Source organism: Pseudomonas sp. MAFF 730105, assembly GCF_055380705.1.
On record NZ_AP018438.1, the window covers coordinates 1,975,933 to 2,030,956 of the forward strand.

56 protein-coding genes and 2 pseudogenes (2 of these 58 running past the window's edge) are annotated in these 55,024 nt (G+C 58.4%); 34 read left to right on the top strand and 24 right to left on the bottom strand.

Features of this window, described 5'->3' with window-relative positions; genetic code table 11:
* The 6 genes from PCOSP_RS08820 to PCOSP_RS08845 form a co-directional block, all read left to right on the top strand.
* Nucleotides 1-1,016, top strand: partial view of a glycosyltransferase family 4 protein gene (locus PCOSP_RS08820; RefSeq protein ID WP_464710860.1) — the 3' portion only. The gene continues 205 nt to the left of window position 1, outside the view; 1,016 of the gene's 1,221 nt are visible here — the last part of the coding sequence; its start codon lies off the left edge, out of view; it ends in the stop codon at nt 1,014-1,016.
* A gap of 36 nt (nt 1,017-1,052) precedes the next feature.
* Nucleotides 1,053-1,649: a sugar transferase gene (locus PCOSP_RS08825; RefSeq protein WP_139647088.1), complete on the top strand. Its 597-nt coding sequence runs from the start codon at nt 1,053-1,055 to the stop codon at nt 1,647-1,649.
* Nucleotides 1,646-2,272 (top strand): acetyltransferase, encoded by a 627-nt coding sequence (locus tag PCOSP_RS08830; protein WP_464710862.1) that lies wholly within the window; start codon nt 1,646-1,648, stop codon nt 2,270-2,272. The genes PCOSP_RS08825 and PCOSP_RS08830 overlap by 4 nt, the downstream gene beginning before the upstream one ends.
* An 83-nt stretch (nt 2,273-2,355) precedes the next feature.
* Entirely contained in the window at nt 2,356-3,534 is a 1,179-nt protein-coding gene (locus tag PCOSP_RS08835; protein WP_464710863.1) for a DegT/DnrJ/EryC1/StrS family aminotransferase, read from the top strand.
* Nucleotides 3,535-3,813: 279 nt separating this feature from the next.
* Nucleotides 3,814-5,808, top strand: coding sequence for a polysaccharide biosynthesis protein (locus tag PCOSP_RS08840; protein WP_464710865.1), 1,995 nt, complete (start codon nt 3,814-3,816; stop codon nt 5,806-5,808).
* A 113-nt stretch (nt 5,809-5,921) separates the two neighbouring features.
* Nucleotides 5,922-6,254 (top strand): ComEA family DNA-binding protein, encoded by a 333-nt coding sequence (locus PCOSP_RS08845; protein ID WP_139647080.1) that lies wholly within the window; start codon nt 5,922-5,924, stop codon nt 6,252-6,254.
* Nucleotides 6,255-6,529: 275 nt separating this feature from the next.
* Here PCOSP_RS08845 and rffA read toward each other — a convergent pair whose 3' ends face one another.
* The 6 genes from rffA to PCOSP_RS08875 form a co-directional block, all read right to left on the bottom strand.
* Nucleotides 6,530-7,669, bottom strand: a complete 1,140-nt coding sequence (gene rffA, locus PCOSP_RS08850; RefSeq protein WP_464710866.1) for a dTDP-4-amino-4,6-dideoxygalactose transaminase — start codon at nt 7,667-7,669, stop codon at nt 6,530-6,532.
* A gap of 80 nt (nt 7,670-7,749) precedes the next feature.
* A complete protein-coding gene (locus PCOSP_RS08855; protein WP_464710867.1) occupies nt 7,750-8,712 on the bottom strand; it encodes a lysylphosphatidylglycerol synthase transmembrane domain-containing protein in 963 nt (320 codons plus the stop codon).
* A gap of 129 nt (nt 8,713-8,841) precedes the next feature.
* A complete protein-coding gene (locus tag PCOSP_RS08860) occupies nt 8,842-9,084 on the bottom strand; it encodes an acyl carrier protein (protein WP_464710868.1) in 243 nt (80 codons plus the stop codon).
* 264 nt (nt 9,085-9,348) lie between these two features.
* The gene (locus PCOSP_RS08865; protein WP_464710869.1) at nt 9,349-9,978 is read right to left on the bottom strand and encodes a hypothetical protein; all 630 of its coding nucleotides are present in this window, start codon (nt 9,976-9,978) and stop codon (nt 9,349-9,351) included.
* A complete protein-coding gene (locus tag PCOSP_RS08870) occupies nt 9,975-10,871 on the bottom strand; it encodes a DapH/DapD/GlmU-related protein (protein WP_464710870.1) in 897 nt (298 codons plus the stop codon). Before PCOSP_RS08870 ends, PCOSP_RS08865 begins: the two co-directional genes overlap by 4 nt.
* A 2-nt stretch (nt 10,872-10,873) precedes the next feature.
* Nucleotides 10,874-11,824: a glycosyltransferase family 2 protein gene (locus PCOSP_RS08875; RefSeq protein WP_464710872.1), complete on the bottom strand. Its 951-nt coding sequence runs from the start codon at nt 11,822-11,824 to the stop codon at nt 10,874-10,876.
* A gap of 442 nt (nt 11,825-12,266) precedes the next feature.
* Here PCOSP_RS08875 and PCOSP_RS08880 point away from each other — a divergent pair.
* The 3 genes and pseudogenes from PCOSP_RS08880 to PCOSP_RS08890 form a co-directional block, all read left to right on the top strand.
* Nucleotides 12,267-12,515, top strand: a pseudogene (locus tag PCOSP_RS08880) (transposase); the annotation flags it as partial.
* A gap of 138 nt (nt 12,516-12,653) precedes the next feature.
* Nucleotides 12,654-14,297 carry a hypothetical protein gene (locus PCOSP_RS08885; RefSeq protein ID WP_464710873.1) on the top strand — a complete coding sequence of 548 codons (1,644 nt, stop codon included), beginning with the start codon at nt 12,654-12,656 and terminating at the stop codon, nt 14,295-14,297.
* A 99-nt stretch (nt 14,298-14,396) separates the two neighbouring features.
* Complete coding sequence (locus tag PCOSP_RS08890; protein ID WP_175385963.1) at nt 14,397-15,248, top strand: urea carboxylase-associated family protein; 852 nt, start codon at nt 14,397-14,399, stop codon at nt 15,246-15,248.
* 79 nt (nt 15,249-15,327) lie between these two features.
* Here the strand turns inward: PCOSP_RS08890 and PCOSP_RS08895 are convergent, their stop codons facing one another.
* Nucleotides 15,328-15,495, bottom strand: coding sequence for a DUF2897 family protein (locus PCOSP_RS08895; protein ID WP_003183831.1), 168 nt, complete (start codon nt 15,493-15,495; stop codon nt 15,328-15,330).
* Between the two features lie 257 nt (nt 15,496-15,752).
* Here PCOSP_RS08895 and kdpF point away from each other — a divergent pair, with 257 nt between their 5' ends.
* The 6 genes from kdpF to PCOSP_RS08925 all read left to right on the top strand — a co-directional run bounded on the left by kdpF (nt 15,753) and on the right by PCOSP_RS08925 (nt 23,764).
* The gene (gene kdpF, locus PCOSP_RS08900; RefSeq protein ID WP_003218754.1) at nt 15,753-15,842 is read left to right on the top strand and encodes a K(+)-transporting ATPase subunit F; all 90 of its coding nucleotides are present in this window, start codon (nt 15,753-15,755) and stop codon (nt 15,840-15,842) included.
* 8 nt (nt 15,843-15,850) lie between these two features.
* The gene (gene kdpA, locus PCOSP_RS08905; RefSeq protein ID WP_464710874.1) at nt 15,851-17,545 is read left to right on the top strand and encodes a potassium-transporting ATPase subunit KdpA; all 1,695 of its coding nucleotides are present in this window, start codon (nt 15,851-15,853) and stop codon (nt 17,543-17,545) included.
* 10 nt (nt 17,546-17,555) lie between these two features.
* Nucleotides 17,556-19,607 carry a potassium-transporting ATPase subunit KdpB gene (kdpB, locus tag PCOSP_RS08910; RefSeq protein ID WP_464710875.1) on the top strand — a complete coding sequence of 684 codons (2,052 nt, stop codon included), beginning with the start codon at nt 17,556-17,558 and terminating at the stop codon, nt 19,605-19,607.
* Between the two features lie 54 nt (nt 19,608-19,661).
* Nucleotides 19,662-20,207, top strand: coding sequence for a potassium-transporting ATPase subunit KdpC (gene kdpC, locus PCOSP_RS08915; protein WP_139647058.1), 546 nt, complete (start codon nt 19,662-19,664; stop codon nt 20,205-20,207).
* A gap of 159 nt (nt 20,208-20,366) precedes the next feature.
* Nucleotides 20,367-23,018, top strand: a complete 2,652-nt coding sequence (locus PCOSP_RS08920) for a DUF4118 domain-containing protein (RefSeq protein WP_464710876.1) — start codon at nt 20,367-20,369, stop codon at nt 23,016-23,018.
* Between the two features lie 47 nt (nt 23,019-23,065).
* Entirely contained in the window at nt 23,066-23,764 is a 699-nt protein-coding gene (locus tag PCOSP_RS08925) for a response regulator (protein WP_175385968.1), read from the top strand.
* A gap of 174 nt (nt 23,765-23,938) precedes the next feature.
* Here PCOSP_RS08925 and PCOSP_RS08930 read toward each other — a convergent pair whose 3' ends face one another.
* Nucleotides 23,939-24,976, bottom strand: a complete 1,038-nt coding sequence (locus tag PCOSP_RS08930; protein ID WP_139647053.1) for a patatin-like phospholipase family protein — start codon at nt 24,974-24,976, stop codon at nt 23,939-23,941.
* Between the two features lie 207 nt (nt 24,977-25,183).
* On the opposite strand from PCOSP_RS08930, the gene PCOSP_RS08935 reads away from it, so the two are divergent.
* The 3 genes from PCOSP_RS08935 to PCOSP_RS08945 all read left to right on the top strand — a co-directional run bounded on the left by PCOSP_RS08935 (nt 25,184) and on the right by PCOSP_RS08945 (nt 27,376).
* A complete protein-coding gene (locus PCOSP_RS08935) occupies nt 25,184-25,474 on the top strand; it encodes a hypothetical protein (protein WP_024778753.1) in 291 nt (96 codons plus the stop codon).
* A gap of 106 nt (nt 25,475-25,580) precedes the next feature.
* Complete coding sequence (locus PCOSP_RS08940; RefSeq protein WP_464710878.1) at nt 25,581-26,342, top strand: CHAD domain-containing protein; 762 nt, start codon at nt 25,581-25,583, stop codon at nt 26,340-26,342.
* A 236-nt stretch (nt 26,343-26,578) separates the two neighbouring features.
* On the top strand, nt 26,579-27,376 hold the full coding sequence (locus PCOSP_RS08945) for an acyl-CoA thioesterase (protein WP_139647049.1): 798 nt from the start codon (nt 26,579-26,581) through the stop codon (nt 27,374-27,376).
* Between the two features lie 13 nt (nt 27,377-27,389).
* Here PCOSP_RS08945 and PCOSP_RS08950 read toward each other — a convergent pair whose 3' ends face one another.
* From PCOSP_RS08950 to PCOSP_RS08960, 3 genes and pseudogenes are all read right to left on the bottom strand, one after another.
* A complete protein-coding gene (locus tag PCOSP_RS08950) occupies nt 27,390-27,596 on the bottom strand; it encodes a hypothetical protein (protein ID WP_139647047.1) in 207 nt (68 codons plus the stop codon).
* Nucleotides 27,597-27,905: 309 nt separating this feature from the next.
* Nucleotides 27,906-29,387, bottom strand: a complete 1,482-nt coding sequence (locus tag PCOSP_RS08955; RefSeq protein WP_139647045.1) for a methyl-accepting chemotaxis protein — start codon at nt 29,385-29,387, stop codon at nt 27,906-27,908.
* A gap of 232 nt (nt 29,388-29,619) precedes the next feature.
* Nucleotides 29,620-30,425: pseudogene (locus PCOSP_RS08960) on the bottom strand (TatD family hydrolase).
* Nucleotides 30,426-30,661: 236 nt separating this feature from the next.
* On the opposite strand from PCOSP_RS08960, the gene PCOSP_RS08965 reads away from it, so the two are divergent.
* The 3 genes from PCOSP_RS08965 (at nt 30,662) to PCOSP_RS08975 (ending at nt 33,173) form a co-directional block, all read left to right on the top strand.
* Nucleotides 30,662-32,083 carry an MltF family protein gene (locus tag PCOSP_RS08965; RefSeq protein ID WP_139647042.1) on the top strand — a complete coding sequence of 474 codons (1,422 nt, stop codon included), beginning with the start codon at nt 30,662-30,664 and terminating at the stop codon, nt 32,081-32,083.
* 99 nt (nt 32,084-32,182) lie between these two features.
* On the top strand, nt 32,183-32,617 hold the full coding sequence (locus PCOSP_RS08970) for a DoxX family protein (protein WP_139647040.1): 435 nt from the start codon (nt 32,183-32,185) through the stop codon (nt 32,615-32,617).
* Nucleotides 32,618-32,867: 250 nt separating this feature from the next.
* Nucleotides 32,868-33,173, top strand: coding sequence for a class I SAM-dependent methyltransferase (locus PCOSP_RS08975; RefSeq protein WP_139647038.1), 306 nt, complete (start codon nt 32,868-32,870; stop codon nt 33,171-33,173).
* Here PCOSP_RS08975 and PCOSP_RS08980 read toward each other — a convergent pair.
* The 4 genes from PCOSP_RS08980 to PCOSP_RS08995 all read right to left on the bottom strand — a co-directional run bounded on the left by PCOSP_RS08980 (nt 33,160) and on the right by PCOSP_RS08995 (nt 37,902).
* Nucleotides 33,160-33,891, bottom strand: coding sequence for a PI-PLC domain-containing protein (locus PCOSP_RS08980; RefSeq protein ID WP_464710880.1), 732 nt, complete (start codon nt 33,889-33,891; stop codon nt 33,160-33,162). The two genes, PCOSP_RS08975 and PCOSP_RS08980, sit on opposite strands and share 14 nt — an antisense overlap.
* A 291-nt stretch (nt 33,892-34,182) precedes the next feature.
* Nucleotides 34,183-34,680 (bottom strand): transcription elongation factor GreB, encoded by a 498-nt coding sequence (greB, locus tag PCOSP_RS08985; RefSeq protein ID WP_024776673.1) that lies wholly within the window; start codon nt 34,678-34,680, stop codon nt 34,183-34,185.
* A 34-nt stretch (nt 34,681-34,714) separates the two neighbouring features.
* On the bottom strand, nt 34,715-37,219 hold the full coding sequence (locus PCOSP_RS08990; RefSeq protein ID WP_464710881.1) for an ABC transporter permease: 2,505 nt from the start codon (nt 37,217-37,219) through the stop codon (nt 34,715-34,717).
* On the bottom strand, nt 37,219-37,902 hold the full coding sequence (locus PCOSP_RS08995; protein ID WP_139647030.1) for an ABC transporter ATP-binding protein: 684 nt from the start codon (nt 37,900-37,902) through the stop codon (nt 37,219-37,221). The genes PCOSP_RS08990 and PCOSP_RS08995 overlap by 1 nt, the downstream gene beginning before the upstream one ends.
* Nucleotides 37,903-37,912: 10 nt before the next feature.
* Between PCOSP_RS08995 and PCOSP_RS09000 the strand changes: the two genes are divergently transcribed.
* The 3 genes from PCOSP_RS09000 to PCOSP_RS09010 all read left to right on the top strand — a co-directional run bounded on the left by PCOSP_RS09000 (nt 37,913) and on the right by PCOSP_RS09010 (nt 40,134).
* Nucleotides 37,913-38,518 (top strand): arylesterase, encoded by a 606-nt coding sequence (locus tag PCOSP_RS09000; RefSeq protein WP_139647028.1) that lies wholly within the window; start codon nt 37,913-37,915, stop codon nt 38,516-38,518.
* Between the two features lie 56 nt (nt 38,519-38,574).
* The gene (locus PCOSP_RS09005; protein WP_041020059.1) at nt 38,575-38,868 is read left to right on the top strand and encodes a hypothetical protein; all 294 of its coding nucleotides are present in this window, start codon (nt 38,575-38,577) and stop codon (nt 38,866-38,868) included.
* Nucleotides 38,869-39,162: 294 nt separating this feature from the next.
* Nucleotides 39,163-40,134: a L,D-transpeptidase family protein gene (locus PCOSP_RS09010; protein ID WP_041020060.1), complete on the top strand. Its 972-nt coding sequence runs from the start codon at nt 39,163-39,165 to the stop codon at nt 40,132-40,134.
* Nucleotides 40,135-40,259: 125 nt separating this feature from the next.
* On the opposite strand, the gene oprI is transcribed toward PCOSP_RS09010, so the two are convergent.
* On the bottom strand, nt 40,260-40,511 hold the full coding sequence (oprI, locus tag PCOSP_RS09015) for an outer membrane lipoprotei OprI (protein WP_025113130.1): 252 nt from the start codon (nt 40,509-40,511) through the stop codon (nt 40,260-40,262).
* Between the two features lie 603 nt (nt 40,512-41,114).
* Between oprI and PCOSP_RS09020 the strand changes: the two genes are divergently transcribed.
* Nucleotides 41,115-41,396: a GNAT family N-acetyltransferase gene (locus PCOSP_RS09020; RefSeq protein WP_024776680.1), complete on the top strand. Its 282-nt coding sequence runs from the start codon at nt 41,115-41,117 to the stop codon at nt 41,394-41,396.
* A 69-nt stretch (nt 41,397-41,465) separates the two neighbouring features.
* Here the strand turns inward: PCOSP_RS09020 and PCOSP_RS09025 are convergent, their stop codons facing one another.
* Entirely contained in the window at nt 41,466-42,542 is a 1,077-nt protein-coding gene (locus PCOSP_RS09025; RefSeq protein WP_003183777.1) for a 3-deoxy-7-phosphoheptulonate synthase, read from the bottom strand.
* 266 nt (nt 42,543-42,808) lie between these two features.
* On the opposite strand from PCOSP_RS09025, the gene PCOSP_RS09030 reads away from it, so the two are divergent.
* From PCOSP_RS09030 to cysB, 4 genes are all read left to right on the top strand, one after another.
* The gene (locus PCOSP_RS09030) at nt 42,809-43,762 is read left to right on the top strand and encodes a putative 2-dehydropantoate 2-reductase (RefSeq protein WP_464710882.1); all 954 of its coding nucleotides are present in this window, start codon (nt 42,809-42,811) and stop codon (nt 43,760-43,762) included.
* 19 nt (nt 43,763-43,781) lie between these two features.
* On the top strand, nt 43,782-44,687 hold the full coding sequence (locus PCOSP_RS09035; protein WP_139647024.1) for a 5'-nucleotidase: 906 nt from the start codon (nt 43,782-43,784) through the stop codon (nt 44,685-44,687).
* Nucleotides 44,688-44,774: 87 nt separating this feature from the next.
* Nucleotides 44,775-45,275, top strand: coding sequence for a universal stress protein (locus PCOSP_RS09040; RefSeq protein ID WP_024776684.1), 501 nt, complete (start codon nt 44,775-44,777; stop codon nt 45,273-45,275).
* A gap of 110 nt (nt 45,276-45,385) precedes the next feature.
* On the top strand, nt 45,386-46,360 hold the full coding sequence (gene cysB / locus PCOSP_RS09045) for an HTH-type transcriptional regulator CysB (RefSeq protein ID WP_041020064.1): 975 nt from the start codon (nt 45,386-45,388) through the stop codon (nt 46,358-46,360).
* 6 nt (nt 46,361-46,366) lie between these two features.
* Here the strand turns inward: cysB and PCOSP_RS09050 are convergent, their stop codons facing one another.
* Both PCOSP_RS09050 and PCOSP_RS09055 read right to left on the bottom strand, forming a co-directional pair.
* Entirely contained in the window at nt 46,367-46,849 is a 483-nt protein-coding gene (locus tag PCOSP_RS09050; protein WP_139647022.1) for a GreA/GreB family elongation factor, read from the bottom strand.
* A 2-nt stretch (nt 46,850-46,851) separates the two neighbouring features.
* Nucleotides 46,852-47,238 (bottom strand): cytochrome b/b6 domain-containing protein, encoded by a 387-nt coding sequence (locus PCOSP_RS09055; protein ID WP_139647021.1) that lies wholly within the window; start codon nt 47,236-47,238, stop codon nt 46,852-46,854.
* 121 nt (nt 47,239-47,359) lie between these two features.
* Here PCOSP_RS09055 and earP point away from each other — a divergent pair, with 121 nt between their 5' ends.
* Both earP and PCOSP_RS09065 read left to right on the top strand, forming a co-directional pair.
* Entirely contained in the window at nt 47,360-48,493 is a 1,134-nt protein-coding gene (gene earP, locus PCOSP_RS09060) for an elongation factor P maturation arginine rhamnosyltransferase EarP (protein WP_464710884.1), read from the top strand.
* A gap of 48 nt (nt 48,494-48,541) precedes the next feature.
* Nucleotides 48,542-49,111: an elongation factor P gene (locus tag PCOSP_RS09065; RefSeq protein ID WP_007955690.1), complete on the top strand. Its 570-nt coding sequence runs from the start codon at nt 48,542-48,544 to the stop codon at nt 49,109-49,111.
* 90 nt (nt 49,112-49,201) lie between these two features.
* Here the strand turns inward: PCOSP_RS09065 and PCOSP_RS09070 are convergent, their stop codons facing one another.
* The 3 genes from PCOSP_RS09070 to PCOSP_RS09080 all read right to left on the bottom strand — a co-directional run bounded on the left by PCOSP_RS09070 (nt 49,202) and on the right by PCOSP_RS09080 (nt 51,497).
* Nucleotides 49,202-50,215 carry an alpha/beta hydrolase gene (locus PCOSP_RS09070; protein WP_139647017.1) on the bottom strand — a complete coding sequence of 338 codons (1,014 nt, stop codon included), beginning with the start codon at nt 50,213-50,215 and terminating at the stop codon, nt 49,202-49,204.
* 35 nt (nt 50,216-50,250) lie between these two features.
* Complete coding sequence (locus PCOSP_RS09075) at nt 50,251-50,670, bottom strand: organic hydroperoxide resistance protein (RefSeq protein ID WP_139647015.1); 420 nt, start codon at nt 50,668-50,670, stop codon at nt 50,251-50,253.
* 365 nt (nt 50,671-51,035) lie between these two features.
* Nucleotides 51,036-51,497, bottom strand: coding sequence for a MarR family winged helix-turn-helix transcriptional regulator (locus PCOSP_RS09080; protein WP_139647014.1), 462 nt, complete (start codon nt 51,495-51,497; stop codon nt 51,036-51,038).
* Nucleotides 51,498-51,625: 128 nt separating this feature from the next.
* On the opposite strand from PCOSP_RS09080, the gene PCOSP_RS09085 reads away from it, so the two are divergent.
* Entirely contained in the window at nt 51,626-52,393 is a 768-nt protein-coding gene (locus tag PCOSP_RS09085) for a sulfite exporter TauE/SafE family protein (protein ID WP_217505605.1), read from the top strand.
* On the opposite strand, the gene PCOSP_RS09090 is transcribed toward PCOSP_RS09085, so the two are convergent.
* Nucleotides 52,383-53,237 (bottom strand): LysR substrate-binding domain-containing protein, encoded by an 855-nt coding sequence (locus tag PCOSP_RS09090; RefSeq protein WP_024776693.1) that lies wholly within the window; start codon nt 53,235-53,237, stop codon nt 52,383-52,385. The two genes, PCOSP_RS09085 and PCOSP_RS09090, sit on opposite strands and share 11 nt — an antisense overlap.
* Nucleotides 53,238-53,334: 97 nt before the next feature.
* Between PCOSP_RS09090 and PCOSP_RS09095 the strand changes: the two genes are divergently transcribed.
* Complete coding sequence (locus PCOSP_RS09095; protein ID WP_041020071.1) at nt 53,335-53,553, top strand: DUF1127 domain-containing protein; 219 nt, start codon at nt 53,335-53,337, stop codon at nt 53,551-53,553.
* Between the two features lie 64 nt (nt 53,554-53,617).
* Nucleotides 53,618-54,883, top strand: coding sequence for a winged helix-turn-helix domain-containing protein (locus PCOSP_RS09100; protein WP_464710886.1), 1,266 nt, complete (start codon nt 53,618-53,620; stop codon nt 54,881-54,883).
* A 73-nt stretch (nt 54,884-54,956) separates the two neighbouring features.
* Here PCOSP_RS09100 and PCOSP_RS09105 read toward each other — a convergent pair whose 3' ends face one another.
* Nucleotides 54,957-55,024, bottom strand: partial view of a class II 3-deoxy-7-phosphoheptulonate synthase gene (locus PCOSP_RS09105; protein ID WP_139647007.1) — the 3' portion only. Its footprint extends 1,279 nt past the window's final position; the window shows 68 of its 1,347 coding nt (coding positions 1,280-1,347); its start codon lies off the right edge, out of view — the gene reads right to left on this strand; the stop codon is at nt 54,957-54,959.

The window sequence follows — 55,024 nt, forward strand, 5'->3', positions numbered from 1 at the left end:
GTGTGCCGCTCTATCCTAGCCACGGGCAGAGCGGTATTGGGCGGGTGCTAAACTATGTTAGTTTTGCAGCCAGCGCCCTGTTATATGGTCTTCTTCGCGCAAAGAAGCCTGATGTCATTTACGCTTACCATCCTCCGCTGACGGTCGGAATTGCAGCGGCGTTCATTCGTTTTTTTCGGCGAGTACCGGTGGTTTACGACATTCAGGATATGTGGCCAGACACGCTCAAAGCTACGGGAATGTTTTCCAGCGAAAAGCTCTTGAAAGTTGTCTCAAGTGTGTGCAATTGGGTTTATCGACATGTGGATCAGATCGTGGTGTTGTCGCCAGGGTTCAAACGCTTGCTAATTGAGCGGGGGGTGCCTAAGCAAAAAATCGATGTGATATACAACTGGTGTGCAGAGGATTTGGTTAGTTCTAGTTCGGTAAGCCTTCCTGATCAATTTCCAGAGACCACTAAATTTCGAATATTATTTGCTGGAAATATGGGCAAGGCTCAGTCGCTGTATACAGTTATTGAGGCTGCTCAGTTACTACGGGAAAAAAACAAACAAGTGGCGTTTATTTTTCTTGGTGGCGGAGTAGAGGCCTCGAGGTTGGAGACACTTGTCGAAAGGGAAAAGCTACAGGATATTTTTTTTCTGCCAGCCGTTCCTATGTCTGAAGTGGGTGCTTATTTAGCCGGCGCTGATGCATTGCTTGTGCATTTGAAGAAAGATCCGTTGTTCAGGATCACCATTCCTTCCAAAACCCAGGCATATATGGCGGCTGGGAAGCCAATATTGATGGCTGTGGAAGGTGATGCGGCCGACCTCATACGCGATGCTGGTTGTGGTGTTGTCAGTGAGTCGGACAATCCCCGGGCGCTTGCTGAGGCTATCATTGCGTTGATGGAAGTTTCCGAGGAGGGGCGTGCTCTGATGGCTGAAAATGGACAGGCTTTTTATCGTAAGGAGCTGTCCTTGCAGGTAGGTGTTGAGCGTTTTGCGGCACACTTCAGGCGATTATCGAAATAGAATCTGAATAGTAAGCTGTTTTTCCGTGGAGCTCCGATGTTAAAACGTGTCTTCGATATTGTGGCCTCCCTGGCCGGATTGATTGTCTTGTCTCCCGTGATAGCGATCATCGCGTACTTGATTCACAAGCGATTAGGATCGCCGATTCTGTTTCGTCAAGTGAGGCCCGGTCTCGGAGGTATACCTTTTGAGATGGTGAAATTTCGTACTATGCGAGATGCCATGGATGCCAAAGGTCACCCGCTACCTGATTCTGAACGTATGACAGACTTTGGCAGATTTCTTCGGTCGAGTAGTCTGGATGAGTTGCCTGAGCTCTGGAACGTGATCAAGGGAGATATGAGCCTGGTTGGGCCACGTCCGCTGCTGATGGAATATCTGCCTCTGTACGATGAGATGCAAGTCCGTAGGCACGATGTACGTCCAGGCGTGACCGGTTGGGCTCAAATAAACGGTCGAAATGCGTTGTCTTGGGACGAAAAATTTCAGCTTGATGTTTGGTATGTAGAAAATCAGTCATTGTGGCTTGATCTTAAAATCATCTTCCTCACGGTAAAGAAGGTATTGATCCGCGACGGAATCAGTGCCGAGGGCGAAGTTACAATGCCTAGGTTCACGGGTTCGAAGAAATGAAGAGGTTGGCGATTCTTGGGGCGAGTGGCCATGGGAAGGTTGTCGCCGACACTGCAGAGTGCTGCGGATGGCAAGCTATCGAGTTCTTTGACGATGCGTGGCCAAGCGTCAGTTCCATCGGGGTATGGCCGGTAGTTGGTAACACCGAAGATCTAGTTGCTCGCGTGGAGGAGTTCGACGGTGTACTGGTGGCTATTGGCAACAACCGTATTCGGCGGAATAAAATTGACGAGCTAAAAGCTTCTGGTGCGAGACTGCCAGTACTGGTGCATCCTTCGTCCACTGTAAGTCGATACGCTAACATCGGTCCTGGAAGCGTCGTATTCGCATCTGCGGTAGTCAATGCCTACGCCTCTGTTGGTGAAGGAGCGATCCTGAACACCGGCTGTAGTGTCGATCACGACTGCGTTCTTGGCTTATGTGTGCATGTCAGTCCAGGCGCTCGACTGGCGGGGGCCGTAAGCGTCGGTGATGGAAGCTGGATTGGTATCGGAGCGAGTGTCAGGCAGGTGCTCAGCATCGGCGTTAACGTAACGGTGGGAGCAGGCTCCACGGTGGTGTGCGATATATCTGATAACATGACAGTGGTAGGGACACCCGCTCGTGAGATTGTCAGCCCCTGAGCTTTACCAATGAATCCGCAAGACGGACTGGCCGTTTGAGTTTTCGACGATTCTTTATTAATTCTGGATGACAGGTAAAAAACGTGTTGAATACTCCATTTTCTCCTTGGCCTTCGTTCACAGAGGAAGAGGCCAATGCCGTTCGTGACGTAGTTTTGTCCAATAAGGTCAACTACTGGACCGGACAAGAGTGTCGCGAGTTTGAGAAGGAGTTCGCCGCATGGACTGGCACAGCGCACGCTGTCGCCCTGACGAACGGCACCGTTGCGCTTGATCTCGCTTTGAAGGCTCTTGATATTGGCCCTGGAGACGAGGTCATCGTCACCCCTCGAACCTTTCTTGCTTCAGTTTCCAGCATCGTCAATGCCGGGGCTGTTCCCATTTTCGCCGAGGTGGATCGGGATACCCAGAACATAACGGCAGAGACTATCCAGTCGGTGTTGACGCCTCGGACCCGGGGAATAATCTGTGTTCATCTTGCTGGGTGGCCTTGTGATATGGATCCGATCATGGAGCTCGCCTCCCTTCATGGTCTCAAGGTAATCGAAGACTGCGCTCAAGCACACGGTGCTAGGTATAAGGGGCGGGCTGTTGGTTCCATTGGTCATATAGGAGCTTGGTCATTCTGCCAGGACAAGATCATGACCACCGGCGGTGAAGGTGGGATGGTCACGACGAATGATCGAGACCTTTGGTTGAAAATGTGGTCATACAAGGACCATGGCAAGAGTTGGAATGCGATCTACGAACGTGAGCATCAACCAGGATTCCGCTGGTTGCATGAAAGCTTTGGTACGAATTGGCGTATGCTGGAATTGCAGGCCGTCGTGGGGCGGATACAGCTTCGTCGCATGCAGGAATGGCACGACAACCGGATCCGTAATGCTGAGCGTATCTGGTCGCATGCCCGGGAGTTGAAAGGTTTACGGGTGCCCGCTGTTCCTGAGGATCATGTCCATGCTGCTTATAAATGCTATGTCTTTGTAGAGCCGCAGCAGTTGAAGTCCGATTGGAATCGTGACCGTATCATTGCCGAAATCAATGCTCTGGGCGTGCCATGCTTTTCAGGCTCTTGCTCTGAGGTCTATCTAGAGAAAGCTTTTGACGACACGGGGTGGCGGCCTGAGGTACGGCTGCCTGTGGCCAAGGAACTGGGCGAGACTAGCCTGATGTTCCTGGTGCATCCAACGCTTACTGATATGGAGATCCAAAAAACATGCGAAGTGATGCGGATAGTGCTGCAACAAGCTTGTAAGTGCTGAGGATCCAGCCGAAGCTTGATCTGAATCGCCGTATTTGCCTCGGAGGCCTACTGGTTCGAGATGCTGGCGATTTGCCGAGGTTGCTGAGATGGGATCTGTCCCATCGGATCATTCATTATCGATGGTGAGTAAATACATTGACTGGCGCAGAGTTTACGAAGCGTGTTGTATTTTCGTTTTACTGTGCTAATCAGGATTCATGGCGTGACGGGTACGCTAGGAAAAGTATGCTCGTGACAGATAATCAATAGGGGCGTTTTCGAGGTGTTCGACAGGTTTATGGATAAGTTACGCACATTTTTGCTGGGCCTGCCACGTCGTCATAAACGGCTTATTCAAGTGTCCACTGACGTCGTTCTGGTATGGGTCGCATTGTGGCTTTCCTTTTTGGTTCGCCTTGGCCTTGATGATATGGTCAATCCGCTTGTCGCTCATACTTGGTTGTTTCTGAGCGCTCCGGTAGTTGCCATCCCTCTGTTTATACGCTTTGGTATGTATCGTGCGGTAATGCGCTATTTTGGTAATGACGCGCTTGTCGCCATTATTAAAGCCGTAACCCTTTCATCATTGGTTCTGGGCTTGGTCCTATATTGGTATAGCAATCATCAGAATATCGTGCCGCGGTCCATAATTTTTAATTATTGGTGGCTGAGTTTAATAATGATTGGCGGATTGCGGCTGGCCATGCGTCAATATTTTCTGGGGGATTGGTTCGCCGCCGCGCAACATGTGCCGTTCGCTAACCGGGATGACGGACTGCCAAGAGTTGCAATCTTCGGTGCGGGAGCTGCAGGAAATCAGTTAGTTGCAGCATTACGAATGGGGCGTGTCATGCGTCCTGTCGCGTTCATTGATGATGACAGCAGTATTGCTGATCGAGTTATTTCTGGACTGCAAGTTTACAAGCCCAAACACATAGAACAGATGATTGAAGAGACAGGCGCGCAAGAAATATTGCTCGCGATACCCTCCGCCACACGGGGGCGTCGGCGGGAGATACTTGGTTTTTTGGAAGGGTTTCCCCTTCATGTCCGTAGTGTTCCTGGCTTCATGGACCTCGCCAGCGGTCGTGTTAAAGTTGATGATATTCAGGAAGTTGATATAGCAGACCTGCTGGGCCGAGATGCGGTGCCGGCGTTAAGGAGTTTATTGCAGCGCTGCATCACAGATCAGTCGGTATTAGTTACTGGTGCCGGTGGCTCAATCGGTTCCGAACTATGCCGGCAGATATTACTATTGAATCCGAAGACGCTTATTCTTTTTGAGCATAGCGAATTTAATCTTTACAGTATTCTTTCGGAGTTAGAGCAGCGTGTCGAACGTGAGTCGCTGAATGTTCGCCTATTTCCTATCCTCGGATCTGTGCGAAATCAGGAAAAACTGCTGGATGTGATGAAAACGTGGAAGGTGAATACGGTTTACCACGCAGCCGCCTATAAACACGTCCCTATGGTCGAGCATAATATCGCGGAAGGGGTGTTGAATAACGTAATTGGAACGTTATATACGGCTCAAGCCGCGTTGCAGGCAGGGGTCGAAAATTTTGTCCTGATATCCACTGATAAGGCTGTGCGCCCTACGAATGTAATGGGCAGTACCAAACGGCTGGCCGAGTTGACTCTACAAGCACTTAGTTGCGAAAAGGCGCCAGTGTTGTTTGGCGATAGAACTTGTGTCTCCAGAGTCAACAAAACCCGCTTCACTATGGTCAGGTTCGGCAACGTATTGGGGTCGTCCGGCTCGGTTATTCCTCTTTTCCATAAGCAGATCAAATCTGGCGGCCCATTGACGGTCACTCACCCAAAAATCACTCGCTATTTCATGACGATTCCTGAGGCTTCTCAGCTTGTCATCCAGGCCGGATCAATGGGGCAGGGAGGAGATGTTTTTGTTCTCGATATGGGCGAGCCGGTAAAAATAGTGGAACTGGCGGAAAAGATGATTCATCTGTCGGGGCTAAGTGTACGATCTGAAAAAAATCCTCATGGAGATATCGCTATCCAGTTCACAGGGCTTCGCCCAGGTGAGAAGCTATATGAGGAGTTGTTGATTGGGGATAACGTCGAGGCGACACAACACCCCATGATCATGAGGGCCACGGAAAACTACCTTTCATGGGATGTGCTCAAGGTAAAGCTGGAGGAATTGCTGACGGCTATCGATCAATACGATTACGCTAGAGTCCGTCAACTCTTGCGAGATACAGTCAGTGGCTATGCTCCTGAGGGTGAAATCGTGGACTGGATTTATCAACAACGCCGCGTCGAACCCTGATTGTTACACAGATTGTAACGTACGTATTTTTGACAGCGCCCCATTCTCGCCTAGGTTTAGGAAGCAGCTTCGGAGAGCTGCTACTTTCTTAACGATGTCATGGAGCTTCATTAATGCGTACAAGCTATTTCTCCTCCTTGGTTTTTGCCCTTCTGACCAGCGCTTCAATAGCTGTTATCGCCGCACCGGCCGCCAATCCGGAAGCTGTGTCGTCACCGCTAGTCACACAAGCGGCAGCGTCTGTTCCCGGGACAATCGATCTTAACAGTGCTGACGCCGCGACCCTGCAACGAGAGCTTGCGGGGGTTGGCAAGGCGAAGGCTGACGCGATTGTTGCTTATCGCGAAAGTAATGGACCGTTTTCATCGGTAGAAGAGTTGCTTGAGGTTAAAGGAATTGGCAAGGCCATTGTAGACAGGAATCGCGACAAGCTGGAGGTGAATTGAGATACAACTGCCCTAGCGAAAAAAGCCGGTCTTGACGACCGGCTTTTTTGCATGTCGGCCCAACGTAGGCGCGATCTTGGTAAGCGCTCCATGAACCCCACTTTCACAGCTACGCTGTGACCTCGACTGCTGTACTCCCCATTTCTTTTCCAGGGCCAGTCTGATGACTCGGCGTTCAACAGGATGAGGTCATTGCGTTTCTCCTGACCTCAATCTATCGATTCTGTCTTCGTACCTTTGCGATTGCAGAAAAGCCACACGGCGCGTGGCGCTCTTCAGGAAACCGCGTGTTCTAGTGAGTCGACGATGCCCGTCAACTGCTCCTTGGTCAGCCCCATCCACAGCGGTAGGCGGATCAAGCGTTCCGATAGGCTGTCAGTATTTGTCATCGTGCCATGGCTGCGTCCGTAACGAACTCCTGCTGGTGAGGAGTGCAACGGCACGTAGTGGAACACCGAGTAAATATTGTCGTGCTTAAGCTTATCAATCGTGCGTTGACGGTCGATGCCGGGAGCAAGCAAAACATAATACATGTGCGCATTGTGCGTGCAATTTGCCGGAATGATCGGGCGACGTAACGCGCCTAACGATTCGAGTCCTTCGAGTGCTTGGTGATAGTAGTTCCAGCTATCCAGGCGGTTTTGTGTAATCGACTGTGCTTCTTCCAACTGTGCCCAAAGAAAAGCAGCGGTCAACTCACCTGGTAGATACGAGGAGCCAACCTCTTGCCAGGTGTACTTGTCAACCTCACCCCTGAAAAAGCGACTTCGGTCCGTACCTTTCTCTCGGATGATCTCCGCGCGTAACGACATGGACGGATCATTAACCAATAGCGCGCCTCCTTCACCGGAAATCACGTTCTTGGTTTCATGGAAGCTGTATGCCCCTAAGTCCCCGATACTGCCTAGGGCCCTTCCCTTATATGAGGACATGACTCCCTGCGCGGCATCTTCGACCACGTGAAGACCATGCCGACGGGCGATCTCCATTATCGTGTCCATTTCACACGCGACTCCGGCGTAGTGAACCGCAACGATTGCCTTGGTGCGAGGTGTAATCGCGGCTTCAATCAACCTTTCGTCCAAATTTAAAGTGTCTTCTCTGATATCTACAAACACTGGTATCCCGCCACGCAACACAAATGCATTAGCGGTGGAAACGAATGTGTAAGACGGCATGATGACTTCGTCCCCAGGTTGAATATCCAGCAGTAGCGCGGACATTTCCAAGGCTGCAGTGCATGAGTGTGTTAAAAGTACTTTGTTGCTGGTGCTGTAATGCTCCAGCCACTGATGGCAGCGCCGAGTAAAAGGTCCATCGCCCGAGAGCTTGTTGAGGAACTTTGCTTCCGCGATATAGTAAAGTTCCTTTCCCGTCATGTAAGGGCGATTAAAGGGGATTTTAGATTCGCTCACTGCATGTCTCCCGGTTATAGTTTTCTCCAACAGATCGATTTAAGGAGCGGATACGATCTGAGATTCATTAATCTGCTTCGCTACTTTTTGTTTTTGAGACGACTTTCCCGAACAGTATCCAATATGTAAATGATTCCACCGAAAGCGGATGGGATTAGCGCCATAATTGCGTAATTTGCTAGCGAAGCGCCTACAGCAATATTTGCAGGTACCCCCAGTAGGCTATAGAAATACACAAAAAAACCTTCCCGCACCCCAAGGCCACCTATGGTTATCGGGATCATGGTCAGGATCGCGATAACAGGATAGAGCGCAAAATGTTGTACGAAGGGAATATCATAGCCATACGATCGAAATACTAGATACACCACTGATATCAGAGAAATCTGATAGCAAAAAATATAAAGTAATGATGATCTAACTGCCCGCCGATAGGGGAAGTTTACCATGCTTGCGTGGAGGTTCTGTATATACCTTAACAAGCGAGAAAGGGTTGCGTTCTTAACGGTGTAGTGATTATAGAGTCTATAGATTTTTTTGCTGATGAGTAGCAATTGGACGCCTACCGCTAGGCCGCTAATAGTGCCTACGGTGATGATGAGTGAAGTATATTCCGTGAACAAAGGTAAGAAAGGTAGGGCTGAAAGAGTACAGGCACATAACACCAATAGTCCCATCATACGCTCAATGATTACCGTACTGCCCGCCAAGCCTCGCTTATTTGGATGACGTCGTTCGATGTGAAATATACGAAAAGCATCACCTCCTTGCGTCGATGGAAAAAACAAACCTTGGAATTGAGATATCAAACTTATTTTCCACAGAGTTGCAAGAGTTTCATCTATTGAGTTAATTCGTAAAAATACCTGCCAGCGGTTAGCGGAAAAGAATGAGCTTAGTGTTATTGGGATGCAAGCCGCCAAAATGAAGTAATGCCATTCTGTAATGTCGCCGATTAGCGCGGTTAGTTTAAGGTCGAACGTCTGCACCAGAAATACGCCGAGAAGAATGGCAATAGACATTTTAAATAGCATCACAGGCATATGAGCTGCTCAGAGTTGAAGGGCGAGACTAACACTGCGCTGAGACATGGGGGGATATCCTGTCGCGTTTGAATACAGCATAAGGTGGGGAGGTTGTACATACTTGTTTCCTCCCTTGCGCGGTAATGACTATTGCAGTTTTTGTTTTGACTCTATGTAGTGGGTCAGATCATTTATGCTGAGAAGACTCTCGATGTCCGAGTCAGGTATCTGAATCTCATAATAATCTTGGATAGCTAGCATAATAGTGAATATGTCCATAGAATCAATCCCCTGATCGGCCAGGTTAATGTTATCGCGCAGCATCGAGGCGTCAGCTACAACATTCGTTTGGGCAATAATTTCGATGATTTTTTCTTTTGTCTTGGACATGGGTGGTATTTCCTCAGGAATCGTAGTCACCCCGGTGGTGCGCTTGTACTGCTCGGGGTTGGATGGAGTTACTAGCGGTAGACGAGATTGTCTGCGGCAATTGAATTCAACGATGGAGATTTTGCCACAATCCATACGGCACTGGGTGCTCCTTGTTGCTATCTGCAGAATGACACAACCCATGGAGGCGAAAGAGCCACGGGGCCTGCGTCATAGGCTTGCCAAGGTGGCCCTGATCCAATCTTATATGCCGGTCGGAGAAAGCTACTCGACGTTGAGGGCACTGAAGTAGATTGTCCCGATGTGCTCTGCCTTGAGCTGAATGTTGCTGCGGGTCAATCGAGTCCCGAGCGTTTGCTCCAGTGTCAGCTCTACCCCGCTCAAGTCATGATTCAACGGCCATTTGGGGCTTTCCCAGCGACAGAAAACCCACTGGCTACCAGTGGGTAGGCACAGTTCTTTGAGATGTAACGCCTTGTTCAGGTATATCAGCACTTCTATCGAGGAAAAGTCTGCTGGCATGTTCGTCAGGCTAATCGAATGCCTGGCATCGGAGTAACGGCAGTTGCTTTCGATCAGTGACTCGTCATAGGCGCGTCGATCTTCGGCAAGTCCTTCGGCCTGAGTCAATCTACCTTCATGTTCAACGCCATCGAGGTAAAAGGTGAAATTGGCGATATTTTTACCCGCTGGTGCCTGCGGAGTGGATCTTGGCCACCAACAACAATTGAGCAAATGACTGGTCATTGTACCTATTTTGAAGTCGAGCTTTTCGATTCGTGCGTGCGGCGTGTGATCCATAATGGATTGCATCGTGGCGTCGAGCATGTCGGAGCCTTGTACATAAGTCCGTTTGCCCTTGAAACCCAATGAAAGCTTAATGGAGTGCATCACTTCAATTTCCCCAGATGGGCCGTCATGTTAGCTCTATGATTGATCGCGAAGTTTCCGGACACAACGCTATGTGGTGCGATGTCGCTGATGACTACCGAGCCCATTTTTATTTGTACCGCATCCCCGATCACCAGGCCCTGGGCGATGGAGCAGGAGGCACCGACCCATACGCCTGCTCCCAAGCGAGAGCGCCCGGCGACCACGGTGTTGCCAGATACCACGCAGTTTTTGCCAATCACCGCGCCGTGACCAATATTGCTCATGATGCCAATCTGGCAATTATCGTGGATGGTGGTCGGTTGCTGGAATAAAGAACGTGCAATCACCGCGCCAGCGAGTACTTGACAGCCCGACCCGATGCGTACTCCACCCTGATGCTTGACCATCATCAGTGTTCCGTCGGCGTTGCGCAGGGTGATGAGGCCCTCAGCGCCCACTACGGCATTCGAACCGATGAAAACGTTGTCTCCGATCTCGACAGGGCCTTCGATGACAACGTTTGCTGAAACTTCGACATTGTTACCCAGCTTGGCCAACGGCGAAATGATCGCGCTAGGGTGCACAGTACAGTTTTCACCAATGGTGGGTGCTGATTCAGCCTCGCGTGTAGTTTCTTCAACCAAACGATTATATAGGTGAAAAAAGGTAGTGCGAGGATCGGCGCAGAATACAATTGATTTTTCTGTTGCCAATACTTCGTCTTTTAAATTTTCAGGACAGAGGATGCAGGCCACATTGGGCATGCTCAGTGCTTTATATAGATAGTGAAAGTTCTGACAATACACCAGTGCGCCTGGTGCTTGGGCTTCAATTTCGTCGAGGTGCGTGAAGGTACCACTGTTTAAAACCTGCTCAGTAGGGAAATAATCCATGACGCGGTAGGCAGATGTCATTGTTATTCTACGTGCTCTTCAATAATTGGAAACTGACCAAGATCAGTTGCGTTTTCGACCAATCTTCCGAGGTATTCGCCTTGCACGCCCAAGGCCAGAAGAATGTTGCCAGCGAGGAATGAGACCAGGATCGCCAGTGAGGCCCAGCCGGGTACCACATGGTCAGTCAGAAGGGTTCGAAGCAAAACAAAAACAGCAAACAGAATGCTCGATGCACTGACTAAAAGGCCCCAGATCACGACATACCGTAGGGGAAGGAGTGAGTAATTGACGATAAGGAACGATAGCGTTTGGAACATCTTGCCAAGAGTATAGGTACTCGGACCGCCATCGGCCCGGGACGCGTGGCGAATAGTCACATTAGCCATCATGCTTACTGGCACGGAGTTGAACAGCATCGCGGCGACATGCGGGTGTGAACCTTGATATCGGGCGAGTTGCTTTGCCACTTGTTGGCTCATCGCTCTATAACTCGAGAGGCCGAAACTGGTCGGCTTGCCAAGTATCTTGCTAATCAGTTTTTGGTTGAGGCGAGATGCCAAATTACGCCAGGCGCTGTGCTGTTTTTCAGCCTTGGGAATCTTTCCAATGACGACATGCGAACCAGCTTGAAGTAGGTCAATGAACAAGGGAAGATCTTCAGGGAAGCACTGTAGGTCATCATCGATAGTAACGACAAAGCGTTTGCGCGCATAGGTGATGCCGCAAAGCGTAGCATGTTGTTGCCCTTTGTTCTTCGCGAAGCGAACAATCTTGATTCTGGGATCTTTTTCGTGAAGTGTCAGAGCGGCGCACCAGGTCTGATCCGGACTCGCATCATCGATTAGAATTATTTCCCAATCGTTGCAAATCTGATCGAGTGTGGCGCTTGCCCGTGCGTAAAACTCCGGAAGTGTACTTGCGCTTTTATAAACGGGTACAACTAAGCTAACTGAAACGGTTTTATCAATCACCTGGAGCCTCGCCCTGACCATTGGATTTTGTACGATGATAGGTCGCTTCGGTTATAAAGACGGAAATTTTAGACGATGGGGCAGCAGGTGTCACTGCTTGTGAGCGTTGGCCCCGTTTCTGTGCAATACCGACAAATTTTGCCGCCGCAATCAATGTATCCCTGCCAGGGATCTCCAAGGAACGGCAGCCTCCTCCTCAGGCGGTCGTGATCAACCCTCTCGACGCGATGAGGAAGAAGCTTTTTTCGAATGTTCGATGGAAGGTGCGCATTGGCCGGCGGTGATGTGACGTGGAGCTCGTCAGGGAAGCTCTGGAAAAGACTTTCTCGCTTGGCAAAATCCCCGAACATCAGGCGCCGAGTTTTTTCGATGAGGAAAAAATGACCTTTGCCAAAGCCGAGCACGCTGGCAAGCGCAAGCAGACCAGCTGGTGAGCGAAGCTCTTGGCGTGATGAATGGCTATTGGAGACCGTGGTTTGTCGTCGCGTCAAGACACCATCATTGACGGAACGCGGAATCATGCGCCCAGTTCCACGAGGAACAAAGATGGGGAACGCGACCCAAAGAGGCACCAAACCAGGCAGGGTAGCCAGTACTATGTCGGAGCCAAAGCTCACTCGTGGCCGACGACGAGTCAGGCTTGGTGCTCAGCGTGGTGAACACAGTGGCCAATGTCGCAGGCATCACTAAGACCGCCCCTTGAGGAGAAAGATTCTTGGTGGGTAGTTTGCAGTGTAGGATTAAGCGTAGAGTTCGAGCTATCGTTGCTGCAGGTTATGGGTTTTATTGGCCAAGATAGGGCTTCGTTGGTATTTAAATAGGTGAGCGAATGAGAGCTGTTGTAGGTAAGGTAGTCCCTGTTGTTGTTTTGGTGTTATTTTTTGGAACTCTGCTAAGTGGTTTTTTTCTTCCGGTTTACTCCGATGAAGTAATGACTAAGTTTAGAATTGCCAGGCTCTTCCTGGAGGGAGGGGATGCGGTTACTCTTTATCCGCAATGCACCACTACGGCGGGGCGGGCAGTTTCCTGGATATTTTATCCCGCCGGTGTGGTGTTATCGGGATTATATGCCCACCTTGGCCCTATGGGGCTGAGAGTGAGCGGAATTTTCTTATCACTGGTTTGGTTTGCTCTGCTTGCTTATTGGTGCCTGAAACAGACGTGTGATTCGGAGGGTGCTCTTCAACGTTTCGCTGGGTTGGTTGCAGTAGCTTCATTAGGTGTTCTGCCCTATCTGTGGGTTATGGCACGTCCTGAACAGTTGTTGATGCTGACGATTTTGATGCTTTGTTCATTAGCGCTTTTTTCCAGGTCACCGAGGTCTACGAGTGCCCAGGCTGCGATGGCCCTGGGGTTGGCGTTATTGCTCTCAATTTTTTTCTATTCCCACCCGAAAAGCATGTTCTATATGCCGTTCGCGCTCACGGCTGTATGGTTGGCAACTGCGACGTATCATAAGGTGGTTCGCTATGGTCTACTGTTATTTGGAGTGGTTCTATGTGTTAAGCTCTTTCAATATTTCAATGCGTTGGCGGAGTGTCAGGATGCACCGAGTATTCAAAAAATGTTGGCGGCGAACACTTTGTTGCCCAGCATGTTGTTCTCCTCACCCATTGCGTTTGTTAGCGCCGCCTATAACAACTTGATCAGCTTTCCCGGTCGGATGTTGGCGCATTTGATTTTCAGTGCTAATTTTCAATCAGGCTGGCTGCCTCCTATAGCTGATGGCGTTAAATCCCTACCCTATATTAATCTAGCCATTTATTACTCTCTGTATGCATTCGTAATAGGAACTCATATTCTCGGTATCTGGGTGTTTTTGTTGCACTTGGTTCGCCGGCAAGCGTGTGGCCCTGTCGTGCTTGCACTTCTCCTGATCGGCGCGGATGTAATCAACGCTTTTTTTTACAACCTGCAAAATTTTTATGCGGGCCTACAATTCGTGCCGGCGTCCATCATCGTCGCTGCTTTGTTGATGCATTCCAGACATCCAGCGAAGCTAGGTAATACACCCGCGCTATTTGCTTATTCGTTATTGATGGTGTTGTCAGTAGTCTCGATGACTACGCTGCTGATCCTCGTGACCCCCGCCGTAGTACGCAATTCCTCCTCCGCCCAATCGAGCTTGCCCGGGCAGCCACTTTCGATTCCGGTGTTGGGCGTTCGGGACCATTTGGACTCGATCAGAAGATTGGGGGAATCGTGTGGCATCCCTGCAAGATCGGCGGAGAACGTCGTCGTGGATCACATGACGTATTTTGCCTTTTTAAACGACAAGAAACCGATCCACGTGCTCTACGTATCTGAGTATGGCTATGGGGGCGATTTAAGTAATGGCAGGCTGTTGCCATTTCTAAAAGGGTTGAATAGCCCGGGCCTGATTACGCGCTGCGAATGGGTGCCAAGTCAATTCCGACCGGTGCAGAAGAAGGGCGAGATGGATTACTGTTGTGTAAATTTCGGGAATATCTGAGCAGTATATCGGTTCTCTGCGCCCCGGAGACGGGACGCGGGCAAAGCTATCTTAAGAGAACGCTACTCGCCCAACCGTTGGATATGAGGGTCAAATGCCATGTACAAAGACTACCCAGCCGCCTACCAAGTCAGCAAAGGCTCGGCCCTGCAGGTGGACAAGCCCTTCTACGACCGCATCCGCGCCGAGCAGGACAAACGCACACTGATCGAGCAGTTCGAGGTGCCGATCCGCACCGGTCGTGCCTGGCATGTGCCGGCCGGCCACGTGTTTCGCGTCACCACCCCGGTAGGTCCGCAAGTAGGCGATTTCAACGTTTGGAACGCTCACGATCCGCGGGAGCGCTTGTGGGCGGCGCGCACTCGGCAGCTGCAAGGTGCTCATGTCAGCACTCATGACCGGCTCTGGTCGAACCTGCCTTTTTTGAGACCCCTGGTGACCATCACCGATGACAGCTTGGCCGGCTACGGCATCGACGAGCATGGCGGGCGGCTACACGATTTGCTGGGAACCCGTTGTGACCCCTACGTGAACAGGATGCTGACCGGTGAGGATTTCCATCATCACTGTCATTCGAACCTGACCCGTGCGGTATTGCCTCACGGTCTTACGGAGTTCGACGTGCACGATGTGCTGAATATTTTCCAGTGCACCGGGCTCAACCATGACGACATGTACTTCATGAAGGCCTGTCCGGCGCAGAAGGGCGACTACCTGGAGTTTTTTGCCGAGATCGATCTGCTATGCGCCTTATCCACTTGCCCTGGTGGTGACTTGTCGTTGGCGATGTGGGGGCCGGATGCTCAGGATCCGCTCAGCGTCTGTCGTCCGCTGGGCGTGGAGATCTATCGGTTGGAAGATGCGTTACTCGAAGGCTGGAGCCAGCCCGAACGGGCGGCGTACAAGGGGATGCATGGCTTGCAGATTGCCAAGGCGGATTGGGAGAAATAACACTTCCTTTGTGGCGAGGGGCAGTGCGACGTTTCGCTAAATCCCCTCGCCACAAAAAAGCGGTGCGCAGCTCAAGCCATCAACGATCCTTTGCCTCCTTCGCATCCATCTCCGCATTCCTCTCGGCCACGCGCTTGCGTTGTTCATCAGTCAGTTCGACCTTGTTGGCGGTGTCGCGCAGCATCATCAGGCCTCCGACGATCGAGCCGATTGCAACGATCAAAATCAGCCAGGCATACCAGGGCATAGGATTCTCCTTGAGGGCGGGCCAGTGGGCGTCGTTCACCCAATCCGCCACACCTACCACTTATGAGCGAAGGTTGCTCGCAGTGGTTCAATACTACCCCTGTTCTACCGGATGTAGCTCATGACGCGGCCAGTAGGCCATCGTTCATTTTTACGAATTCTTTATTCCTCGACCCCACCCTCGATCTCGTTCCTTTACAGCCTCCCTGCCGACAATCACTCCACACGCGGCACGACGCCGCACCACGGAGAAATCCCATGAGTGTCCTGGACGGGGTGTCATTGCTGCTGGCAGTGGCGCTGTTCATTTATCTGCTGGTTGCGCTGTTGCGCGCAGACCGGAACTAGGAGCGGTTATGCACGGTTATGACTACGGGCTGATCATTGCCTTTTTCGCGCTGGTACTGATCCCGGCTCCATTTCTCGGGCGGTTCTTTTACAAGGTCATGGAAGGGCAGCGCACCTGGCTTTCCCCGGTTCTCGGGCCGCTGGAGCGAGGCTGCTATCGGTTGTCGGGGGTGGATCCGCAGGTCGAGCAGACCTGGCAGAAATACACCCTGGCCTTGCTCGCCTTCAATCTGGCGGGTTTCGTGTTGCTGTTCGCAATTCTCCTGTTGCAAGGGCACTTGCCGCTCAACACCGAGCAACTGCCCGGCATGGAATGGACCCAGGCCTTCAATACGGCCGTCAGTTTCATGACCAACACCAACTGGCAGTCCTACAGCGGTGAAGCGTCCTTGAGCTACCTGAGCCAGATGATTGGCCTCACCGTGCAGAATTTTGTCAGCGCCGCCACCGGCCTGGCTGTGCTGGTGGCGCTGTGTCGCGGGATCGGGCGTAAATCGGCCAGGACCCTCGGCAATTTCTGGGTCGACATGACCCGGGCCACCCTCTACGGACTCTTGCCGTTGTGTCTGTTACTGGCCTTGTTCCTGGTGTGGCAGGGCGTGCCGCAGACGTTTGCGCACTATGTGCACGGCGTGACGATGCAAGGGGCCGACCAGGTGATCCCGCTGGGCCCGGCTGCCAGCCAGATTGCGATCAAGCAATTGGGCACCAACGGCGGCGGTTTCTTCGGCGTCAACTCGGCGCATCCGTTCGAGAACCCGACGGCCTGGAGCAACTTGTTCGAGCTCGCTTCGATCATCCTGATTCCCGCCGCGCTGGTGTTCATGTTCGGCCACTACGTCAAGGATCTGCGGCAGAGTCGGGCGATCATCGCCTGCATGCTCGCGCTTTTCTTGATCGGCGGCGCGACTTCGTTGTGGGCCGAATATCAACCCAATCCGGCATTGGCCGATGCGGCCGTGGAGCAGACCGCGCCGCTGGAAGGCAAGGAGATGCGTTTCGGCACCACCGCCTCGGTGTTGTGGTCGGTGACCACCACGGCGGCGTCCAACGGCTCGGTCAACGCCATGCATGACAGCCTCAACCCCCTCAGCGGCATGGTCGCGCTGGTGAACATGATGGTCGGCGAAGTGATTTTCGGTGGGGTCGGGGCCGGGCTCTACGGGATGTTGCTGAATGTGCTGATCGCGGTGTTCCTGGCCGGCTTGATGATCGGCCGGACCCCGGAATACCTGGGCAAGAAACTGGGCGCCCGGGAAGTGCAGCTGCTGGTGGTAACTCTGCTGGTGATGCCGGTGAGCGTGCTGGTGCTGGGCGCCGTCGCCGCAAGCCTGCCCGGGCCTGGCGCTGCGGTGAGCAACCCTGGCGCTCATGGTTTCAGCCAGTTGCTGTACGCCTACACGTCGGCGGGGGCCAACAACGGTTCGGCATTTGCTGGGTTTGGCGCCAACACGGCGTTCCATAACCTGATGCTGGGGCTGGGCATGTTGATCGGCCGTTTCGGCTACATCCTGCCGGTGCTGGCGTTGGCCGGCAGCCTGGCGCTGAAGAAAACCGCCCCGATTGGCCAGAACAGTTTCCCGACCCACGGCCCGCTGTTCGTGACCTTGCTGACCGTGACCATTTTGCTGGTGGGCGGCCTGACCTTTCTGCCGACCCTGGCCCTGGGCCCGATTGCCGAACACCTGAGCATGGGCTTCTGAGGATCCGATGATGAATATGCCCGCACCCCAAGCGGTTACCACCCAGGCACCGCAAGCTAAAACCGCCATCTCCGCCCTCTGGCGGCCGGCGTTGATACAAGCTTTCGTCAAACTCGATCCGCGCCAGTTGCACCGTGCACCGGTGATGCTGGTGGTGGAGCTGACGGCAGTACTCACCACTGTGCTGTGTTTCATCCCCGACAGTGCCGTGCCGACGTTCGTTGCCGCGCAGATCGCGCTCTGGCTTTGGTTCACCGTGCTGTTCGCCAATTTCGCCGAGGCCCTGGCCGAAGGGCGCGGCAAGGCCCGGGCCGACAGCCTCAAGGCTGGCAGCGAAGGCCTGAGCGCACGTCGCCGGACTGTCAATGGGTTTGAAGTCGTCCCCGCTACCCGTTTGCGCAAGGACGATGTGGTGCGCGTCGAGGCAGGGGAGATGATTCCGGGCGACGGCGAGGTGATCGAAGGCATTGCCGCGGTCAACGAGGCGGCGATCACTGGTGAGTCTGCACCGGTCATTCGTGAGTCCGGCGGTGATCGTTCGGCGGTCACCGGCAACACGCGGTTGGTCTCCGACTGGTTGCTGGTGCGCATTACCAGCAACCCCGGCGAGTCGACCCTGGACCGCATGATCGCCCTTGTCGAAGGCGCCAAGCGGCAGAAGACGCCGAACGAGGTGGCGCTGGATATCTTGTTGATTGGCTTGACCCTGATCTTTCTGTTGGTGGTGGTGACGCTGCAACCGTTCGCCCACTTTGCCAACGGCAGCCTGCCTCTGGTGTTCCTGGTGGCGCTGCTGGTCACGTTGATTCCCACCACCATCGGCGGGTTGCTATCGGCCATCGGCATCGCCGGGATGGATCGGCTGGTTCGCCTGAACGTGATCGCCAAATCCGGTCGCGCGGTGGAAGCGGCGGGGGATGTGCACGTGCTGATGCTGGACAAGACCGGCACCATCACGTTCGGCAATCGTCGTTGTGCAGCGGTTCATGCCGCCCCTGGTGTGAGCATCAAGGCGCTGGCTGAAGGCGCGTTGTTGGCGTCGTTGGCGGACGACACGGCGGAAGGCAAGTCCATTGTGGAATACCTGCGGGCTCTGCATCCGCAGCCCGAGCCTGCCTTGCAATCGCTGACGGCGGTACCGTTCAGCGCTGAAACCCGTTTGTCCGGTGTCGATCATCAGGGGCGGGTATACCGCAAGGGGGCAGTGGATTCGCTGCTGGGTTTTATTGGCCTGCCGCGCAGCCAGTTGCCGTCGATGCTTGCCCAAGAGGTCGACAAGATCGCCCAGAGCGGCGGCACGCCCTTATTGGTGTGCGTGGACGGCAAGCTGCTGGGCGCCATCCATCTCAAGGATGTGGTCAAGCCGGGTATCCGCGAGCGTTTCGCCGAGCTGCGCAAGCTGGGGATTCGTACTGTGATGGTCACTGGCGACAACCCGTTGACCGCCGCCGCGATTGCCGCCGAAGCGGGCGTCGACGACGTGCTGGCCGAGGCCACGCCGGAGAAAAAGCTGGCGCGTATTCGCCATGAGCAGAATGACGGTCGGCTGGTCGCCATGTGCGGCGATGGCGCCAACGACGCTCCGGCCCTGGCCCAGGCCGATGTCGGCATGGCGATGAACGACGGCACGCAAGCGGCGCGGGAGGCGGCCAACATGGTCGACCTCGACAGCGATCCGACCAAGTTGCTGGACGTGGTGCAGATCGGCAAGGAACTGCTGGTCACCCGTGGGGCACTGACCACCTTTTCCATTGCCAATGACGTCGCCAAATACTTCGCGATCCTGCCGGCGTTGTTCGCTTCTATTTATCCACAGCTCGGCGTGTTGAACGTGATGCACCTGAGCAGCCCGCAGAGCGCCATTCTCTCGGCCATTGTGTTCAACGCGCTGATCATCGTGGTGCTGATCCCCTTGGCCCTGCGCGGCGTGCGGGTGCAGGCGGCGAGCGCGGCGGCGCTACTGCGGCGCAACCTGCTGATCTACGGCTTGGGCGGGATCGTGGTGCCGTTCGTGGGGATCAAGGCGATCGATATGTTGTTGACGGCATTGGGGCTGGTTTGAGTCCGTTACTACTGTCTGCTCGCCACAGATGTGTTTTCAACTGAGGATTTTGGAATGTTCAGATTAGTTCGCCCGGCCTTGAGCCTGCTACTCCTGATGACGTTGATCACCGGGGTCGCCTACCCGCTGCTGGTTACGGGCGTGGCGCAAATCGCCTTTCCCGTCCAGGCCAACGGCAGCCTCGTCGAGGGGGCCGACGGCAAAGTGCGCGGCTCACTGCTGATCGCCCAGGATTTCCAGGGGGATGCCTGGTTCCATCCACGTCCCTCGGCCGGCACCTTCGCCACGGTTGCCAGCGGCGCCAGCAACCTTTCCCCGAGCAATCCGGCCCTGGCCACGCGGATAATCGATGATGCCCACACGCTTTTGGTGCCGGGCCAAGGGCCGGTGCCGCTGGCGCTGTTGACCACTTCCGGCAGCGGGCTGGATCCGCACTTGCCACCGGCGGCGATTGCCTATCAACTGGCGCGAGTCGCCGCGGCGCGCAACCTGCCGGTCTCGACCTTGCAGCAGTTGCTCGACACTCACATCGAGCAACCTCTGGTGGGGCCGCCGGTGGTGAATGTGCTGGCGTTGAACCTGGCGCTGGAAAAGCTGTAACCCCCTTGTGGGAGCGAGCCTGCTCGCGATAGCGGTGTATCAGTCACACATCTGCAAGCTGATACATCGTCATCGCGAGCAGGCTCGCTCCCACAAGGACTCCATGGAGCCTGTGAGAATGGGCGTGCCCTCAGTATCTGAAAGCAAGAGAACCACACCATGAGCGACTCCGGCCGCGCCGATGCCCTGTTAGCCAATCTGCCCCGCGCTGGCCGTGGTCGGCTCAAGGTCTTTCTTGGCGCGGCACCGGGTGTTGGCAAGACCTTCGCCATGTTGCAAGCGGCCCACACCCAGTTGCGGCAGAACGTGAAGGTCATCGCCGGTGTGGTAGAGACACACGGTCGAGCCGAAACCGAAGCCTTGCTCGGCGGCCTGGTACAACAGCCTTTGGTGCGCTCCCAGTACCGGGGCGTGATGCTCGAGGAGATGGACCTCGACGGTCTGCTCACCGCCCGGCCAAAGCTGGTGCTGGTGGACGAGCTTGCCCACAGCAATGCCCCCGGCAGTCGCCACGCCAAGCGCTGGCAAGACATTCAAGAGCTGCTTGCTGCCGGCATCGACGTCTACACCACCGTCAATGTGCAGCACCTGGAAAGCCTCAATGACCAGGTGCGCGGCATCACCGGGGTGCAGGTTCGCGAAACGCTGCCGGACTGGGTCCTGCAGGAGGCCGATGAACTGCTGCTGATCGACCTGCCGCCCCGTGAACTGCTGGAGCGCCTGCGCGATGGCAAGGTCTATGTGCCGGAGCAGGCCCGCGCGGCAATCGACGCTTTCTTCACCCAGACCAACCTGACGGCCCTGCGTGAGCTGGCGATGCAGACCGCCGCCGCGCAAGTGGACAACGATCTGGCGCTGGGCTATCGACAACTGGGGCAGGCCGCTCCGGTGGTGCGGGGGCGGTTACTGGTGGGGGTGGACGGCGACGCCCAAGCCGAGCGCCTGGTGCGCCATGCCAGCCGCGTCGCCCAGCGTCGGCATCTGCCGTGGAGCCTGGTGCATGTGGACAACGGTGGCGCCCGGGACGAGGCCTCGCGCCAGCGCCTGCAAAACGCCCAGCAACTGGCGGAACGTCTGGGCGGCGAAGTGGTGTTGTTGCGGGCCGGCGAAGTAGCCAGGACCCTGGTTCAACATGCCATCGAGCGTCGGGCCACTCTGCTCCTGGTAGGGCAGTCCCGACCGCGCCTGCGCAGGCGATGGTTTGGCGGCGGCCTGGCCTCACGCTTGTTGCGCGATGCCAGGGGGCTGGAGATCAATGTACTGGACAGCGATGAACAACTGCGTCCCGCCCGCGTTTATTCAAGCCGCGTCCAGACCGGCTTCGACTACGTGTTGGCGTTGCTGGCGACCGTGGTGGCCAGTGCGTTGGCCTGGGGCATTTCCGGGCTGCTGGCGTTGCCCAATATCTCCCTGGTGTTTCTGATGGCGGTCTTGCTGGTAGCGGTGCGCAGCAGCCTCGGCCCGGCCTTGGCCTGCGCGGCGCTGTCGTTCCTTGCCTACGATTTTCTGTTCATCCCGCCGAACTTTTCCTTCACCATCCAGCGTGAGGAAGATGTGTTGACGTTGGTGTTCTTTCTGCTGATGGCGGCGCTGACCGGCAATCTTGCTGCCCGCCAACGTAGACAGTTGCAGGTGCTGCGCGACACCCAGCAGGAAACCGGCGAATTGCTCGATCTGTCCCGCAAGCTCACGGCTGCCACCGACCGCCAGGCCGTAATCAGTGCCGCCGCGCAGCACTTCAACGGCTGGCACGACTTGCAGCTATGCCTGCTCAATCGAGATGGCCAGAGTGGCTGGAAGGTTGAGACTGCTGAGTCGCTGACGTTCGTCGAGGCCGAACGCGCGGCGGCCGATTGGGCCTGGCAGCACGACCAGCCGGCCGGCGCCGGTACCGGGACACTGCCCCTCGGGCGCTGGTGGTGGTGGCCATTGTCGGTGGAGGGTGGACCGCTGGCGTTGCTGGGCGTGCGTTCGAAAGACGATAGCCCCTTGAGCGGTCAACGTCGGCGCTGGTTGGCGGCCCTCAGTCAGCCGCTGGCCCAGGCGCTGGCCCGGGCGCAGTTGGCGCAGGACCTCGAGGCGGCGCGTCTGCACGGCGAGACCGAGCAACTGCGCAGCGCCTTGCTCGCCTCGGTCTCCCATGATCTGCGCACGCCGCTGACCGCCATGCGTGGCAGCATCGACAGCCTGTTGGCGTTGGGGGAGGCGATCCCGCTGGCGGATCGTCGCGAATTGCTCGAAGGCACCCGCGATGAAGCCGAGCGTCTGGACCGCTACATCCAGAACCTGCTGGACATGACCCGTCTCGGCCACGGCGCCCTGAAACTGGCGCGGGACTGGGTGGCCCCGGCGGATATCGTCGGCAGTGCACTGAATCGTCTGAGGGCGGTGCTGGCGCCGCTGATGGTCAGCGTCGAAGTGCCCGCTCATTTGCCATTGCTGCATGTCCACGCGGCGCTGATCGAACAGGCCCTGGTGAATGTGCTGGAGAATGCCGCGCGTTTTTCGCCGGCTCACGGGCGCCTGCAACTGAGTGCAGGCACGACGGACAGCGAAGTGTTGTTTGCCGTGGCTGATGAAGGGCCGGGGATTCCCGAGCAAGAACGGGAGAAAATCTTCGACATGTTCTACACCGCTGCGCGCGGCGATCGGGGCGGGCAGGGCACGGGGTTGGGGCTGGCGATCTGTCAGGGCATGGTGGGCGCCCATGGTGGGCGGATCAGCGTGGGCGATGGCATCGACGGGCGCGGCACCTGCATCACCCTGCATCTGCCATTGCAGGCACAACCGGACATGGACGATGAAGCTTGAGCCGGGCTGCGTTACTCTCTGCCATTGATTTTCAGTGAACCGAACCCATGAACCAAACCGCGACCCTCCTGGTCATCGATGATGAGCCGCAGATCCGCAAATTCCTGCGCATCAGCCTGGTCTCCCAGGGCTACAAGGTGCTGGAGGCCGGTACAGGGGCCGACGGCCTGGCCCAGGCTGCATTGAACAAGCCTGATCTGCTGGTGCTCGACCTGGGCCTGCCTGACATGGATGGTCAGCAGGTGCTGTGCGAGTTCCGCCAATGGTCGACGGTGCCGGTGCTGGTGCTCTCGGTGCGAGCCAGTGAAGCCCAGAAAGTCGAGGCGCTGGACAACGGCGCCAACGATTACGTGACCAAGCCGTTCGGCATCCAGGAGTTCCTCGCCCGCGTCCGCGCCCTCTTGCGCCAGGCACCGGCAGGCGAGGCCCGGGAAGCGGCGCTGACGTTCGGTCCGCTGACGGTGGACCTGGCCTATCGACGGGTATTGCTGGACGGCGCCGAAGTGGCTCTGACCCGCAAGGAATACGCCGTGCTGGCACAACTGGCGCGGCACCCCGGACGGGTCATCACCCAACAACAGTTGCTCAAGGACATCTGGGGCCCGACCCACACCGAGGACAGTCACTATCTGCGCATCGTGGTCGGCCACCTGCGTCAAAAACTGGCGGACGACCCGACGCGTCCCCGGTTCATTGCGACCGAGGCGGGGGTGGGGTATCGGTTGTTGGGGGAGGGTGGGTTTTAACCTCTCGGTCTTCAGCCAAGCACTGTTGTGGCGAGGGGATTTATCCCCGCTGGGGTGCAAAGCGCCCCCAAACCCGTCGACTCGATAAAGCTGGCAAACCGAGTTGCCTGATTTTAGGGCTGCTTCGCACCCCAACGGGGATAAATCCCCTCGCCACAGGATCAAGGTGTTGCTTCAGCTCTGTTCACTTTCATACCGATCCAGGGTGTCACTGGCAATCTCCCGCCCCAGGGCGATCAACTCCGGCGCCTTGTAGAACTCGAAGAACCGGCACACCCGTTTCGGCACGTTGATCAGTACATCCGGGGGATACCCGGCGATCTTGTATTGGGCCAACGAGGTTTGCATTACCTCGAAACTCTGGTTGATCAAATCCAGCAACGAGGCCGGGCCGACGTTATCGATAATGAACGAACCGGTGGCGGACTTCGGTGCGCCTTCAGTCTCGGGCGCGGCGGCCGGTTGCTGGCCTTCAGGCTCGGCGGATTCGAGCCAGGGGTTGATGTCGGCGGCCTCGGCCTTCAACGCTTCCTGTTCCAGCAGTAACAACTGCTCGGCCTGCTTGCGCCGAAAGGGCAATTTCGACCCCAGGGAACTGATGAGATTGTCGAATCGGCTCCTGAACGCGGCCGGACGTGGGATGACCGGCAGACTGTATTGTCGCTGGTTGGTGGCATTGAGGTTGACTGCGATGATCAGGTCACAGTGACTCGATACTACCGGCACGATCGGCAGCGGATTGAGCAGACCACCATCCACCAGCATGCGATTGCCCTGCATCACTGGCGTGAACAGGCTGGGAATCGCCGCCGAAGCGCGCATTGCCTGATGCAGGCAACCTTCCTGGAACCAGATTTCCTGTTGGTTGGTCAGGTCCGTGGCTACGGCGGTGTAGGGAATGCGCAGGTCTTCGATATTGAGTTCGCCGACGATCTTACGGATCTGTCCGAAGACTTTTTCACCGCGGATCGCACCGAGGCGAAAACTGACATCTACCAGCCGGAGGACGTCGAGGTAATCCAGGCTTTCGATCCAGTTGCGGTAGTCCCTGAGCTTGCCGGCGGCATAGATCCCGCCCACTACAGCGCCCATCGAGCAACCGGCGATGCAGGCAATGTCGTAGCCACGTCGTTCGATTTCCTCGATCACCCCGATATGGGCGTAGCCCCGGGCGCCGCCCGAACCCAATACCAATGCGACACGTTTTGTCATGACCTGGCCTCTTGTCGAACAGACTTCAACAATGCACTGATCGAGGCTCCGGCTCAATCGTTGTGGCATCAGCGTCGTTTTTTGACACGCTGGGGTGACATTTTTGTATGCTCGCCCACACTTGAATTAAGGCGGTCCGGCCAAGGCACTTTTCGCCTTTGCGACCGTCTTACCAGCACGACTGTTTGACCTGACTGAGGTGTAATGATGAAAGCCCGGATCTGCCTGCCCCTAGTAGCATCCCTGATGGTTCTGGCCCTGGCCGGTTGCGCAGGCAAAACAGCTTATCGTGACAGCTGCGGCACCCAGCTTGACGCCGCCTGGCATGAACTGGATCTGGCCAAGGCCGAAGGTTTTGCCGGTACTGTCAGTTACTCCAAGGCGCTGTCGCTGCTGACCGGTGCCAAGACCCAGCAGCAGTTCGAAGCGTTCGAAGGCTGCTCCAGAAAGGCCGAGAAAGCTCGCTTCTACATCCGCGAGTCCCGTGCGGGACGATAAAAGCAGCGGCTGCTATAGACTGTAAGCTGTAAGAGAGCGGCACGACGTGACCCTCACTTGCGGCTTGCAGCTCGCCACTTGAAGCTGCTGTACGGAGTACACCCCCATGATTGATAGGCTGGTGGCCCGGATCGTCGGGCTGGAAGTCCGCCTGCTGGCCTGCCAGGCCCGCTTGAATGCCCATACCGACAGTGAAGCGCTGCATGACCTGCGGACCACGGTTCGCCGTTTGCGCAGCTTGCTCCGCCCATTGCGCGGCTTGCCGGGTGTCGAACAGCTGGAAACAGCCGCTTCGGCGGTTGGAACCCTGACCACGCCGTTGCGTGACCGGGAAGTGCTGGCGGCTTATCTTGAGCTGCACGACAACACCGATGCCGCGCAACGGCGTCGGCTGCAGATGGCCGAGGCCTATCCTGCGGTGGCCGCGAGCCGGGAGTTGGCGCAGCTGTTGATGATCCTCGATGCATTCCCGCGCTTCATTCGCGCGGCCCAGCGTCAGGGGCTGCTCAAGGGATTGCGCAAACGCATTGAAAAGCGCCTGGACAAACAATGGAAACAACTCGGTGAAGCGTTGCGTGATCCGGCCCATGACCGCCACCGGTTGCGGCTGCTGATCAAGCGCGTGCGCTATGCGATCGAAGCCTATCCGGAACTCGATCGCCTGCCGGAAGCGGCCATGCCGCGGCTCAAGTCCGCCCAAGGCGCCCTGGGCGATTGGCACGACTGCTGGCAATGGCTGGCCCAGGCTGAACGGGAACACGACCTGCAACCCTGTGTGCCGGTCTGGCGCACTACCATGAGCGAGGCCGAAGCCAAGGCTGACAAGGTGCTCGATAAGCTGATCGCGAGCTGCTTCGAGAAATCCTGAAAAAACCACCCTCTATCTCCCTGTGGGAGCGAGCCTGCTCGCGATAGCGCCGACTCAGCTTGCCCCATGCTGACCGACCCTCCGCTATCGCGAGCAGGCTCGCTCCCACAATGCTCTGTGCGTTGATTAAAGTGTGGCGGCCTATCTGTCAGCCTCTTTGGCCGGAATGAGCGCTGTGTCGTTTATCCCGGCTGGTTAAGATTCCTTCATCTTTCTCCCATGCTTTCGAGGTTGCCATGCGCTTTTCCGATTTGATCGATGCTGTGCGCCGTCAGCCTGGCGCCGTGACCATCGCACCCGAATGGGGGCAGGGACGCGCCACTTTTGGTGGGCTGGTGGCGGCGCTGCAGTATGAGGCGATGCGCGCACGGGTGCCGGCGGATCGTCCGGTGCGTTCACTGGCGATCACCTTCGTCGGCCCGGTCGAACCGGACGTGCCCGTCAGTTTTGAAGTCGAAGTGCTGCGCGAAGGCAAGGCGGTCAGCCAGGTGCAGGGACGCGCTGTGCAGAACGGCCAGGTGGTGACCGTGGTGCAAGGAAGCTTCGGTGCATCGCGCTCTTCCGTGGTGGCGGTGCAGGCCGACCCTGCGCCTGAGTTCAAAAGCATCGAGCAATGCCAGGAGCTGCCTTATATCAAGGGTGGCACGCCGGAGTTCATGCGGCACCTGGCGATGTGCTGGAGTGTCGGTGGTCTGCCATTCACCGGCAATAAATCCCGCAGCATGGGCGGTTGGGTACGGTTGCGTGGGGATGTAAAGGAAGAGCCGCTCAACGAGGCCCACATCCTCGCGCTGGTGGATGCCTGGCCGCCCGCGTTACTGCCGCACCTGACACAGATGGCGCCGGGTAGCACGCTGACCTGGACCATCGAATTCGTCCAACCGGTGCTGGCGCTCACGACGTTGGACTGGTGCAAGTACCTGGCCGAGATCGAGCACGCCCAGGACGGCTACGGTCACGTCGCTGCGAAGTTCTGGAGCGCCGATGGCCGCCTGATCGCCATGAGCCGGCAGACGGTGACGATTTTCGGCTGATGTATGTGGGCGCTCAATGAGTGTGGCGCAGCAGTCCCAGTGAGGCGAATACAGCGATGATGCCGATGCTGATGTCCGCCAGGTCCAGGTTGAGCGCGCCCGAGATGATCAGCAGCGATGCGATGATGAGCAAGGGCACGGCGATCAGTTGCAACGCCAGATGGGTTGGGTTGAAGGCGTGCCATTGCCAGCCTGCGAGGGTAGGGTGACGTTTGTGCATGATGCTGCTCCTTATGCCTGACATCTGTTGATACAAGAATAGGCATGGCGGGGCAGGGCGGCGAATCGCGGTTGGCTATGGGAGCGATAGATCCGAGTCAGTTCTCGGATGAAGCAATCGCGGGCAAGCCTTGCTCCCACAGGTCCATGTGTCCTTTATGGGATGAAGTTTACCTCTCCACAGGTCCACATTCCCTTTGTGGGGTAGGGCTTGCCTCTCCACAGGTCCACATTCCCTTTGTGGGCTAAGGCTTGCCTCTCCATCGTCCACATTCCTTTGTGGGAGCAAGGCTTGCCCGCGACGGCGGTCTCAGAGTCTGAGCTGCCCGATCGCCTTGCTCAACTCGCCCGCCAGGGTCGCCAGTTCATGGCTGGTCGTGGCCGAGTCCACGGTCTGGCGCACGGTGTTTTCAGTGACGTCGCGAATGCCCACCACCGCCCGGTTCATTTCCTCGGCAACCTGGCTTTGCTGCTCGGCCGCGACGGCGATCTGGGTATTGCTCTCGCGCATCTGGGCCACCGCGTCGGTGATCTGCGCCAATGCCTCGCCGGCCTCGCGGGCCTGTTGTACGCAATCGTCGGCTTTGTAGGAGCTTTCCTGCATGAAGTCCACCGCGTCCTGGGTGCCCGCCTGCAGGGCCGACACCATGGTGGTGATTTCATCTGTTGAGATTTGCACCCGTTTGGCGAGGTTGCGCACCTCGTCGGCTACCACGGCGAAACCCCGGCCCATTTCCCCGGCCCGCGCGGCTTCGATGGCGGCGTTGAGGGCCAGCAGGTTGGTTTGCTCCGCGATGCTGTGAATCACGCTGACCACGCTGTTGATCTTCTGGCTGTCTTCGGCCAGGCGCTGGATCATTTCGGCGGTCTGCTGCACCCCGGAGGAGAGGCCGGTGATTGACTGCTCAACACGATTGACCACATTACGGCCATTGCCGGCCAGGGTGTCGGCGGCTTTCGACAGGTCGCGAGTGGCGCCAGCATGTTGGGCGATGTGATACACCGTGGCGGACATCTCGTTGATCGCCGTCGCTGCCTGATCGGTTTCGCTCTGCTGCCCAAGCATGCCGTGGCGAACCTCGCTCATGCTCGAGGCCAGTCGTGCTGCGCCACTGTCCAGTTGGCGGGCCGTGCTGGCCACGGTATCGACTACCCGTTGATAACCGGCTTGCATGGCATTGAATGCGGCGGCCATCTGGCCCACTTCATCCTTGCAGGCCAGAGGCACGCGGGCGGACAGATCGCCGGTCTTCTCCACATGCAGCATCACGTCCTTCAGGGTGTTGAGCTGGCTCAACAGAAAGCGGATCAACAATTGCGACGCGCCCAGCATGGCCAGCATCAACACGAACACCGCCACGGCGTATTGGCTGAAGCGCTCGCCGAGTACCTGGCTCAGGCTTGCGCCCTGAGCCAGGACGGCGAGTTGTTGGCCGTCGCCGCGTCGGATGACGTCAGCGCCCAGCAACGGCTGATTGCCGACGAGCGGTTTGGAGTCCAGATCGACCCAGCCCTGCGCCTGCGCCAGTGAAGGCAACGACTGACCGTTGAGCGCGGGCGCCTGGCCTTGCTTGAACGCCAGCAGGTTATCGGCCCTGGGCAATGCTTGCTCGGCGGGCCAGGCACTGAGCAGGCGCGCCTGGGCCTGGGCATTCACCCGGGCCGCATCATTGCGGGCCTGTTGTTCAAGCTGCAGTGCATAGAGCACGAGCAGCAAGGTGGTTACAAAGGCGACCGCGTTGACCGCCCAGAATTTGTATTTCAGCGAGATATTGCTAAGCCAGGCACCCATGGAGGTCTTCTCTGATAGCGGAAACAGTTTTGGCAAGGTGCCATTATTTTGCCGCTATCCCGGGAGGTGGAGTGTTGATGTGGGTCAACAGACCTGATGCTAGGAGCCATGGGCTGGCCCGGATTCCCTGTGGGAGCGAGCCTGCTCGCGATAGCGGAGTGTCAGCCACTGACTTGCAAGCTGATTCACTGCTATCGCGAGCAGGCTCGCTCCCGCAAGGGATTTCGGGGGCTCAGGAGATCGTGGGCAGCCCGAAAAACGCCCGCGCACATGCTGTGCTGTGAGCGGCCAGGTCTTCTTGGGTTTCGCCTCGATGCAAGGCGATTTCCCGCAAGACTTCGGTCAGGTAGGCCGGCTCGTTGCGCCCGTTCTTCGGTTTGGGACGCAGGGTGCGGGCAGCAGGTAGGGCGCATCGCTTTCGAGCATCAGCCGGCCGCGGGGGATTTCGCGTACCAACGGGTGCAGATGCGTGCCCCGGCGTTCATCGCAGATCCAGCCGGTGATGCCGATGTGCAGGTCCAGGTCCAGGTAGTTGAACAGCGCCTTTTTCTCACCGGTAAAGCAATGCACCACCGCAGCCGGCAGACGGTCGCGGAAATCCCGCAAAATCTCCAGTAAGCGCTGGTCGGCGTCGCGTTCGTGAAGAAAGACTGGAAGTTGCAGTTCCGCCGCCAGGGCGAGGTGTTCTTCCAGGACTTTCTCCTGTTGTGGGCGAGGGGAGAAGTCCCGGTTGAAATCCAGTCCGCATTCTCCAACGGCACGGACGTGGCTTTGCTTCAGCAGGCCCTTGAGGTGCCGGGCGCTGTCGGCTGTCCAGTCGCTGGCGCTGTGGGGATGGATGCCGGCGGTGGAGAACAGGCGCTCGCCGGTCTCATCCAACTGTTGGCACAGCTCGAGAGCCTGTTCGCTGCCCTCGATGCTGGTGCCGGTCAATACCAGTTGGCAGACCCCTGCTTCATAGGCGCGCTCAAGCACTGCCTGCTGTTTGTCGGCGAAACTGGGGTTGGTCAGGTTGACGCCGATATCGATGAGTTGCATGGTGCTACCTCGGCCCAAAGGCCGGAAAGCATATCAGAGCTGTAGATTTATAAGAAAAGCCAAGAACTACAACGAGTTGAGGCTGTCTGTTGAGGCCATGAGACAGGTCGGGTTGGTATAAACGCCATCACTGTGCCAGTCTTGCGCACTTTTCAGCGCCCCAGGTGCTCTGTTCCTGTCGACCCAAGCCTCTTTATTTCAAGAAGGCGGGTCGCGGTATCCCTTCCGGAGAGTGGATGACACGTCCCCAGGTGTTCTTACTGCTGTGTTGTTCGCTGCTGCTGCCGATGCCGGCGGAGGCGCGGCTGCCCGGGCCGGTGCAGGCGGTGGCACCGGGTACGGTGCGTGACCTGGCGCAGATCCGCAGCAGTCGAGTGCTGAAAGTATTGGTCAACCAGAGCCGCAACAGTTCCGGTGAAGTCCAGGGGCAACCCATCGGCGTCGAATACCACCGGTTGCGGGCGTTCGAACAATACCTTAACGGTCATGCCCGGGATGGCCAGGAAATCACCCTCAAGATCATCCCCAAGGCCAAGGACCAGTTGCTCGGCGCCCTGCAACGCGGAGAGGGCGACCTCGTGGCACCGGGTGAATTGCTCGAGCCCTTGGCCAGTCACGCGGTCAGTGCCAGCGATCCGATTCGCAGTGGCGTGCCCTTGATGCTGGTGGGCATCAAGGGGGAAAAGCGCTACACGCGGGTGGAGCAGTTGTCCGGCAAGACCCTGGCCTTGCCCAACGGCAGTGCGGCGGGGGACGCGGTGGGGCAGATCAACCAGAAGCTGGCTTTGCTCAAGTTATCACCGGTGAAGATCGAATGGGTCGACCCCACCCTGGCGGTCGAGGATGTGCTGGAAATGGTCCAGGGAGGGATTTTCCATCTGACCATTGTCGAGCAACCCATCGCCGAGCGCTGGGGCAAGATCCTGCCCAAGCTGCGCTTCGACCGGCAGTTGCTGATCGGTGAGCCGGATAACGAGCACTGGTTCGTTCGCCGCGACGCCGCCATGCTGCGGGCGAGCATCAACGGCTTCCTGACGACCTACAAGGTACCGTCCAACGAGGACGCTGCATTCCTGCGCATCTATCGTCGTTTGTACCAGGTTCATTATCCGCTGGCCCGGGCCGACCGCCAGCGGCTGGAGAAACTGCGCCCGGTGCTGCAAAAACATGCCGAGGCCCAGGATATGGACTGGCTCAACCTCGCGGCCCTGGCCTTCAAGGAGTCCGCTCTGCAACCCAGCGCCCGCAGCGGTAGCGGTCCCACCGGGCTCATGCAGATCACTCCGGCGGCGGCGCAGCGGGTCGGGGTCGGCAACATTCAGAACCTGGACGCCAATGTCCAGGCCGGCGCCAAGTACCTGGCCATGATCCGCCGCAAGTTTTTTTCCAGCCCCAAGCTCAACGAGCGCGAACGCATGGCCTTTGTATTGGCTGCCTACAACATGGGCCCCGAACGCGTCCAGGGCATGCGTGCCGAGGCCCGGCGGCGTGGACTGAATCCCAACCAGTGGTTTTTCCAGGTTGAACGTATTGCCATGGAGCAGGTAGGAATGGGCGCCGTCAGCTACGTTAATAGTGTGAATAAATACTATCTGGCGTTTGATCGGGAGCGGGAGTCGTTGGAACCGAAGGAACAAAAGGTTGCACTGCGCAAGTGATCGAATAAGTTGATTGGTATGGCGGAGATATTGCGTTTTTAACATGAGCTTTATTGATTAATATAGCGACCAACCCAACCTTCCCAAGGAAATGAACCCATGAGCTCTTTCGTCAACAAAATCCTGTCCACCCGTGCCGGCTACGGCCTGACCGTCCTTCGCATCGCGGTCGGTGTCATTTTTGCGGCTCACGGCTCGCAAAAGCTCTTTGGTCTGTTTGGTGGCTACGGGCTGGCGGGAACCGCGCAGTGGATGGAAAGCATCGGCCTGACACCCGGCTACCTAATGGCCACATTGGCCGGTGGCACCGAGTTTTTCGCCGGGCTGGCCTTGATCGTTGGCCTGCTGGTTCGTCCGGCGGCGTTGGGGTTGGCTTTCCTGTCCCTGGTGGCTATTTTCTCCGTGCACATCGGCAATGGCCTGTTCATGGCCAACAACGGTTATGAGTTTGCCCTGGCGCTGCTGGCCGCGAGCATTGCGGTGTTGATCGAGGGTGCAGGCAAGCTGTCGGTCGATCGCGCCATCGCTGGCTGATCACCGAGTACAACCATCGAAGGCCCGTCTGGTACGGGCCTTTTTTGTGGCTGCAGATTCTTGACACTGGCCCGTCGGCTTCTCTAGGATGCTGCCCATGCGCCGATTTAAACAGCTACTTGCGGGGCGCCAGGTGACTCATCCAGTCATCGTCAGAAGCTTGGAACAGGCTTCGAAATACCGCTAAAGCGCTGGTTCGGTGTTGCCTCTCACCTGCCATGCAGACTTTTTGAGGCAGAGACACGACACGATGAACGCACCCAGTCCCCTTGTACGTCTTGCGCCGATTACGGCGAGCCTTCAGCGCAATCCCAAAATCCTCTTGGGCGGTACCCATCAGCCAACGTTGTTGCGTTATCTCGACGGCTGGCCGCGGCGCAGCCACGGGCCCGCTGCATTCCTGATCCAGTTTGTCGAAGATGGCGAGTCCCTGGCACGTTTCGCCAGCGATAGCTTCGATCTGGCGGTCATCCAGTCACCCAGTGCGGCGGATGCGCCTGAAATGATCCGGCAGTTGACCCGTGTGGCGCGGCAAGGGCTGATCACCCGGCGCTGAGGCTGCCTGCCTTGGCCGACGCCTTGAGACCGTTGGCATGCATGCAGTTGAATACAATCCGGCTGCGAGTCGACCAATCGGTGTTGATGATGTGGAAGCGCTGGATATAGCTGCTACTGTCCCTGGACTCGAACCACTCATCTATCTTTTCACTGAAGTCGTCGGGAAGATGAAAAGGCAACACGTATTTCGCGCATTGTATCGAGCGCAATACGAAGTCGGGTTTCTGCCTGGCGGATTGCTCATCCATGAATGCTTTCAAGGCCGCGGTGGAGTTCAGGTTCTTACCGCTCCATTGATGCTCCACGCCCTTCCAGTACTTCGCCCTGACGCGGTGATTGTAGGAAATCACAACGGTCTTCTCCGGACGATGGGTCCATATATCTTCCAGCGTTGAACGCCGCCAGTTCCGGGGGATCAGCCGTTGTCCGATTTTCGAATCGATCAGGCTGTGCAGTTCCTGGTGGATGGTCCGGTTGAAATGCTTGAATTTATGAAAGTTCAAGATAACGATTTCCTTGGCCCTCGTGGCCTTGTGCTCGGGGTCGTCGTAAAAATCATTCAACGGAGCCAGAACGTCACCGCCCACCGTGCGTCCGGAGGAGGTGAGGTGAAATAGTTGGAAGCGCTTGTCACTGCCGACAGGGGCGGTGGCGGAGAACACCACGCGCAGGTCGAGCACGCGAAAGCCCGCCAGGACCTGTTCGATGATCGGCACGTCCTGGGTCTTTTCCTGAGGCAACGTAGGGTTGGGGCTTTTTTGTCTGCGCCGGAGTCATGGGTGCCGGGCAGAATCAATTCGTCGATACGCAGTTTGTATAACTGAGGGGTGTTGTACATCCAGCAGTCCAATCCATGGTGGGTAGCCTTCATGATTATTCATCCTTGAATAATGTTCTGAGCGAAAGGCACGAGGCAGCGTGCGCCGGTCATTTTGCGCAGCGCTGTCATCTTGTCAAAGGATCAAGTTTGCTGGGATGTTTCGAGGCCGCTGGGCTTTATCGGCGGCTCATGGATAAGTGATGTCCACGACATACACCCGCTTCTCGCCTGTCGGTGTCTGCACCCTGACTTCAGCATCCAATGCCTTGCCAATCAGCGCCCGTGCCAGTGGCGAGTCGATACTGATCAGGTTCTGTTTCAGATCCAGCTCGTCGGGGCCGACGATGCGATAGCGAGCCTCGTTACCGTCCTCGTCTTCGACCGTGACCCAGGCGCCGAAATACACCTTATTCGGGTCGCTGGGTTTTTCACTGACGACTTTGAGTGCTTCGAGGCGCTTGGTGAGGAAGCGGACGCGGCTGTCGATTTCCCGCAGCATTTTCTTGCCGTAGGTGTATTCGGCATTTTCCGAGCGATCACCCTGGGCCGCCGCCTCGCTGACCGCCTGAGTCACTTGAGGGCGGCGCACATGCCAAAGCTCGTGGAACTCGGCGCGCATCCGCGCCTCGCCCTCGGGGGTGATCAGCGCGGTGCCAGCGGTGCGAGGTGGGCGATAACGGCTCATGGCAACTTCTTGTGGTGGTAAGGACGGAAGTCTATCAACCCTCGCGCAACACTGTCAGCGGGCTGGCGTTGAGCGCCCGTCGGGTGCCGAACACCCCCGCAGCGCCGATCAGCAATGCGCCCGCCAGCGGCAACATCAGCAACCATGGATGCGGATGCCAGGGCAGGTCGAAGGCAAAGCGGTAAAGCACCAGGCTGACCAGTTCCGAACCCAGGGCCGCCAGTAACCCGCTGACTGCACCCAACAGGCCGAACTCGATGCGTCGGGCCTTGACCAGCAAGGGACGTTCGGCCCCCAGGGCTCGCAGCAGCGCGCCTTGACGAATCCGTTCATCGAGGGTGGCCTGCAGGCCGGAGAACAGCACGGCCATGCCCGCCGCCAGGACAAACAGCAGCACGTACTCCACGGCCAGGGTCACCTGGGCCAGAATGCTGCGCAGTTGTTGCAGCAAGGCTTCGACCTGCAGAATCGTCACTGCCGGAAAGGCCCGGGCCAGGTCGACAATCTGCTGGTCGTGACCGGCGGCCAGATAGAAACTGGTGAGGTAGGTGGCCGGCAGGTCCTTCAGGGTGCCGGGTTGGAAGATCATGAAGAAGTTGGGCTGGAAGTTGTCCCAGTTGATCTCCCGCAGGCTGGTGACCTTCGCTTCTCGGTTGACGCCACCCACGCTGAACACCAGCCGGTCGCCCAGTTTGATCTGCAGGTTCTCGGCCACTTTGCCCTCCACCGAAACCCCCGGTATATCGTCCGGTGGCTGCTGTGGCCACCAGTTCCCGGCGGTGACGACGTTGCCTTCCGGCAGGTCCGCAGCCCAGGTCAGGCTCAGGTCGCGCTGCAGTGCCCGGTCCCCGGCCGAGTCCTTGGTGACGAACTCCTTGGCCGGCTCGCCATTGATGCTGATGAGTCGCCCCGGCACCACGGGATAGAGCGGGGCCGATTGCGCCGACAACTGCAACAGCTTGTCGGTGAAGGCCTGCTTGTCATTGGGCAGGATGTTCAGGGCGAAGTAGTTGGGGGCATTTTTCGGCAGCTGGTTTTGCCAGGTATCCAGCAACTCGCCACGCAACAGTGCGATCAACGCCATGGACAACAGGATCAGGCCGAATGCCAATGCCTGGCCGGCCGCAGCCAGGGGATGGCGCAGCAATTGGCCGAGCCCCAGCCGCCAGGGCAGGGACGCGCGGGCGAGCATCCGGCGCAGGCTCTGGAGCAGCAGCAACAGCAGGCCGCCCAGCACCAGCGCGGCGACGACGCCGCCGCCGAGCAGGGCGAAGGTCAGCACCAGGTCCAGGCTCAGGCGCCACATGATCAGGCCAAGGGCACCCAGCGCGGCACCATAGACCATCCAGGTACTGGAGGGGATGGGCAGCATGTCCCGGCGCAATACGCGCAACGGCGGCACCCGCCCCAGCGCGGCCAGGGGCGGCAGGGCGAACCCTGCCAGCGCCACCAGCCCGGTGCCGATCCCGGCGATTGCCGGCAGCAGGCCGCCGGGCGGTACGGTGGCGGGTAGCAGGTCATGCAGCAAGGCGAACAACCCCAATTGGGCGACCCAGCCGAGCAGGGCGCCGCTGAGGCTCGCCAGCAGGCCCAGTACCGTCAGTTGCAGGCTGAACAGCACCATGGTTTCCCGACGTGACAAGCCCAGGCAGCGCAGCAGCGCACTGGCATCGAAACGTCGGGTGGCGAAACGGTTGGCGGAGAGCGCGACCGCAACGCCGGACAGGAGCACAGCCACTAGGCTGGCCATGTTCAGGTAGCGCTCGGCCTTGCCCAGGGCGCCACCGATCTGCCGGTTGCCGTCGCGGGCATCCTGCAGGCGCTGGTTGGCTTCCAGGCCCGGCTTGATCAGGTCGCGATAGGTTTGCAGGGCGGACGCCGGGCCTCGCCAGAGATCGCGATAGCTGACACGACTGCCCGGCTGTACCACGCCAGTGGCTTCCAGGTCCTTGAGGTTGATCATGACCCGGGGTGTGAGGCTGTAGAAATTGCCGGCGCGATCCGGTTCGTAAGTCAGCACCCGGCTCAGGCGCAAGGTGGTGTTGCCGACATCGATGCTGTCGCCGATCTTCAGGTCCAGTGCTGTCAGTAGTCGGGCTTCGACCCACGCCTCGCCCGGGTTCGGTCGTCCTCCGGATTCTTCCGGGGCGAAGGGGGACGGGGCGCTTTTCAGTTCGCCGCGTAACGGGTAGAGGTCGTCGGCAGCCTTGACGCTGGACAGCTGGATACCGTTGTCGGTGGCGACGACGCTGGAGAACTCCACGACAAGAGCGTGCTCCAGACCCAGCTCAGTGCCGCTGCGGATCTGTTCGGGGCGGGCAGGCGAGCTGCCTTCAAGCAGCAGGTCCGCACCGAGGAATTCGGTGGCGCGCAGCATCATCGCGCCGTTGAGACGGGCGCCGAAGTAGCCGATGGCGGTGCTTGCCGCCACCGCGACCAGCAAGGCGAAGAACAACACACGCAACTCGCCGGCGCGGGCGTCGCGCAGCAATTGACGGACGGCGAGACTGAACAGGCGCAACAGCGGCAAGCGTGCCATCAAGGCTCCAGGGGGGCGACCATCTGGCCGGCTTCAAGTCGGATCAGGCGCCGGCAACGATGGGCCAGGCGTTCGTCATGGGTGACCAGCACCAGGGTCGTGCCGCTTTCCTTGTTCAGTTCGAACAAAAGATCACTGATGCGCTCGCCGGTGTGGCTGTCGAGGTTGCCGGTGGGCTCGTCGGCGAAAAGCACGTCGGGCTCGGCGGCGAAGGCGCGGGCAATGGCCACGCGCTGCTGCTCGCCACCGGAGAGCTGGCGCGGCGAGTGGGTGAGGCGTTGGCCCAGGCCGACCCGTTGCAACAGTTCCGTGGCGCGTTCGCGGGCATCCTTGCGACCGTCCAGCTCCAGCGGCAGCATGACGTTTTCCAGCGCATTGAGGCTGTCGAGCAGTTGGAACGACTGGAAGACGAAGCCGACATGCTCGGCGCGGATTCGCGCCCGCTGGTCTTCGTCCAGCGCACTGAGGGCCTGCCCGGCGAGGGTCACTTCACCCTTGCTGGGCAGGTCCAGGCCGGCCAGCAGGCCCAGGAGAGTGGATTTGCCGGAACCGGAGGCGCCGACGATGGCCAGGCTGTCGCCCTTGTTCAGTTCCAGGCTGAGTTCGTGCAGGATGGTCAGTTCACCTTCCGCGCTGGGAACCACTTTGCTAAGGTCCTTCGCGGTGAGAATGCTTGAGCCCATGGAGAATCCGATGCGTGTGTGGTTTTTGAGTGCCGGCCTGGCCTTGATGTGCATGGCCCAGAACGCAGCGGCGGGTACAGTCCTGATCGTTGGCGATAGTATCAGCGCGGCTTTCGGCCTGGATACCCGGCAAGGCTGGGTGTCATTGCTCGAACAACGGCTCAAGGCCGAGGGTTTTGACGACAAAGTGGTCAATGCGTCCATCAGTGGCGACACCAGCGCAGGAGGCCAGGCGCGGCTGCCGGCGCTGCTTGCAGCCCATAAGCCGGACCTGGTGATCCTGGAGTTGGGCGGCAACGATGGCTTGCGCGGACAGCCGCCAACACAATTGCAACAAAACCTTGCAGCGATGATTGACGCCTCCCGCGCCAGCGGTGCAAAGGTGTTGCTGCTGGGTATGCAGCTGCCTCCCAACTACGGTCGGCGCTACACCGATGCCTTCGCCAAAGTCTATAGCGCTCTGGCCGATGAGAAAAAAGTGCCGCTGGTGCCGTTTTTCCTCCAGGACATCGGTGGGGTTCCGGGGATGATGCAGGGCGACGGATTGCACCCGTCCGTCGCGGCCCAGGGCAAGTTGCTGGAAAATGTCTGGCCGACACTGAAACCGCTGCTTTGACGCTTTTCTACAGGCGGGCTTTCGGCTAATGTGGCGCCCCCGATTTGGAGCCCCCGATGCCGCGTCCCGCCTGGTCCTTGTTTGCCTACCAACTGATCGAGCCTGACGAACAGCTGGACCTGTTCGCCTGCCAGGAAGTGCGGGTGCATCTGGTGACCCGGCAGCTGGAGCTCGGTGGTTCGGCGGACCGGACCCTCTGCGGCAGCCTGCTGCCGGCCCAGCCGCGCTGGTCTGGCGTTGATCGCCGGATATTCCAGGATCATCGCCTGTGCTCGCTGTGCCGGGCGATCCTTGAGTCCCAGAAGCGCGGTACCTCACCGATCTGGCCGGAGCTGCGGTTCGAGCTGTGATCGCAGGATTAAAGGCATGCCCTTGGGGGGACTGTGGGAGCAAGGCTTGCCCTGATGCCAGTCAGTTAAGCCACAAACTGTGGGAGCCAAGCTTGCTCGCGATTGTGCTAAGTCACTTAGCAACAATGTTGGCTGGTCTGTCGCTATCGCGAGCAAGCTTGGCTCCCACAGGGGCATATCGAGTCCCATATTGCTGCATATCGGACGTGCCATCGCCGCTCTCCCCGTAATACCGGCCTGCGGTGTACAATCGCCGTTTTAATACCTCTATTCGATCTGCGAAGGATGTCCCGGATGTTGCTGCGCTTGCCTGCCGTCGCCCGCTGCCTGTCTCTTGCCGCCTTGTGTATGGCGGGACCCGTTGCTGCACTGCAGCTGCCCCTGCCACCGCCGGGTGAGGACATTGTCGGCCAGGTACAAGTGATCAAGGCCAAATACGAAGACACCTTCGCCGACCTGGGCACGACCTATGACCTGGGTTACACCGAGATGGTCGCCGCCAACCCGGGCGTCGACCCCTGGTTGCCGGGCGCCGGTACGGAGATCGTGCTGCCGACCCGTTTCATCCTGCCGCCAGGTCCGCGCGAAGGCATCGTGATCAACCTTGCCGAGTACCGCCTCTACTACTTCCCCAAGGGCCGGAACGTGGTCTACACCTTCCCGCTGGGGATCGGCCGTGAAGGTTGGGGCTCGCCAATCGCCCACACGAGCATCACGGCCAAGACGCCGAACCCGACCTGGACCCCACCGGCCTCGATCAAGGCCGAGCATGCCGCCGATGGCGACCCGCTGCCGAATGTGGTGCCGGCTGGCCCGGACAACCCGCTGGGGCCTTTCAAGTTCACCCTGGGCACCCCGGGCTATCTGATCCACGGCTCGAACAAGAAATTCGGTATCGGCATGCGCACCAGCCACGGTTGCTTCCGGATGTTCAACAACAACGTTCTGGAGATGGCCGGCATGGTGCCGGTGGGCACGTCGGTGCGGATCATCAACGACCCCTACAAGCTGGGCTTAAGTGGCGGCAAGGTTTACCTGGAAGCCCATACACCGCTGGACGACAAGGGCAACCCGTCGGTGGTGGACAAGCACACCGCGGTGATCAACGCGATGCTCAAGCGTGAAGACATCACCAGCAACCTGCGCATGGACTGGAACGTGGTGCGTGACGTGGTGGCTGCCGAAGATGGCCTGCCGGTCGAGATCGCCGTGCCAAATGCGTCGGCACCGATGGTTTCGAGCGCACCGATCGACTTGCAGCAGTAAGGTTCTGTTTCGACCCGCCGGCGTTTTGCGATGCCGGCGGGTTTTTTATTGCCCGGGGAAAACACCAGGCAATAAAAAAGCCGACCCAAAAAATGGGTCGGCTCGATAACAATCCCGAGGGACTATTACTTGCGGCTAGCTTTGTCCAGCATGCGCAGAGCACGCTCGTTAGCTTCGTCAGCAGTCTGTTGTGCTTTTTGAGCAGCAGCCAGAGCTTCATCAGCTTTACGGTAGGCTTCGTCTGCACGAGCTTGGGCGCGAGCTGCTGCGTCTTCGGTAGCAGTCAGACGTGCTTCGGTTTCTTTCGATGCGCTGCTGCAACCGGTAGCCAGAACTGCGGCCAGGGCCAGAGCAGAGAATTTCAGAACGTTGTTCATCGTGTTCCCCTTCAAGGACTTTCTATTTAGTGACTGTCTCCTCAGAGTGAGGAGTTAGCCGGCGTACATACTACCCATTACTTGTAGTAAGTAAACTGACGTAGCGCAAGAAGCAAAAAAATTGTAGGCGGTGATTCTTTTTCGAGCAACTTTTCTTGCTGTTGTTTAAAAAATACACAGCGCCAAGCCCTTGAATGGAGCGCGTCAGTGCACAAAAGTTCCGCTGGCGAGAGGAACTCCGGCAGGGTCGCTAAAGTCGCTGTTTATTGATTCGCCTACACTTTTGTTCATTTTTTGCGCAGCGTCCCGGGCATCTTTATTGGTAGGAGTGGTGACTTTAACTACGCGCGCTCGTCTCAAGACTCAACAACTGGCGATGTTCAGCTATTGCGCCTTCGCTAAATCCGACGAGGCTACCCTCCAATGACAGGTGTGCCTTGAGCATTTGCGTCATTGGTGCCTACTATTCACGACGTGCTCGGGTTTGAGTGATTGATTTTTTTGCGCTCGGTGACCGGACAGGCACGGGGTGGCGTAGATGTTCCTTCGCCGGAAAAACATCGGTAAGGTAGGGGTCAGCATTCAGACCCGCGAGGAGTAGTGATGAGCGAGGCGTTGTCCATCCACCATGACCAGGCTGGTCATCAGTTCGAGACCACTGTGGACGGTCATCGTGCCTATCTGACCTATATGGACCTGGGCAAGCAGACCCTGGATATCTATCGGACGTTCGTGCCCAACGCCTTGCGTGGCAGAGGGATTGCGGCAGCACTGACCGAGAAGGCGCTGCAGTACGCCGAAGATATGGGCTACACGGTGATCCCGTCCTGCTCCTATGTGGAGCGCTACATGGAGCGGCACCAGCGGCACGCGGCGAAGCTCTGACGCAACGGATTCCACAATAAAAAACGCCGGGTTGAAAGCCCGGCGTTTTTTATTGTGCGGTGATTGGCCTCAGCTGCGCTGACGCTTTGGCAGCACGTCCTTGAGTTTGGCGTGCATGCTGCGCAGGGTGTTTTCAGTCGCGCTCCAGTCGATGCAGGCGTCGGTGATGGACACGCCGTACTGCAAGTCGGCGAGGTCTTTCGGAATCGCCTGGCAGCCCCAGTTCAGGTGACTCTCGACCATCAGGCCGATAATCGACTGGTTGCCTTCCAGGATCTGGTTGGCCACGTTCTCCATCACCAGGGGTTGCAGCGCCGGGTCCTTGTTGGAGTTGGCGTGGCTGCAGTCGACCATGATGTTCGGCTTGATCTTCGCCTTGTTCAGCGCCTGCTCACACAGCGCGACGCTGACCGAATCGTAGTTGGGCTTGCCGTTGCCACCGCGCAGCACCACGTGACCGTAGGCATTGCCCTTGGTGGTGACGATGGACACGCCGCCTTCCTGGTTGATGCCGAGGAAGCGGTGAGGGCTGGAAACCGATTGCAGGGCGTTGATGGCGACGGTGAGGCCGCCGTCGGTGCCGTTCTTGAAGCCCACGGCCGAAGACAGGCCGGAGGCCATCTCTCGGTGGGTCTGGGATTCGGTGGTGCGCGCGCCGATGGCGGACCAACTGATCAGGTCCTGGAGGTATTGCGGGGAGATCGGGTCCAGGGCTTCGGTCGCGGTGGGCAGGCCCATCTCGGCCAGGTCCAGCAGCAGTTGGCGACCGATGTGCAAGCCATCCTGGATCTTGAACGAGTCGTCCAGGTACGGGTCGTTGATCAGGCCTTTCCAGCCGACGGTGGTCCGGGGTTTCTCGAAATACACCCGCATGACCAGATACAAGGTATCGGAGACTTCCGCTGCCAGCACTTTCAGGCGCTCGGCATATTCGTGGGCGGCCTTGATGTCATGGATCGAGCAGGGCCCGATGACCACGAACAGGCGATGGTCGGTGCCGTCGAGAATGTTGCGGATGACTTCCCGCCCCTTGGTCACGGTGCGCAGGGCAGCGTCGCTCAGGGGGATATCGCGCTTGAGCTGGTCAGGCGTGATGAGGGTCTCGTTGGAGGCGACGTTAAGGTCATTGATCGGTAAATCAGCCATCGTGTTACTCGTCAGGTCACGGGTGCCGGCCGCCAGCGATCCCCGCGCGGCGGTGCACAGCGGATTTAAGCGCGTCGGGGAGCCGAACCTTAGCGCGTTACGAGGTTGCTCGACAATGGGCTGAGGCCGGTTTCAAGGGGATTTATCCCAGCTTTTGTGGGAGCAAGGCTTGCCCGCGACGAAGGCGCCTCGGTTTCAAGGTAAACCGCGTAGACTTTATCGCGGGCAAGCCTTGCTCCCACAGCTTTACAAGAGGAGTCGCAAAGATGCAGGCAGGCGTAAAACCCAGGATCGGGATGATCGGTACCGGGGCAATCGGCGGGTTCTATGGGGTCATGCTGGCGCGCGCCGGTTTTGATGTGCACTTCTTATTGCGCAGCGAATTCGCAGCGGTGGCCGAGAATGGCTTGCGTATCGACAGCGCGGTCCACGGGCCCTTGAGCCTCGATCCGGTCCAGGCGTATAGCAGCGCAGTCGACATGCCGCCCTGCGACTGGTTGCTGGTCGGTGCCAAGACCACCAGCAACGCGGACCTGGCCCCGGCCATTATCCAGGCGGCGGCTGACGGTGCGAAGGTCCTGCTGCTGCAGAACGGCCTCGATGTCGAAGAGCGACTTCGCCCCTTGCTGCCCGAGTCGCTGCATCTGTTGGGCGGCCTGTGCCTGATCTGCGTACACCGCGTTGGCCCAGGTGTCGTCGCCCACCAGGCCCTCGGCTCGGTCAACATCGGCTATCACAGCGGTCCATGCCGGGACCAGACTGAACGCATGGCGGTTGTCGACGCAGCGGCAGGGCTGTTCCGGACAGCCGGCGTGGATTCCCAGGCGATGCCCGACCTGCAACAGGCGCGCTGGCAGAAACTGGTGTGGAACGTGCCCTACAACGGTCTTTCGGTCCTGCTGGGGGCCAGCACCACGCCGCTGATGGCCGACCACCACAGCCGTGGGCTGATCCAGGCGTTGATGGCCGAAGTGGTACGCGGCGCCCAGGCTTGCGGACATCACATTGCACCGGATTACGCCGGGTATTTGTTCGCGATGACCGAAAAGATGGCCGATTACTGGCCGAGCATGTATCACGATTATTCCCACAAGCGCGTGCTCGAACTGGACGCGATCTACGGCCGGCCATTGGCGTCGGCGAAAGCGGCGGGGTGTGATCTGCCGAAAATGGAAGCCTTGTACCAGGCGTTGGCGTTCATGGATCGGCGCAACCGCTGATCGGGCGAAGGGGAGCGACATGGCAAGCAACATCGATGACAAACTGGTGCTGGCGATTTCGTCGCGGGCGCTGTTCGACCTGAGCGAAAGCCACAAGGTGTATCTGTCGGAAGGTGTCGAGGCCTATCGGCAGTATCAGATCGAGCATGAAGACGAAGTCCTCGAACCCGGCGACGCGTTCGCCCTCGTGCAGAAGCTGCTGAGCCTCAACGAGCACCTGGGGCGTGCCCGGGTCGAGGTGATTCTGGTGTCGCGCAACAGCGCCGACACGGGCCTGCGGGTGTTCAACTCGATCCACCACTATGGCTTGGCGATTTCCCGCGCCGCGTTCGTCGGCGGACGCAGTCCTTATCCCTACCTCAAGGCATTCGGCTGTGATCTGTTCTTGTCCACCCATGCCGAAGACGTGCGCAGTGCCCTGGACGCCGGCTTCGCTGCGGCCACCATTCTGTCGGGCGGTGCCAGCCGCGCTGCCAGTGAGGAGCTGCGCATTGCCTTCGATGGTGATGCGGTGCTGTTCTCCGATGAGTCGGAACGTGTCTATCAGACCGGTGGTCTCGAGGCGTTCCAGGCCAGCGAACGGCAGTCAGCCCGCGAGCCGTTGCGCGGTGGGCCATTCAAGGGTTTCCTGGCGGCGCTCAATGCACTGCAACGGGAGTTCCCGGAGGATGCCTGCCCGATCCGCACGGCGCTGGTCACCGCCCGTTCGGCACCGGCCCACGAGCGGGTCATCCGAACCTTGCGCGAGTGGGACATCCGCCTGGACGAATCACTGTTTCTCGGTGGCCTGACAAAATCCGCGTTCCTCGAAGCCTTTGCCGCCGACGTGTTTTTCGACGACCAGACGGGCCATTGCGAACTGGCGCGCGAGGTAGTCGCCACCGGTCACGTGCCCCATGGCATCAGTAACGAAGTGAAGCCCTGACTGTCCCGTTTTCCAGGGCCCGTCGCACTCCTCAAGGCACTGCTAAGCTGAATCCATCTCCGCCATTCTGGCACGCGAGGAGGTCACATGATTCGCTCGATGCTGTACGCCACAGACTTGGGGCTCTATGCCCCTTATGTGATGCAGCATGCCTTGGCGTTGGCACGGACGTTTGAAGCCGAGTTGTATGTAGTGCATGCGGTAGAACCGATGGGGCTGTTCGCCGAATCGGTGTTACAAAGCTATCTCGACGAGCAGGCGCTGAACGAATTTCATCGCCAGGGTCTGAATACGGTGATGGCCAATATCGAACAGAGGGTTCTCGACAGTTTCCGGGAGGAGCTGGGGGAGGGGCAGCAGGATTTGAAGCTGATCAGATCGGTCAGGGTGTTTCAGGGCGATCCTTCCCAGGTCATTCTCGAACAGGCGGCGAAACTCTCTGTCGATTTACTGATCGTAGGCAGTCACTGCCAGGGGGCTAGTGGTGAGACGCCCCTGGGCAGGACCGCCGCCCGGGTTTTGCAGTTGGCCCGGGTGCCGGTCTATCTGGTGCCGCTGGTGCAGCGTCGGCGCCAGGGCGAAGCTTGAGTCTAAATGATGGCATTTTATAAAAAGTTCTAGATTTATTGTTGCGACCATTCATATAGTTATATACCGCCGCTGATGCCCGTGGCGTCCAACTGCTTTGAGGGATACATATGAAGCTTCAACAACTGCGCTACATCTGGGAAGTGGCGCACCACGACCTCAACGTTTCCGCTACCGCACAAAGCCTCTACACGTCACAACCCGGCATCAGCAAGCAGATCCGCCTATTGGAAGACGAACTGGGCGTCGAAGTCTTCGCCCGCAGCGGCAAGCACCTGACCCGCGTAACCCCGGCCGGTGAGCGCATCATCACCACGGCTGGTGAGATCCTGCGCAAGGTCGAAAGCATCAAGCAGATCGCCCAGGAATTTTCCAACGAGAAAAAAGGCACCTTGTCGATCGCCACCACCCACACCCAGGCGCGCTATGCGCTGCCTCCGGTGATCAGCAACTTCATCAAGCAATACCCGGACGTGGCGCTGCACATGCACCAGGGCTCGCCGATGCAGATTGCCGAAATGGCTGCTGACGGTACGGTGGATTTTGCCATCGCCACCGAGGCCCTCGAATTGTTCGGCGACCTGGTGATGATGCCCTGCTATCGCTGGAACCGCTGCGTGGCCGTGCCCCAGGGCCACCCGTTGACCAAGCTGCCGAAGTTGACCCTGGAAGCCTTGGCCGAATACCCCATTGTGACGTACGTGTTCGGCTTCACGGGCCGTTCGAAACTCGACGAAGCCTTCAGTCATCGCGGGTTGACGCCGAAAGTGGTGTTCACTGCCGCCGACGCCGACGTGATCAAGACCTACGTGCGCCTCGGCCTGGGCGTGGGCATCGTGGCGAAGATGGCTGTCGATGCCAAGCTCGACAGCGACCTGGTGGTGCTGGATGCCAGCGAGTTGTTCGAGTCCAGCGTGACCAAGATCGGTTTCCGTCGTGGCACCTTCCTGCGGGGATTCATGTGCGATTTCATCGAGAAGTTCGCGCCGCACCTGACCCGGGAAGTCATGGCCAAGGCCATTCAGTGCCACAACAAGCAGGAACTCGAAGAGCTGTTCGAGGGCGTCGAGCTGCCGGTGCACTGATCGTCGCTATATCGCCTCGGTGACAGCGAACTGTTGCCGGGCGCCCGCTACGACGATCTCTACTTCATCCCCTTCGAACTTGCCCAGCAGGCCCCGGCCCAGCGGTGAGCGAGGGGTGATGACCGTGATCGGTTGCCCCACCAGCGACACTTTCAGCCCCGCGGCATCCGGCCCCAGGAACAACCATTGCTGGCGTCCATCCTCATCCTCCAGCCCGATCAGGGTGCCCACCTGGATGCCACGCTGCGCGTCATAGGGCCTGAGGGTCAGGTTTTGGCAGAGTGCGAGGGCCTGGCGGATTTCCTCCACGCGCCTGGCTTGCCCGGCGGCCAGGTAGGACGCTTCGAGGCCCAGGGTGTCGTATTTGTTCTCGGCGATATTTTCTTCGTGGGTCGCGGTTTCGTAGGCGGTCTGCGCGGCGCGTTCGGCGATGTCGAGATCGACCTTGAGCTTGTCGAGGATCAGTTGGTGGACGGTCTGTTTATTCATGGTCAGTCGCAGAATTGCAAAACGTTGGCGCGGGTCTTCTCGCTCGGCGCGTTCCGATCCTGCTCCAGCCAGAACTGGCACTTGGGGTTGGATTGGTTGCGCGGGTTGCTGCGGGCCTGGTCGAGGGCTTGTCGTTGTTCGTTGCGCTGAAGGTTCTGCTGGTATTGCTCGAACATGGGATTCGGCGGTTCGGGAGGCGGTTGCACGGCAGGCGGTTGCGCCAGTTGGTGCACGGCGGCAGCCACCGGGGCGAGCTGTTCGCCCAGGACGAATTTCGACAACAGCCAGCCCGTCAGTACGATGGCGAGGAATCCCAGCCACAGGCCCAGGGCGATGCTGACGGTCAGTTGCAAGGCGGTGAGGCGCGGGGCGGGCGGGTGTTCGGGCATGGTTGCTTCCTGGCAAAGGCATGGATAGACGACGATTGTCGCATGAAGATTAATCGCCGTCGGCTCTTCTGCATCATCGGTTTATTCGGGACAATCAAGGCTTTGCCACAGGGAATCGGGAATGGCCGTGCGTTGGGATATTTTTTGCACCGTCGTCGATAACTTTGGCGACATTGGCGTCACCTGGCGTCTGGCCCGGCAATTGGTGGCTGAGCACCACTGCGCGGTCCGGCTATGGGTCGATGACCTGCGAGCCTTCGAACGGCTGTGTCCGGAAATCGACGTCACGCTGGCCGAGCAATGGCAACAAGGCGTGGATGTGCGCCATTGGCCCAAGGACTGGCTGGGCGCCGATGCCGCCGACGTGGTGATCGCCGCGTTTGCCTGCCAGTTGCCAGGAGCCTACATGGACGCGATGGCGGAGCGCCAGACCACGCCGCTGTGGATGAACCTGGATTACCTCAGTGCCGAGGACTGGGTGATCGGTTGCCACGGGTTGCCGTCGGTCAAATACAGGCATGTCCAGAAGTATTTCTTTTTCCCCGGCTTCCGCGAGGGGACTGGCGGCTTGCTGCGTGAGTCTGGGTTGCTGGCGCGACGTCGGCAATTTCAACAGGATATCGCGGCGCAACGGACGTTCCTGCAGGGGTTGGGCGTCGAGCGGGCACCGGATGCGCGGCTGATTTCGCTGTTCGCCTACGAAAATGCCGGGCTGGCCAGCTGGTTCGATGCGATGGCCGGCGATGCCCGGCCGTCCCATGTGCTGGTTCCCGAAGGGCGAGTGCTGGGGGATGTCGAGCGTTGGCTCGGGGTGGCCGACCTCAAAGCCGGTGCGTTGCATCGACGCGGCGCCCTGACGGTACAGGTGCTGCCGTTCGTCCGTCAGGATCAGTACGATCAGTTGCTGTGGTGCTGCGATTTCAATGCGGTGCGGGGCGAAGACTCTTTCGTGCGGGCCCAATGGGCGGGTCGACCTTTCCTCTGGCATATCTACCAACAGGAAGAAGACGTTCATCTGGAAAAGCTCGACGCATTTCTCAGGCTGTACACCCAGGAGCTTGCAGAGCCCGCCGCAAAAGCGATGAGCGGTCTCTGGCAGGCGTGGAATGCCGGTCAGGACATGTCCGGGCACTGGAAAACCACCTGCGAACAGCTGCCGGTGCTGGCTGAACACGCCCATGCATGGTGTCTGGAACAGGCCTCGCGACCCGATCTTGCCGCGGCGCTGGTGAAGTTTTATGGAAATTGGATATGATACGCGGCCTAGATTTTTGTAAATCCCATCCAAATTCGGATATTCGCAATGAAAACTGGTAAAGAACTTAAACCCGGTACCGTGATTCGTATCGACAACGATCCTTGGCTGGTTCAGAAAGCTGAATTCACCAAGTCGGGTCGTAACAGCGCGATCATGAAGACCAAGCTGAAAAACCTGCTGACCGGTTACAAGACCGAAACCGTTTACGGTGCGGACGACAAACTGGACGACGTGATCCTCGACCGCAAGGAAGCGACCCTGTCCTTCATCAGCGGCGACTCCTACACGTTCATGGACACCACTGACTACACCATGTACGAGCTGAACGCCGAAGACATCGAAAGCGTTCTGCCATTCGTGGAAGAAGGCATGACCGACGTCTGCGAAGCCGTGTTCTTCGAAGGCCGTCTGGTTTCCGTAGAGCTGCCGACCACCATCGTGCGTCAGGTTGACTACACCGAAGGTTCCGCTCGCGGCGACACTTCCGGCAAGGTGATGAAGCCTGCCAAACTGAAGAACGGTACCGAGTTGTCGGTTGCTGACTTCATCGAAATCGGCGACATGATCGAGATCGATACCCGCGAAGGCGGCTCCTACAAAGGCCGCGCTAAATAAGCGAAGTCTTGTGTATGAAAAAAAAGCCCGACCATTGAGTCGGGCTTTTTTTTCATTTCTGCGGGGGCCTGTCAGTCCCTTCGCCATCCTTCATTTCAGATGCTGTTTCAACTCTTCAGACACCTGCAGCATTGCCGAACGCACTGCCGGCACCTGGCTGACCACGTTGAGCAAGCCATAGTCGTGAATCATGCCGTTGTAGCGTACCGCTGTGACCGGCACGCCGGCCGCATCCAGTTTGCGCGCATAGGCTTCACCTTCATCGCGCAGTACATCGGCCTCGGCGGTCTGTACCAGCGCGGGCGGCAGGCCCTTGAGTTGTGCGGTGCTGGCCCGCAGCGGCGAGGCATAGATCTCGTTACGTTGCCCGGCATCGGTGGTGTAGTTGTCCCAGAACCATTTCATCATGTTCTTGCTGAGGAAATGTCCCTCGGCGAATTGGTTGTAGGACGCGGTCTCGAAGTTTGCATCGGTCACCGGCCATAACAGCGCCTGGAAGCGGATCGCTGGCGTGCCCTTGTCCTTGGCCATCAAGGCCACGACGGCTGCCATGTTGCCGCCGACGCTGTTACCCGCCACGGCCAGGCGCTTGCCGTCGACATTGATCTGCTTGCCATGCTCGGCCACCCATTTCGTCGCGGCATAGGCCTGGTTGATCGCCACCGGGTAATGCGCCTCGGGGGAGGGCGTGTAGTTGACGAACACCGCCACGGCACCCGACCCCGCCACCAGGTCCCGAACCAGGCGTTCGTGGGTCGGGAAATCTCCCAGGACCCAGCCACCGCCGTGGAAGAACATGAACACGGGCAACTCACCCTTGACCCCGGCCGGGCGGACGATGGTCAGGCTGATCGACTGGCCATCGACCTGGATGGTCTTCTCGCTGACATCCGCCTTGGGCAACGTCAGTTTCACCCCCGCCTGGGCACCGACCAGTACTGCGCGGGCATCCTTCGGCGACAGTTGTTCCAGGGGCTTGCCGGTGCCGGCATTCAATGCATCGAGAAACGCCTGGGTATTGTGCTCGACGATGCCGTCGGCGAAGGCGCTGCTGACGCCAAGTGCGAGAAGGGTGCCGGTCAGGGCCTTGGTGAACGTGTTCATGGGAATCTCCTTGGGTTCGGTCCGGATCGGTGGGTTTAAACGGTCACGTGCAGGCGAACATCAACGTTGCCGCGGGTGGCGTTGGAGTACGGGCAGACCTGGTGAGCCGCGTCCACCAGGCTTTGCGCGTCGGTCTGGTCCAGGCCGGGCAAGCTGATGTGCAGGTCGATGTCGAGGCCGAAACCGCCGGGAATCTGACCGATGCCAACATGGGCGGTGATCGAGGCGCTGTCCGGGATTTTGCGTTTGCTTTGGCCGGCGACGAATTTCAGGGCGCCGATGAAGCAGGCCGAATAGCCGGCGGCAAACAGTTGTTCCGGGTTGGTTGCCGCACCGCCGGCACCGCCGAGCTCCTTGGGGGTGGCGAGTTTGACGTCGAGGATGTTGTCGCTGGAGATCGCACGACCGTCACGGCCGCCGGTGGAGGTTGCGATTGCGGTGTAGAGAGTTTGCATGATGAGAGCCTCGTTTCTGGGTTGGTCGTATCGCGCTAAATGTTTGCGCGCTAAGTAGGTGTGAGGCGAATATAGTTCGCTAATATTTAGCGCGCAAGATAAATTTTTGGTCGAGGTCCTGCTTTTCAGACTCAATAGCCATGAAAGCCTTGAGTTAGAGCTGTTTGATTGGATGAAATTTTTTTAGCGGAGGCTGGAGTGACGCCATCGCGAGCAGGCTCGCTCCCACAGTGGTTCTGGGATGTTCTCGGGAATAGCGTCCACCACAACTTCCCTGTGGGAGCGAGCCTGCTCGCGATAGCGGTGGGTCAGTTGAAGGGGGGAAGATGATGTCTTCGCGAATGGGCTCCCCCCTGGAGATGGGGTTACAGGCTGTCCTGCAAGTGGCTGCGCAGCGCCTGCAGCTCCAGTTGCAGCTTCTTCAGCTGTTCCATGGTCTGGCCGCTGGCGCCAAGGATGCACTGTGGAATATCGAGGGCCTTCTCCCGCAGGGCGCGGCCCTGTTCGGTGAGTTCGACGATCACCACGCGTTCATCTTCCCGGCTACGGGTGCGGCTCAGCAGGCCTTCGGCTTCCAGGCGCTTGAGCAGCGGCGTCAGCGAGCCGGGGTCGGTGAGCAGGCGTGTGCTGATTTCACCGACGGTCAATCCGTCTTTTTCCCATAACACCATCATCGCCAGATACTGGGGATAGGTCAGGCCGAGAGCTTGCAGCAACGGCTTGTAGACCTTGGTCATCATCAGCGACGTGGAGTGCAGGGCAAAGCAGACCTGGTTGTCGAGCAACAGGGCTTCGCAGGGTTCGGGGGTGTCGCGCTGGGGGCTCATGGCACAACCTTCAATCGATAATCCTGACGAATCTAGCGGGCGAACCTTTAAGGCGCCAGATAATTCTGACGTTCTGATCAGATGTTGCGTTCCCCCACTGGCGCCGACTGCGTAGGATAGACGCTCTGATGAAGGGGGAATCGTCTGTGATCGAAGTTGCGTTGTATCTGGTGCTGGGGGCCGCGTTGGGCACCTTGGGGGGATTGTTCGGCATCGGTGGTGGGCTGATCGCGATTCCGGTATTGGGCGTATGGTTCGGTCTGGACCAGCAGATTGCTCAGGGTACCGCCCTGGTGATGGTGGTCCCCAATGTAATGCTCGCGTTGTGGCGTTATCACCAACGCAACCGCATTGAGTTGCGTCATGTGCTGCCGTTGGCGTCCATGGGTTTTTGCTTTGCCTGGCTCGGCTCGATCTGGGCCGTAGGTGTCGACGCCGAAAGCATGCGCATCGGCTTCGTCGCGTTCCTGGTCGCCCTGGCGGCCTATAACCTGACCCGCATGTTCACCGCTACCGCGCCGGCTTCTGCGCAGATGCGTTATGGCTGGCCATGGCTGGGTGTACTGGGGGCGGCATCCGGGACCATGGGCGGTCTGTTCGGTGTCGGCGGCGCTGTGGTTGCGACGCCGATCCTGACCAGCCTGTTCGGCACCACCCAGGTGGTCGCCCAGGGATTGTCGCTGTCGCTGGCCTTGCCCAGTACCGGCGTGACCCTGGCCACCTATGCATTCCACCATCAAGTGGACTGGTGGATCGGCTTGCCACTGGCTGTTGGCGGTTTGCTGAGCATCAGCTGGGGCGTGAAAGTCGCCCACGCCATGCCGGAGAGGCTATTGCGCGGGCTGTTCTGCGGTTTTCTGGTGCTGTGTGCGGTGCTGCTCGTCTTTAAAGTTTGAAGCCTTCGACGATGTGCTCGGCCAGGCATTCGGTGATGGGCGACGGATTGTGCAGGTTGCGGATCAGCATGATGCTGGCCTCAGGCAGTTCCGGCAGGTTTTCGGCCTCGCCGAGCACACGCATGTCCGGTGTCAGCAGGCTTTCCAATTGCGCGGTGATCGCCAGTCCCGCGCCCACCACCGCCATGAGTGCCGACAGGCTGGAACTGTTGTAGGCCACGCGGTATTCGCGGCCCATGGCATCCAACGCATTGCAGGCCCATTGACGGCAGAAGCAATCGCTATTGAACATTGCCAGCGGCAGCGGTGTTTTCTCATGGGCGCTGAAACACGCCGCTTCGGCCCAGACAAAGCGTTCCTTGCGCAATAACTGGCCGATTTCATCCCCTGGCTTACGGGTAACGATGGACAGGTCCAGGTCCTGGCGCAGCAGCAACTGCTTGGACGATTCGCAGTGCACTTCAATCTCGATCAATGGATAGAACTGGGCGAAGCGCTGCAGGATGCCGGGCAGGAAGCGCATCACGTAGTCATCCGGCGTGCCGATGCGCACGGTGCCGACCATATGCGGTTCACGCAAGGTGTTGAACACCTCGCTGTGCAGCTTGAGGATGCGCCGGGCGTAACCCAATAGCACCTGGCCTTCGGCGGTGAGCTTGACCTGGCGGCCGTCACGCTCGAACAAGCGGCGCTGCAAGACATCTTCTTCGAGGCGCTTCATCTGCATGCTGACGGCGGATTGGGTGCGATTGACCAATTCACCGGCGCGGGTAAAACCACCCTGGTCGGCAATGGCGACGAAGGTCCGCAGCACTTCCGTATCGATGCTCGGGTAACTCGACAATTGATCAATCTCCGAGATGTATTGCATAAGAAACATTCGTTGGATTGATCTTAGCCTTGGGGCGAGACTTGAACCACCCCCAACGGAGGACATCACGATGAAAGGTCAGAAAGGATACGTATCGATAGATAGACATTCATTCCATTTTTCCCTCAGCGACCTGCTGCACAAGTTTAGCCGCTGGTATGAATTGCACCACGAGCGCGAATTGCTCGCCGGTCTGAGCGACGAGGCGCTCAAGGACATCGGCGTCAGCCGTGCAGATGTAGAACAGGAAGTGGTTCGGCCATTCTGGGATGACCCAATGCACAAATGAGCCATCCCTCCCTACACAAATCGATGACTGGTGAGGTAGGTTGCGAGCAGAGAAGGAGATCTCCATGCCCGCGACTGTGTCCTTTACCCTCAAACAGGCCCGGCGTCTGGCGTTGGCCGCTCAGGGATTCAATGGGCGGCTGGCGCCGGCTTCGGTGCAACCCGCACGTCTCAACCGCCTGATCGAACGCCTCGGCGTGCTGCAGATCGATTCGGTCAATGCACTGGTACGTTCGCATTATCTCCCGCTGTTTTCCCGCCTCGGTCACTACAACCCCGATCTGCTCGATCAAGCGGCCTGGAGCCAGGGGCGGCGGCGCACGCTGTTCGAATACTGGGGGCATGAAGCGTCGTTGCTGCCCCTGTCGATGTATCCACTGATGCGCTGGCGCATGGCCCGCGCGGCCCGTGGCGAAGGCATCTATCAACAACTGGCGCGATTCGGCCATGAACGACAGGATGTCATCCGCCGCGTCCTGGCGGCCGTCCGGGAGCAGGGCGCCTTGGGCGCTGGCAGTTTGTCCACACGGGCGGAAAAGGCTGGCCCCTGGTGGGATTGGAGTGCCGAGAAGCACGCGCTGGAGTGGCTGTTCGCCGCGGGCGAGGTCACGGTGGCCGGGCGGCGTGGCTTCGAGCGGCTCTACGGTTTGCCGGAGCGGGTACTTCCGGCCTCGGTCCTGGAACAACCGGTTCCGGACGAGGCCCAGGCCCAACGCGCCTTGCTGTTGCATGCCGCTGGGGCATTGGGTGTGGGGACCGAGAAAGATCTGCGCGACTATTTCCGCCTCGATCCGGCCGACAGCCGTGCGCGCCTGGCCGAGCTGGAGGAAACCGGTGAGTTGTGGCGCTGCCAGGTGCAAGGCTGGAAGCAACCGGCCTGGTGCCTGCCGGATGGGAAAATTCCCCGCAACGTGACGACCAGCGCTTTGCTCTCGCCGTTCGATTCCCTGGTTTGGGAGCGCAATCGCACCGAACGCCTGTTCGACTTCCGTTATCGACTGGAAATCTACACGCCGGCCCACAAGCGGGTGTATGGCTATTACGTGTTGCCGTTTCTGCACAACGAACGTATTGCCGCTCGGGTGGACCTGCGGGCAGAGAGAGCCCAGGGCCGGTTGGCGGTGCACGCCGTGCATGAGGAGCAGCCGGGATTGGACGAGGAGGGGATACAGGTCTTGGCGATGAATCTGCGGCGCATGGCCGACTGGCTGGGACTGGAGCGGGTTCAGCTCAATTGCCAACGGGCGAGTGGGGTTCGGTTGGGGGGGCGTTGGCTGGAATCGACGGTGGTTGATCGGCCCCCATCGCGAGCAGGCTCGCTCCCACATTGACCGTGCTGTTCACAAATATTGTGTGCACCGAATCACCTGTGGGAGCGAGCCTGCTCGCGATGGCGTTTGGACGTTAGCGCCGAACCTGCTTCAACGTCTCGGCAATCAGGAACGCCAGCTCCAGCGACTGATCGGCATTCA

What these genes read in the sequence shown, in the direction of transcription:
- PCOSP_RS08825 (WP_139647088.1), top strand. Translation starts at nt 1,053, where the DNA reads ATGTTAAAACGTGTCTTCGATATTGTGGCCTCCCTGGCCGGATTGATT.
- PCOSP_RS08830 (WP_464710862.1), top strand. Translation starts at nt 1,646, where the DNA reads ATGAAGAGGTTGGCGATTCTTGGGGCGAGTGGCCATGGGAAGGTTGTC.
- PCOSP_RS08840 (WP_464710865.1), top strand. Translation starts at nt 3,814, where the DNA reads ATGGATAAGTTACGCACATTTTTGCTGGGCCTGCCACGTCGTCATAAA.
- PCOSP_RS08845 (WP_139647080.1), top strand. Translation starts at nt 5,922, where the DNA reads ATGCGTACAAGCTATTTCTCCTCCTTGGTTTTTGCCCTTCTGACCAGC.
- PCOSP_RS08855 (WP_464710867.1), bottom strand. Translation starts at nt 8,712, where the DNA reads ATGCCTGTGATGCTATTTAAAATGTCTATTGCCATTCTTCTCGGCGTA.
- PCOSP_RS08860 (WP_464710868.1), bottom strand. Translation starts at nt 9,084, where the DNA reads ATGTCCAAGACAAAAGAAAAAATCATCGAAATTATTGCCCAAACGAAT.
- PCOSP_RS08870 (WP_464710870.1), bottom strand. Translation starts at nt 10,871, where the DNA reads ATGACATCTGCCTACCGCGTCATGGATTATTTCCCTACTGAGCAGGTT.
- PCOSP_RS08885 (WP_464710873.1), top strand. Translation starts at nt 12,654, where the DNA reads ATGAGAGCTGTTGTAGGTAAGGTAGTCCCTGTTGTTGTTTTGGTGTTA.
- PCOSP_RS08890 (WP_175385963.1), top strand. Translation starts at nt 14,397, where the DNA reads ATGTACAAAGACTACCCAGCCGCCTACCAAGTCAGCAAAGGCTCGGCC.
- PCOSP_RS08895 (WP_003183831.1), bottom strand. Translation starts at nt 15,495, where the DNA reads ATGCCCTGGTATGCCTGGCTGATTTTGATCGTTGCAATCGGCTCGATC.
- kdpF (WP_003218754.1), top strand. Translation starts at nt 15,753, where the DNA reads ATGAGTGTCCTGGACGGGGTGTCATTGCTGCTGGCAGTGGCGCTGTTC.
- kdpA (WP_464710874.1), top strand. Translation starts at nt 15,851, where the DNA reads ATGCACGGTTATGACTACGGGCTGATCATTGCCTTTTTCGCGCTGGTA.
- kdpB (WP_464710875.1), top strand. Translation starts at nt 17,556, where the DNA reads ATGAATATGCCCGCACCCCAAGCGGTTACCACCCAGGCACCGCAAGCT.
- kdpC (WP_139647058.1), top strand. Translation starts at nt 19,662, where the DNA reads ATGTTCAGATTAGTTCGCCCGGCCTTGAGCCTGCTACTCCTGATGACG.
- PCOSP_RS08920 (WP_464710876.1), top strand. Translation starts at nt 20,367, where the DNA reads ATGAGCGACTCCGGCCGCGCCGATGCCCTGTTAGCCAATCTGCCCCGC.
- PCOSP_RS08925 (WP_175385968.1), top strand. Translation starts at nt 23,066, where the DNA reads ATGAACCAAACCGCGACCCTCCTGGTCATCGATGATGAGCCGCAGATC.
- PCOSP_RS08930 (WP_139647053.1), bottom strand. Translation starts at nt 24,976, where the DNA reads ATGACAAAACGTGTCGCATTGGTATTGGGTTCGGGCGGCGCCCGGGGC.
- PCOSP_RS08935 (WP_024778753.1), top strand. Translation starts at nt 25,184, where the DNA reads ATGAAAGCCCGGATCTGCCTGCCCCTAGTAGCATCCCTGATGGTTCTG.
- PCOSP_RS08940 (WP_464710878.1), top strand. Translation starts at nt 25,581, where the DNA reads ATGATTGATAGGCTGGTGGCCCGGATCGTCGGGCTGGAAGTCCGCCTG.
- PCOSP_RS08945 (WP_139647049.1), top strand. Translation starts at nt 26,579, where the DNA reads ATGCGCTTTTCCGATTTGATCGATGCTGTGCGCCGTCAGCCTGGCGCC.
- PCOSP_RS08950 (WP_139647047.1), bottom strand. Translation starts at nt 27,596, where the DNA reads ATGCACAAACGTCACCCTACCCTCGCAGGCTGGCAATGGCACGCCTTC.
- PCOSP_RS08955 (WP_139647045.1), bottom strand. Translation starts at nt 29,387, where the DNA reads ATGGGTGCCTGGCTTAGCAATATCTCGCTGAAATACAAATTCTGGGCG.
- PCOSP_RS08965 (WP_139647042.1), top strand. Translation starts at nt 30,662, where the DNA reads ATGACACGTCCCCAGGTGTTCTTACTGCTGTGTTGTTCGCTGCTGCTG.
- PCOSP_RS08970 (WP_139647040.1), top strand. Translation starts at nt 32,183, where the DNA reads ATGAGCTCTTTCGTCAACAAAATCCTGTCCACCCGTGCCGGCTACGGC.
- PCOSP_RS08975 (WP_139647038.1), top strand. Translation starts at nt 32,868, where the DNA reads ATGAACGCACCCAGTCCCCTTGTACGTCTTGCGCCGATTACGGCGAGC.
- greB (WP_024776673.1), bottom strand. Translation starts at nt 34,680, where the DNA reads ATGAGCCGTTATCGCCCACCTCGCACCGCTGGCACCGCGCTGATCACC.
- PCOSP_RS08990 (WP_464710881.1), bottom strand. Translation starts at nt 37,219, where the DNA reads ATGGCACGCTTGCCGCTGTTGCGCCTGTTCAGTCTCGCCGTCCGTCAA.
- PCOSP_RS08995 (WP_139647030.1), bottom strand. Translation starts at nt 37,902, where the DNA reads ATGGGCTCAAGCATTCTCACCGCGAAGGACCTTAGCAAAGTGGTTCCC.
- PCOSP_RS09000 (WP_139647028.1), top strand. Translation starts at nt 37,913, where the DNA reads ATGCGTGTGTGGTTTTTGAGTGCCGGCCTGGCCTTGATGTGCATGGCC.
- PCOSP_RS09005 (WP_041020059.1), top strand. Translation starts at nt 38,575, where the DNA reads ATGCCGCGTCCCGCCTGGTCCTTGTTTGCCTACCAACTGATCGAGCCT.
- PCOSP_RS09010 (WP_041020060.1), top strand. Translation starts at nt 39,163, where the DNA reads ATGTTGCTGCGCTTGCCTGCCGTCGCCCGCTGCCTGTCTCTTGCCGCC.
- oprI (WP_025113130.1), bottom strand. Translation starts at nt 40,511, where the DNA reads ATGAACAACGTTCTGAAATTCTCTGCTCTGGCCCTGGCCGCAGTTCTG.
- PCOSP_RS09020 (WP_024776680.1), top strand. Translation starts at nt 41,115, where the DNA reads ATGAGCGAGGCGTTGTCCATCCACCATGACCAGGCTGGTCATCAGTTC.
- PCOSP_RS09025 (WP_003183777.1), bottom strand. Translation starts at nt 42,542, where the DNA reads ATGGCTGATTTACCGATCAATGACCTTAACGTCGCCTCCAACGAGACC.
- PCOSP_RS09030 (WP_464710882.1), top strand. Translation starts at nt 42,809, where the DNA reads ATGCAGGCAGGCGTAAAACCCAGGATCGGGATGATCGGTACCGGGGCA.
- PCOSP_RS09035 (WP_139647024.1), top strand. Translation starts at nt 43,782, where the DNA reads ATGGCAAGCAACATCGATGACAAACTGGTGCTGGCGATTTCGTCGCGG.
- PCOSP_RS09040 (WP_024776684.1), top strand. Translation starts at nt 44,775, where the DNA reads ATGATTCGCTCGATGCTGTACGCCACAGACTTGGGGCTCTATGCCCCT.
- cysB (WP_041020064.1), top strand. Translation starts at nt 45,386, where the DNA reads ATGAAGCTTCAACAACTGCGCTACATCTGGGAAGTGGCGCACCACGAC.
- PCOSP_RS09050 (WP_139647022.1), bottom strand. Translation starts at nt 46,849, where the DNA reads ATGAATAAACAGACCGTCCACCAACTGATCCTCGACAAGCTCAAGGTC.
- PCOSP_RS09055 (WP_139647021.1), bottom strand. Translation starts at nt 47,238, where the DNA reads ATGCCCGAACACCCGCCCGCCCCGCGCCTCACCGCCTTGCAACTGACC.
- earP (WP_464710884.1), top strand. Translation starts at nt 47,360, where the DNA reads ATGGCCGTGCGTTGGGATATTTTTTGCACCGTCGTCGATAACTTTGGC.
- PCOSP_RS09065 (WP_007955690.1), top strand. Translation starts at nt 48,542, where the DNA reads ATGAAAACTGGTAAAGAACTTAAACCCGGTACCGTGATTCGTATCGAC.
- PCOSP_RS09070 (WP_139647017.1), bottom strand. Translation starts at nt 50,215, where the DNA reads ATGAACACGTTCACCAAGGCCCTGACCGGCACCCTTCTCGCACTTGGC.
- PCOSP_RS09075 (WP_139647015.1), bottom strand. Translation starts at nt 50,670, where the DNA reads ATGCAAACTCTCTACACCGCAATCGCAACCTCCACCGGCGGCCGTGAC.
- PCOSP_RS09080 (WP_139647014.1), bottom strand. Translation starts at nt 51,497, where the DNA reads ATGAGCCCCCAGCGCGACACCCCCGAACCCTGCGAAGCCCTGTTGCTC.
- PCOSP_RS09085 (WP_217505605.1), top strand. Translation starts at nt 51,626, where the DNA reads ATGAAGGGGGAATCGTCTGTGATCGAAGTTGCGTTGTATCTGGTGCTG.
- PCOSP_RS09095 (WP_041020071.1), top strand. Translation starts at nt 53,335, where the DNA reads ATGAAAGGTCAGAAAGGATACGTATCGATAGATAGACATTCATTCCAT.
- PCOSP_RS09100 (WP_464710886.1), top strand. Translation starts at nt 53,618, where the DNA reads ATGCCCGCGACTGTGTCCTTTACCCTCAAACAGGCCCGGCGTCTGGCG.